Origin of the sequence: Streptomyces sp. NBC_00414, assembly GCF_036038375.1 — a bacterium.
In the GTDB taxonomy this organism is placed as follows: Bacteria; Actinomycetota; Actinomycetes; order Streptomycetales; family Streptomycetaceae; genus Streptomyces.
In genome coordinates, this window is sequence record NZ_CP107935.1 from 2926259 (window position 1) to 2983146 (window position 56888).

52 protein-coding genes and 1 riboswitch (2 of these 53 running past the window's edge) are annotated in these 56888 nt (G+C 69.4%); of the genes, 12 read left to right on the forward strand and 40 right to left on the reverse strand.

Annotated elements, in window-relative coordinates:
- Positions 1 to 2113: the 5' portion of a hypothetical protein gene (locus OHS59_RS12520; RefSeq protein ID WP_328493487.1), read on the reverse strand. Its footprint begins 833 nt before the window's first position; only the first 2113 of its 2946 coding nucleotides appear in the window; its start codon is at positions 2111 to 2113; the stop codon falls past the left edge of the window.
- A 233-nt stretch (positions 2114 to 2346) separates the two neighbouring features.
- Between OHS59_RS12520 and OHS59_RS12525 the strand changes: the two genes are divergently transcribed.
- The 3 genes from OHS59_RS12525 (at position 2347) to OHS59_RS44565 (ending at position 4607) form a co-directional block, all read left to right on the forward strand.
- Positions 2347 to 2529, forward strand: coding sequence for a hypothetical protein (locus OHS59_RS12525; RefSeq protein WP_327743429.1), 183 nt, complete (start codon positions 2347 to 2349; stop codon positions 2527 to 2529).
- A gap of 547 nt (positions 2530 to 3076) precedes the next feature.
- Positions 3077 to 3763, forward strand: coding sequence for a recombinase family protein (locus tag OHS59_RS12530; RefSeq protein WP_328493488.1), 687 nt, complete (start codon positions 3077 to 3079; stop codon positions 3761 to 3763).
- A 481-nt stretch (positions 3764 to 4244) separates the two neighbouring features.
- Positions 4245 to 4607: a transposase gene (locus tag OHS59_RS44565; protein ID WP_443061627.1), complete on the forward strand. Its 363-nt coding sequence runs from the start codon at positions 4245 to 4247 to the stop codon at positions 4605 to 4607.
- Positions 4608 to 4778: 171 nt separating this feature from the next.
- Here OHS59_RS44565 and OHS59_RS12540 read toward each other — a convergent pair whose 3' ends face one another.
- The 14 genes from OHS59_RS12540 to OHS59_RS12605 form a co-directional block, all read right to left on the reverse strand.
- Complete coding sequence (locus tag OHS59_RS12540) at positions 4779 to 5813, reverse strand: hypothetical protein (RefSeq protein ID WP_328493489.1); 1035 nt, start codon at positions 5811 to 5813, stop codon at positions 4779 to 4781.
- Between the two features lie 417 nt (positions 5814 to 6230).
- On the reverse strand, positions 6231 to 7460 hold the full coding sequence (locus OHS59_RS12545) for a hypothetical protein (protein WP_328493490.1): 1230 nt from the start codon (positions 7458 to 7460) through the stop codon (positions 6231 to 6233).
- 235 nt (positions 7461 to 7695) lie between these two features.
- Positions 7696 to 8316 carry an AAA family ATPase gene (locus OHS59_RS12550; RefSeq protein ID WP_328493491.1) on the reverse strand — a complete coding sequence of 207 codons (621 nt, stop codon included), beginning with the start codon at positions 8314 to 8316 and terminating at the stop codon, positions 7696 to 7698.
- 277 nt (positions 8317 to 8593) lie between these two features.
- Entirely contained in the window at positions 8594 to 8719 is a 126-nt protein-coding gene (locus tag OHS59_RS12555; protein WP_328493492.1) for a hypothetical protein, read from the reverse strand.
- 568 nt (positions 8720 to 9287) lie between these two features.
- Positions 9288 to 9548 carry a hypothetical protein gene (locus OHS59_RS12560; protein WP_328493493.1) on the reverse strand — a complete coding sequence of 87 codons (261 nt, stop codon included), beginning with the start codon at positions 9546 to 9548 and terminating at the stop codon, positions 9288 to 9290.
- 94 nt (positions 9549 to 9642) lie between these two features.
- The gene (locus tag OHS59_RS12565) at positions 9643 to 11712 is read right to left on the reverse strand and encodes a Shedu anti-phage system protein SduA domain-containing protein (RefSeq protein WP_328493494.1); all 2070 of its coding nucleotides are present in this window, start codon (positions 11710 to 11712) and stop codon (positions 9643 to 9645) included.
- Between the two features lie 386 nt (positions 11713 to 12098).
- Positions 12099 to 13100, reverse strand: a complete 1002-nt coding sequence (locus tag OHS59_RS12570) for a DUF4238 domain-containing protein (protein WP_328493495.1) — start codon at positions 13098 to 13100, stop codon at positions 12099 to 12101.
- Position 13101: 1 nt separating this feature from the next.
- Positions 13102 to 14133 (reverse strand): YaaC family protein, encoded by a 1032-nt coding sequence (locus tag OHS59_RS12575; RefSeq protein ID WP_328493496.1) that lies wholly within the window; start codon positions 14131 to 14133, stop codon positions 13102 to 13104.
- 128 nt (positions 14134 to 14261) lie between these two features.
- Complete coding sequence (locus tag OHS59_RS12580; protein WP_328493497.1) at positions 14262 to 15035, reverse strand: hypothetical protein; 774 nt, start codon at positions 15033 to 15035, stop codon at positions 14262 to 14264.
- Positions 15036 to 15125: 90 nt separating this feature from the next.
- Positions 15126 to 16394 (reverse strand): hypothetical protein, encoded by a 1269-nt coding sequence (locus OHS59_RS12585; protein WP_328493498.1) that lies wholly within the window; start codon positions 16392 to 16394, stop codon positions 15126 to 15128.
- A 66-nt stretch (positions 16395 to 16460) separates the two neighbouring features.
- The gene (locus OHS59_RS12590; protein WP_328493499.1) at positions 16461 to 16919 is read right to left on the reverse strand and encodes a hypothetical protein; all 459 of its coding nucleotides are present in this window, start codon (positions 16917 to 16919) and stop codon (positions 16461 to 16463) included.
- Complete coding sequence (locus tag OHS59_RS12595) at positions 16916 to 17353, reverse strand: hypothetical protein (protein WP_328493500.1); 438 nt, start codon at positions 17351 to 17353, stop codon at positions 16916 to 16918. The genes OHS59_RS12590 and OHS59_RS12595 overlap by 4 nt, the downstream gene beginning before the upstream one ends.
- 639 nt (positions 17354 to 17992) lie before the next feature.
- On the reverse strand, positions 17993 to 19333 hold the full coding sequence (locus tag OHS59_RS12600) for a class I SAM-dependent RNA methyltransferase (RefSeq protein ID WP_328493501.1): 1341 nt from the start codon (positions 19331 to 19333) through the stop codon (positions 17993 to 17995).
- A 109-nt stretch (positions 19334 to 19442) separates the two neighbouring features.
- Entirely contained in the window at positions 19443 to 21494 is a 2052-nt protein-coding gene (locus OHS59_RS12605) for an APC family permease (protein WP_328493502.1), read from the reverse strand.
- A gap of 539 nt (positions 21495 to 22033) precedes the next feature.
- Between OHS59_RS12605 and OHS59_RS12610 the strand changes: the two genes are divergently transcribed.
- Positions 22034 to 22705: a potassium channel family protein gene (locus tag OHS59_RS12610; RefSeq protein WP_107021535.1), complete on the forward strand. Its 672-nt coding sequence runs from the start codon at positions 22034 to 22036 to the stop codon at positions 22703 to 22705.
- Positions 22705 to 23382, forward strand: a complete 678-nt coding sequence (locus tag OHS59_RS12615) for a potassium channel family protein (RefSeq protein WP_328493503.1) — start codon at positions 22705 to 22707, stop codon at positions 23380 to 23382. Before OHS59_RS12610 ends, OHS59_RS12615 begins: the two co-directional genes overlap by 1 nt.
- A 153-nt stretch (positions 23383 to 23535) precedes the next feature.
- Here the strand turns inward: OHS59_RS12615 and OHS59_RS12620 are convergent, their stop codons facing one another.
- From OHS59_RS12620 to OHS59_RS12665, 10 genes are all read right to left on the reverse strand, one after another.
- Positions 23536 to 24273, reverse strand: a complete 738-nt coding sequence (locus OHS59_RS12620; RefSeq protein ID WP_328493504.1) for a DUF3159 domain-containing protein — start codon at positions 24271 to 24273, stop codon at positions 23536 to 23538.
- Between the two features lie 3 nt (positions 24274 to 24276).
- A complete protein-coding gene (locus OHS59_RS12625) occupies positions 24277 to 24675 on the reverse strand; it encodes an OB-fold nucleic acid binding domain-containing protein (protein WP_328493505.1) in 399 nt (132 codons plus the stop codon).
- Between the two features lie 45 nt (positions 24676 to 24720).
- Positions 24721 to 25404, reverse strand: a complete 684-nt coding sequence (locus OHS59_RS12630) for a response regulator (protein ID WP_328493506.1) — start codon at positions 25402 to 25404, stop codon at positions 24721 to 24723.
- Positions 25401 to 28055: an ATP-binding protein gene (locus OHS59_RS12635; RefSeq protein WP_328493507.1), complete on the reverse strand. Its 2655-nt coding sequence runs from the start codon at positions 28053 to 28055 to the stop codon at positions 25401 to 25403. The genes OHS59_RS12630 and OHS59_RS12635 overlap by 4 nt, the downstream gene beginning before the upstream one ends.
- Before the next feature lie 300 nt (positions 28056 to 28355).
- Positions 28356 to 29063: an ABC transporter ATP-binding protein gene (locus OHS59_RS12640; RefSeq protein ID WP_328493508.1), complete on the reverse strand. Its 708-nt coding sequence runs from the start codon at positions 29061 to 29063 to the stop codon at positions 28356 to 28358.
- A gap of 75 nt (positions 29064 to 29138) precedes the next feature.
- Complete coding sequence (locus OHS59_RS12645; protein ID WP_328493509.1) at positions 29139 to 30392, reverse strand: alginate lyase family protein; 1254 nt, start codon at positions 30390 to 30392, stop codon at positions 29139 to 29141.
- 231 nt (positions 30393 to 30623) lie between these two features.
- Positions 30624 to 31514 (reverse strand): peptidoglycan-binding domain-containing protein, encoded by an 891-nt coding sequence (locus OHS59_RS12650; RefSeq protein ID WP_328493510.1) that lies wholly within the window; start codon positions 31512 to 31514, stop codon positions 30624 to 30626.
- Between the two features lie 316 nt (positions 31515 to 31830).
- A complete protein-coding gene (locus tag OHS59_RS12655; protein WP_328493511.1) occupies positions 31831 to 32592 on the reverse strand; it encodes a DUF3710 domain-containing protein in 762 nt (253 codons plus the stop codon).
- Position 32593: 1 nt separating this feature from the next.
- Positions 32594 to 33115: a dUTP diphosphatase gene (gene dut / locus OHS59_RS12660; RefSeq protein WP_328493512.1), complete on the reverse strand. Its 522-nt coding sequence runs from the start codon at positions 33113 to 33115 to the stop codon at positions 32594 to 32596.
- Positions 33112 to 33696, reverse strand: a complete 585-nt coding sequence (locus OHS59_RS12665) for a PaaI family thioesterase (protein WP_328493513.1) — start codon at positions 33694 to 33696, stop codon at positions 33112 to 33114. The genes dut and OHS59_RS12665 overlap by 4 nt, the downstream gene beginning before the upstream one ends.
- A gap of 58 nt (positions 33697 to 33754) precedes the next feature.
- On the opposite strand from OHS59_RS12665, the gene OHS59_RS12670 reads away from it, so the two are divergent.
- Complete coding sequence (locus OHS59_RS12670) at positions 33755 to 34216, forward strand: DUF3093 domain-containing protein (protein WP_328493514.1); 462 nt, start codon at positions 33755 to 33757, stop codon at positions 34214 to 34216.
- Positions 34217 to 34375: 159 nt separating this feature from the next.
- On the opposite strand, the gene OHS59_RS12675 is transcribed toward OHS59_RS12670, so the two are convergent.
- From OHS59_RS12675 to OHS59_RS12690, 4 genes are all read right to left on the reverse strand, one after another.
- The gene (locus OHS59_RS12675; RefSeq protein WP_328493515.1) at positions 34376 to 35272 is read right to left on the reverse strand and encodes a hypothetical protein; all 897 of its coding nucleotides are present in this window, start codon (positions 35270 to 35272) and stop codon (positions 34376 to 34378) included.
- Between the two features lie 13 nt (positions 35273 to 35285).
- Positions 35286 to 35582 carry a DUF4193 domain-containing protein gene (locus OHS59_RS12680; RefSeq protein ID WP_005481602.1) on the reverse strand — a complete coding sequence of 99 codons (297 nt, stop codon included), beginning with the start codon at positions 35580 to 35582 and terminating at the stop codon, positions 35286 to 35288.
- 391 nt (positions 35583 to 35973) lie between these two features.
- A complete protein-coding gene (locus OHS59_RS12685; protein ID WP_328493516.1) occupies positions 35974 to 37215 on the reverse strand; it encodes a sensor histidine kinase in 1242 nt (413 codons plus the stop codon).
- A gap of 6 nt (positions 37216 to 37221) precedes the next feature.
- Positions 37222 to 37875 (reverse strand): response regulator transcription factor, encoded by a 654-nt coding sequence (locus tag OHS59_RS12690; RefSeq protein WP_006380516.1) that lies wholly within the window; start codon positions 37873 to 37875, stop codon positions 37222 to 37224.
- 426 nt (positions 37876 to 38301) lie between these two features.
- On the opposite strand from OHS59_RS12690, the gene OHS59_RS12695 reads away from it, so the two are divergent.
- The gene (locus OHS59_RS12695; protein ID WP_169801958.1) at positions 38302 to 38475 is read left to right on the forward strand and encodes a hypothetical protein; all 174 of its coding nucleotides are present in this window, start codon (positions 38302 to 38304) and stop codon (positions 38473 to 38475) included.
- Positions 38476 to 38561: 86 nt separating this feature from the next.
- Here the strand turns inward: OHS59_RS12695 and OHS59_RS12700 are convergent, their stop codons facing one another.
- A complete protein-coding gene (locus OHS59_RS12700; protein ID WP_328493517.1) occupies positions 38562 to 39386 on the reverse strand; it encodes an inositol monophosphatase family protein in 825 nt (274 codons plus the stop codon).
- Positions 39383 to 40552: a ferrochelatase gene (locus tag OHS59_RS12705; RefSeq protein ID WP_328493518.1), complete on the reverse strand. Its 1170-nt coding sequence runs from the start codon at positions 40550 to 40552 to the stop codon at positions 39383 to 39385. Before OHS59_RS12705 ends, OHS59_RS12700 begins: the two co-directional genes overlap by 4 nt.
- A 162-nt stretch (positions 40553 to 40714) precedes the next feature.
- On the opposite strand from OHS59_RS12705, the gene OHS59_RS12710 reads away from it, so the two are divergent.
- From OHS59_RS12710 to sepH, 3 genes are all read left to right on the forward strand, one after another.
- A complete protein-coding gene (locus tag OHS59_RS12710; protein ID WP_328493519.1) occupies positions 40715 to 41953 on the forward strand; it encodes an MFS transporter in 1239 nt (412 codons plus the stop codon).
- Positions 41913 to 43232, forward strand: a complete 1320-nt coding sequence (locus OHS59_RS12715; protein WP_328493520.1) for a D-arabinono-1,4-lactone oxidase — start codon at positions 41913 to 41915, stop codon at positions 43230 to 43232. The genes OHS59_RS12710 and OHS59_RS12715 overlap by 41 nt, the downstream gene beginning before the upstream one ends.
- 472 nt (positions 43233 to 43704) lie before the next feature.
- On the forward strand, positions 43705 to 44802 hold the full coding sequence (gene sepH, locus OHS59_RS12720) for a septation protein SepH (protein WP_328493521.1): 1098 nt from the start codon (positions 43705 to 43707) through the stop codon (positions 44800 to 44802).
- Positions 44803 to 44913: 111 nt separating this feature from the next.
- On the opposite strand, the gene OHS59_RS12725 is transcribed toward sepH, so the two are convergent.
- Entirely contained in the window at positions 44914 to 45741 is an 828-nt protein-coding gene (locus OHS59_RS12725; RefSeq protein ID WP_328493522.1) for a sulfurtransferase, read from the reverse strand.
- A gap of 313 nt (positions 45742 to 46054) precedes the next feature.
- On the opposite strand from OHS59_RS12725, the gene OHS59_RS12730 reads away from it, so the two are divergent.
- Positions 46055 to 46849, forward strand: coding sequence for a VOC family protein (locus OHS59_RS12730; protein WP_328493523.1), 795 nt, complete (start codon positions 46055 to 46057; stop codon positions 46847 to 46849).
- 45 nt (positions 46850 to 46894) lie between these two features.
- Here OHS59_RS12730 and OHS59_RS12735 read toward each other — a convergent pair whose 3' ends face one another.
- From OHS59_RS12735 to OHS59_RS12750, 4 genes are read right to left on the reverse strand one after another with little or no spacing between them, the layout of a single operon-like run.
- The gene (locus OHS59_RS12735) at positions 46895 to 47551 is read right to left on the reverse strand and encodes a thymidine kinase (protein ID WP_328493524.1); all 657 of its coding nucleotides are present in this window, start codon (positions 47549 to 47551) and stop codon (positions 46895 to 46897) included.
- A gap of 52 nt (positions 47552 to 47603) precedes the next feature.
- Positions 47604 to 48791 carry an alkaline phosphatase family protein gene (locus OHS59_RS12740; RefSeq protein WP_328493525.1) on the reverse strand — a complete coding sequence of 396 codons (1188 nt, stop codon included), beginning with the start codon at positions 48789 to 48791 and terminating at the stop codon, positions 47604 to 47606.
- Positions 48791 to 49378, reverse strand: coding sequence for a DUF5998 family protein (locus OHS59_RS12745; protein WP_328493526.1), 588 nt, complete (start codon positions 49376 to 49378; stop codon positions 48791 to 48793). Before OHS59_RS12745 ends, OHS59_RS12740 begins: the two co-directional genes overlap by 1 nt.
- A gap of 41 nt (positions 49379 to 49419) precedes the next feature.
- A complete protein-coding gene (locus OHS59_RS12750; protein ID WP_328493527.1) occupies positions 49420 to 52407 on the reverse strand; it encodes a bifunctional acetate--CoA ligase family protein/GNAT family N-acetyltransferase in 2988 nt (995 codons plus the stop codon).
- Between the two features lie 167 nt (positions 52408 to 52574).
- Here OHS59_RS12750 and OHS59_RS12755 point away from each other — a divergent pair, with 167 nt between their 5' ends.
- On the forward strand, positions 52575 to 52856 hold the full coding sequence (locus OHS59_RS12755; protein WP_328493528.1) for an HPr family phosphocarrier protein: 282 nt from the start codon (positions 52575 to 52577) through the stop codon (positions 52854 to 52856).
- 278 nt (positions 52857 to 53134) lie between these two features.
- On the opposite strand, the gene OHS59_RS12760 is transcribed toward OHS59_RS12755, so the two are convergent.
- From OHS59_RS12760 to OHS59_RS12775, 4 genes are all read right to left on the reverse strand, one after another.
- Positions 53135 to 53827, reverse strand: coding sequence for a GntR family transcriptional regulator (locus OHS59_RS12760; protein ID WP_328493529.1), 693 nt, complete (start codon positions 53825 to 53827; stop codon positions 53135 to 53137).
- Positions 53828 to 54115: 288 nt separating this feature from the next.
- Positions 54116 to 54901, reverse strand: coding sequence for a M23 family metallopeptidase (locus tag OHS59_RS12765; RefSeq protein WP_328493530.1), 786 nt, complete (start codon positions 54899 to 54901; stop codon positions 54116 to 54118).
- A gap of 13 nt (positions 54902 to 54914) precedes the next feature.
- Positions 54915 to 55069, reverse strand: a riboswitch (cyclic di-AMP (ydaO/yuaA leader).
- 246 nt (positions 55070 to 55315) lie between these two features.
- Positions 55316 to 56704, reverse strand: coding sequence for a M16 family metallopeptidase (locus OHS59_RS12770; protein WP_328493531.1), 1389 nt, complete (start codon positions 56702 to 56704; stop codon positions 55316 to 55318).
- Positions 56701 to 56888: the 3' end of a M16 family metallopeptidase gene (locus OHS59_RS12775; protein ID WP_328493532.1), read on the reverse strand. It continues 1183 nt past the right edge of the window; the window shows 188 of its 1371 coding nt (coding positions 1184–1371); the start codon falls outside the window, past its right edge; it ends in the stop codon at positions 56701 to 56703. Before OHS59_RS12775 ends, OHS59_RS12770 begins: the two co-directional genes overlap by 4 nt.

Genomic DNA, 56888 nt, shown 5'->3' on the forward strand with positions numbered 1-56888 from the left:
ACGGGTTGTCGACGGGGACGTGGGCGGCGGGGTCACGGGCCAGCAACGCGGTGACCTGCTCCTGCGCCCCCGCCTCCCGCAGCCTGGCCAGCAGCCGGGCCACGGCGGACGGCTCGTCGAGGGGGACGTGGGCGGCGGGGTCACGGGCCAGCAACGCGGTGACCTGCTCCTGCGCCCCCGCCTCCCGCAGTTCCCTCAGCAGATCGGCCACGTCGTACGCGTTGTCGAGGGAGACATGGGCGGCGGCCCGTTCGGCCAGGGCGGTGACCTGCTCCTGCGCCCCGACCTCCCGCAGTTCCCTTACCAGCCAGGCCACGGCGGACGCGTTGTCGAGGGAGACGTGGGCGGCGGGGTCACGGGCCAGCAACACGGTGGCCTGCTCCTGCGCCCCGGCCTCCCGCAGCCTGTCCAGCAACCAGGCCACGGCGGACGGGTCGTCGAGGGAGGCGTGAGTGGCGGCCCATTGGGCGGGGTGGTGGTCGGCAGGGTGCAGGGTGCGGAGGTGGTTGACGAGGGCGGATGCGGCGTGGGGGTTGCCGTGGGTGGTGGCGTGTTTGTGTAGTTGGGCGGCGTCGCGGTACAGGCCCCGGTCCCAGGCGGCATTTCCGAGTGTGGTCAGGTCGGCGGGGAGAGCATGGGCGGCGGCCGCAGTCCAGAAGTCGATGGGCGGGATCATCTCGGCACGGTGGTGGCGGCCGTGCTGTTCGAGGTAGTCGGCCAGCCGGTACAGCGTCCCCTGCCCGGTCCCGGTGCGATGCCCGGCAGGGGGGCCGGTAGGGGCGCCGCTGCGGCGTTTGCGTTGGTTGCGGGGAGTGCCGGTCTTGACGGGGGTGAGGATGCCAGGGATGCCGTTGCAAGGTTTCGTGACGTAGTGCAGAGCCTGTTCGAGCCAGTCGTCACCGCTCTGGTTCCACTCGGCCTCGGTGAGATAGCCGGGGGTGGCCTCGGCCAGCCAGGCCAGAGGGATGCGCGGACCGGCGCCGAGACGGCGGACGTCCATGGCCGCGTGGATAAGCGCCTTCGTGGCTGGCGGGGCGTCCTCGAAGCGGCTCAGCAAGACCGGTACCCCGGCCAGATACTGGGTGATCTGTCCGTCCGTGGCGTGTTCGGCGGCCTCCCCGAGCCGGGGGTCGGCGCCGGCCGCCTGGGTCAGCTCGCCCAGTGCGGCGCCGATGAAGGCATCCGGCACTCTGATCCTGTGGCCGTCCAGCAGCTCCCGGGCCTGAGCGTGCGGGTCCCCCTCGGTGCGGGTAGTCAGGGTGTCCCAGTGATCCGGCCACAGGGTGGCCAGCACCAGCACCGGGGCCCGCTGCGGGTCGCGCAGCAGGTTCCGCAGGCCCGCAGCGATCTGCTCCCCGAGTGGGGCGAGGAGCAGGTATTCCTGGGCCTCGTTCAGCCAGATCACGGTGTACGGGGCGACGTCGGCGAGTTCGGCCAGGGCTGCGTCGGGGCGGGTGGGGTCGATGGGATGCCACAGCCGCCAGGGCTCGTCCCGCCCGCGCAGCAAGGTAAGGGTTTCCCAGCAGGCGCGGGTCTTGCCGGTGGAGGAGCCGCCCACCAGCACCGCGATCCGGCTGGCCCCGGCGACGGCCTGTACCACCACCTCAGCCAGCGCCCGGTCGTGCTCGCGCAGCACATACGTCGGCAGCATCGGCAGACCGGCGGCCGGGGAGCCGATCGCATGGTGCACCTCCAGGTGGAACGGGTCGGCCACCTCCGACAGGGGCCGGCCCGGCCGCATCCGCTCCAGCACGGCCCGTACCTGCCCGGCTTGGACCGCAGCACTCGTGCCGTCCGCGCGCCGGCGGGCCTCGGCCTGGTAGGCGCGCTGCCACTTGTGCACGTCCAGCACTGCGGCTGCCGCCGGGTCACCGGCCAGCCCGGCGCGCTCGGCCTGTGCCCGCACGACCCGTACCAGGTTCAGCAGCTGATCGCTCTGCTGGGGGAACCGGTCAGCGCGTAGCCAGTCCCCGATCGTGGTCGGGCTGACCCCGACGGCATCGGCCAGTGCGCGCTTCGACGGCTGCTCCTGCAGACGCTGGTCGCGGAACGCCGCCAGTTCGGCGATCAGCTCGGCGTATCCCGGTTCCTGCGCCGCCGGTCCCGTCATCACGACGCCTTTCCCTCCCGCGCGGCCCGGGCACGGGTGTCCACCCCGCCCCTGGACACCTTGGTGGACACCCACCCCGGCCGTGGCGTGAACCCTAACGCCCACCGGCTCGCTTCGCCGCGATGTGTCCAATCCGCACTGGGACTCCTGTGGGACAGCCCCCTGGACAGCCAGCGTCGAACGCATCCCGCACGGCCCGCCCCGGGCCGTCACCACCACCACGGGGAGTTCACGCGATGAGCCCGCTGCAGATTCTGTCCCTCATGCTCGCCCTGTCGACCGCCCTCAACATAGCGATCACCGCGGGCCTGCTCGCTCGCCGATCCGGCGTCGGCATCCCTCAGGCGATCCTCACCGGCGCGGGCACCGCAGCCACCGGCCTGGGCATCTACTTCGCCGCCGTCGCCGCCTACAAGTGATCACGCCCGTGACTTTTGGGCATATCTTGGCTGGACCCGAGGACGTTGCCGGACTGCCCACGAAACTGCCCTCTCGGCCACTTTGCACCGTAGGTCAGAGATAGGACACCGGGGCCGACGAGGTGGCCACCACGGCGGCTCGCTGAGCGGAGCGCCCACGACGGGCTCGGCCACATCGCGGCAGCTGCTGCTCCCCCGCAACCACGACCGGGCGGTGCAGTCTGCTCACGCTCGCGCGTCCGTGACGGCGACAGTACGGCGGGCGGCCCAACTCCGTCCGAGCAGACGGCATTCCGGACCCCGGCCTGCCTCCCCTCCCCGCTGACCCTTGCTGCGAGCACAACGGCGAGAGGTGCAGTCGACGGACGGCTGGCCATGTAAACCGCCCAACGTGGCCGTGCCCGGCGGCGTCCACCAACCGGTCGGTTGTTGAACAACGCGCCGTTCGCGGGCAGCGACGGGCGCCAGACCGGTCGAACGTGTTCAGGAAGGGTGTTCATCAACTCGGCGTGTTCAAGAACCTCTTGGAACCCTTTTCTGTACGGTGTTGGGCACGACGACGACCGCAGAGTGGGCTGACGCCGACAGCCCGATGGAGACCTTCCCCGCGAACGCGTCCGGGGCCCGAGTCGGATACGGGCGGGTGTCCACGCAGGGGCAGCTGCTCGACCGGCAGATCGCGGCTCTCGAAGCGGCCGGTTGCGTCCGGGTCTTCACGGACAAGAAGTCCGGCAAGAACGCGGAGCGCGAGGAACTGTGGAAGTGCCTCGACTACCTCCGGCCCGGCGACACCCTCGTGGTGCCCTCGCTCGACCGCCTCGGCCGCTCGATCCAGGACCTGATCTCCATCGTGGCGGGCCTGCGCAAGCGCGGGATCGGCTTCCAGTCCCTGCACGAGTCCCTCGACACGACCACGCCCGGCGGCCGCCTGGTCTTCCACGTGTTTGCCGCGCTCGCCGAGTTCATCCGCGAGCTGATCGTGCAGGGCACCCATGAGGGCCTGGCTGCCGCACGCGCCCGCGGCGAGCGGATCGGCCGGCCACCCGCCATGACGGAGGAACAGATCCGGCATGCCCGCGGGCTGCTGACCGACCCGGAGAACACGATCACCTCGATCGCCAAGCTGCTGGGCGTCTCCAGGACTACGATCTACAAGTACGTGCCGGAGCTGGCGGCCGGGAGGGACTCCCTGAGCGCCGTCTCGCCCACGACCGCGCTGCCCGGGCCTCGTTGAGCGTTGAACCGAGGACGGCGAGGGGGCGTGGACCAGGTCCACGCCCCCTCGCGGTCTTTCCTGCTCACCCCGTGGAAATTTCTCAAATCCATGAGTCCGCCCAGAGAGGTCGCGGCAACCCAGCGTCGACAATCCAAGATCGCGTCGAGTCGCCTAATTTGTTCGTCTCGACCAGGGCATCGGCCTTCTCGCGTGCGCCCGCCGTCTCGGCCTGTCGCTGAATACGGTCAAGCGCTATGCCCGTCATAGCGAGCCGGACCGCACGGTCCGGGCTCCCATCTATCGGGCCTGCCTGGTCGACCCCTACCGCGCCCATCTGCGCAGACGTCGTACCCAGGACCTAACCGTCCCCGTCACCGACCTGCTGGCGGAGATCCGAGAACAGGGCTACACCGGCAGCGCTAACCTCCTGGTCCGCTACGTCAATCAAGGACGCGTCAAGGCCGACCACGCCGCCCTGTCACCCCGCAAGGTCACTGGCCTGCTCACCTGCCGCCCCGGCCGCCTCTCCGACGACCAGCGCGACCAGCTCACCGGAGCCTGCCCGCAGATGACCGTGCTGGCCGACCAGATCCACACCTTCGCCGAACTACTGGCTTCGCACGAGGACAATGCCGGGAAGCTGACGGCCTGGATCAACCGGACTCACGCCGCTGACCTGCCCTTTCTCCACTCCTACGCCAATGGCCTGGAGCGTGACCGCGCCGCCGTCGAGGCCGCCCTCACCCTGCCCTGGCACAACGGCCGCACCGAGGGCGCCAACACGAAGATCAAGTTACTCAAGCGCCTGATGTACGGCCGCGCCAGCCACCGCCTGCTACGCCAGATCGTCCTGCTCAACTGAAGCCCGGTCCGGACGATCAACGCTTACGAAAATCTTGGAAGAGCCGCTCGTTTGACAGACCCTGACGACATCGAGCGCCTGGTCGATCACGGCGTGCGAGTTCACTGCTTCCTGCAGCTGCGCGTTCTCATCACGCAGTACCGCGACCTGTTCGTCGAACGCGACGAAGACTCAGCGTCGGCCAGGCAGCTCTGTGTCAAAGAATTTGATCACCGAAGTAACCAGCATAAGGGCGTACACCGCGTTGATACGCGAGTACTGAGTCCGGGAGACGCCGTGTGCGCTGGGATGGCGTCCGAAGGTGCGCGGGATCGGGTCGCCGTTCTTGGGGAAGTACTTGGCGTGCGCGTACCAGACCGGGGCGAAGGTGCAGGCGACCTTGTACTTGTAGTCGTCCATCTTGAACTTGATGCCTTTGGTCTTGAAGTCGTTCTTCGTGAGCTGCACGCGGGCGGCGTTGTCGAAGTGGCGCTGGAGAATGGAGTCGAGCAGGTTGGCGGCCAACGCCTGAGCTGCGCTGGTGTGACCATCGCGCAGGGCACGTGCGACGTCGAGGGCGAAGCCTCGGGCATCGTGAACTGCTGAGTGGTCAACTTCTTCGAGTACCTTCTCGCAGTCGTTGACAATGCCCTTCCAGCGTCGGCCGATGATGCGCCGCCGGGCGGCGGCGTCCGGTGCTTCCAGCAGGGCGTGTACCGTCTGCGGCCCGGGCACCCACATGAGAGGTATGCCTTCATCAACCAGGAGCTTTTCCAGGTCGCCCGTGCCGAGCGTGACATCGCGCAGGTTCTCTGGGCGGTGCTTGTTGAGGGTGTCGCGCAGGGATTCGAAGACGCTGTGCCACTGGGGCGGCCGGTAGGTTGCGGCCAGCGGCTCCAACGCCTGCCGGATCGTATCGTTGAAGCCCGTCAGATCCGCCATCTGCCGACGGAGGTTCTCCGTGACAGCGGTCATTCGGGTCAGCGGAGAATCAACCACGATCCGAGGAAGGACCGGGCGCATTCTCAGCGCAACGGACTCAGCGAGCATCTTGCCAATCCGCGCATTTTGGATTCGCATGGCGTCCTGGAATGGCTTGAGCACCGCCGCGTGGAAGCCGGACAAATCGACCGTGTCCGTCAGATCCGTATCATCGGACTCGCTGGCCTCCTGCTCCTCAGCCGGATCCTCGTCCTCGAAGCCGTCAGGCTCCCCATCCTCGCTCATAGCCGTATGGTTCCACGCCTCCATGTGCTCTCACCAGGTGTTTTTATCGGGAAACGCTCCCTCGCCACGTGCACTACACCGGGACATACATGGTTCAGTCGACAGTCGCGCAGGCCCCGTACAGCGCTAGGACGGCCCTTCGGGCGCTGTGCTCCACCAGTCGGCGATACTCCTCCGGGGAGCGGCGGTGCTGTTCTTCGCGAGCGATCTACCGAGCAGGACGTCGCGATTGATGTATAGGGCGACGGCGGCAAAGACCAGCACGATCTCCCAGGCCCGGCTGACGACCGCTGGCCACTGGATCCCATCTCGCGCCATACCGATACTTGCACCCCTTCCGTCAAATCCACCGGCAAAGCCAGCCACGGCGCCGGGTCGTCCTCTGGCTCCGGCGGCGCGGTGGCCTCGAGGTGGGCGTCAGTCACTCGTGTGTGTGAGGAGGTTCCAGGGCTCCCATGTGCACAGTCGCCATTCTCCCGGCCACGGATCCGGCTTGGGAAAAGCCTGGGTGTCTTCGCGAATCCATCGGAGGGTCACGGTGGCCGGCAGTCCACCGTCGCGCTGAAGACGGGCCGTAACGGTGCATGCGGCGGCCATATCGTGTTCTACGGCAAGGATGTCGAAGGCTGTCAGGGGGTAGCGTTCATAGGCACGGCGGATCACGCTGCGCACGGCCTTGCCGTGCTTGGCGTGCGCGTCCTGGGTGATGAGATCGCTGATGGCCCCGTAGTTTCGCTGCACCCACCATGTGAGCAGGCGCTCCGAGCCCTGCCGGGCGGGGTGGTTGTTGAAGGCATCGCTGCCGGGCAGGTGCTCACGAGGTGTCCACTGCTCGTTGATGCGGTTGATCTTGCCCTGCTCCACGGCAAAGCCGACGAAGTCCTTGGCCTTGGCCGCCAGTGCTTTCCAGGTCAAGGGCGGAGCGGCCTCGTGCTGCTGTTCCTTGTGCCGGGCGAAGGCCCAGTCCGTGACAGCGAACAACCGGTTCCAGGCTTTGGTCGCCACGATGACGTTGTCGTAGTTGAGGATGCTGCCGTGCACGATGCCGTTGCGGTAAAGCTCGTAGACGGGCTCTTCCTGCGTGGCGGTACGTCCTTTAAGGAAGGTTTTATGGGCGTGGGCAAGGCCGCGGTGGTGGCCTACGACGCTGTCCCAGGCATGCACTTCCTCCGACTGCCGGGCGTGCAGGCCCCGGCGTACGGTCTCGAACTCGTTGACGAAGCCGTCCATGACGCTCAGCAAGACATGAACGCAGGCGTAGTAACGGCCCGCGGTGTAGTCCTCCCTCGCCTTCTCCACCAGCGGAAGTCTGCGGCGCATCGCAGGCAACTTCCGCAGCGAGAGCAGCATGGCGGTCATCTGCTCGCTGTCGCGATAGTGGTCGATGAGCATGGTCTCGGCCCGATCGGCATCCTGAGCTGCCTCGGCCAGAATGGTCTCGACCGCCGTCAGCGACAAACGGTCATGGAAGATCCAGTGCTTGTCACTGAGCAGGTTGTAAAAGGCTTCGACCAGAGCCGCAAGCTCCTCCATCTGCTGTTTGATCGCTTTGGTCTCCGACCTCTGCGACGGAACCATGCGCAGGAGCAGCAGGGCCTGTTCCGCTTGCCGGAACGAAGGAAGGTCACGAGCCGATTGGTAGGACACGCAGCGATAGTAGGGAAGAGCACTGACATTGTCCCAAAGATTTTTCCTTAGACGGGCAGGTTCCCAACAACCAAGGCAGCCACCTAGGCTGGACTGTCCCCTTTTCGTGTGTGGTCCATCTACCCGCTCCAGACCTCTCGCAGGACACGGGCAGGGCGCATCATGACGGGACGCGGAAACCGCGAGTGAGCAGGAATGGCTGCGCACCCAGTCACCTCTTGCGTAGGCGTCGGTCTCAGGTAGCTCTCCGCAGCCAGGTGCCGTCGACCATCGCGGGGCGGTGCCAGATGAAGACGCAGCTCTGCAGGCTGGCGAGTGACGGCCGGCGCAGCACGGAGCGGATCCGCTCTGATCCCACTAGGACGACGGGCATCCGGCACTCGCGCTCCTGGAACAGGCTCCACAAGCCGTAGACGTACTGCAGGGCCTCGGTCCGCAGCAGATGCGTATCACGTACGACCACCACCGGCGCAGAGCGCCGTGCGAGTTCGTCCTCGACAGCCCGTTGCGCGTCGGCCAGGCGTCGCGGCCGGACACCGAGGTGCAGAGCGGCGTGGAACGCGTCCAGGAGCGCCGCGAGGTTGCCCGGCGCGGCGGTCGTGACCACGACGGGTACGGCCCTGTCGCAGCGACTGAGAGCGGCCTCCACCACAGCCTCACCTTGGACGTCCTCCGGCGCGATGATGCACAGCAGCGCACGGGTCTCAAGGATGTGGCCAAGGTTGTCGGCAAGTGCGGAGAACGCTTCGTCGGACACGGCCGTGGCGACCTCGCCCATGGCCCCTCCTCTGGAGTTGCGTACGGGACGCCACCAGTCGAGCACGTTCGCGGACAGCTGCGGAGACATCGGCGTCATCACGGCGCAGATTGACCGGGCATGTTCAGGATGTGAGCGGCTGTGCCGGATCAGCCAGCTTCGGGACCCGGGTGACGGTTGCCGCGGCAGTCGTAGACCGCGAGTGACAGTTCTTTCATCGCGGCCCGGGCGCGTTCGGCGTCCAGGCCGTCGTCAAGGGCCTCCAATGCAGCGGCCGCCGACACCCGAACGGGACGAGGCAGGCCGTCATTGGTGGAGAGCCGGTACGCGACGGTGCGACGGGCGTCCTGTTCCTCATCGCTCGCCCCGTCAGAGGTCAGCGGGAAGACCGCGGCTCGTACATCGCGATGCTCAACAGGACGGTGTCGGCGATCCCTTCCGCATAGCCGTCACCGTTGACGGCCTGGACGACGATCCCCGCGGGCCGGGAGCGGACAAGCATTCCGAATCACGCGCCCACGCTAGTGGTAGTCGCGCCTACCACGGCGCCCACCCAGCCGTCCATGACGAACCCGAAGCAGGCTCCGCTACTCACCGCGCATACCAACAACGCGACGGTCATCGCGTACAGGGCCCATCGAAGACAAAGGGTGGAGAGCAACAGGTCCGACTGGCGCTTGTCTCCGTGGTCAGCAGTTCGGTTGCGAAGTCCGGCCCGGATGCAGGCGGGATGAGCTGAGTGGTCATGAGAGGACCGTAAAAACGGGCAGTGACAAGGAGTCCTGCGTCTGGAGTAACCCGATTCACCCTCTGGGCGACCTCTCACCCGATCGGACCTACTCCCCCATACGCTGCTGGACCGCCCCCCCCAACCGCGAGATCTCTGCCGACTTCCGAGCGGGCGCGACCCGGCACACGGTGGTGACCGTGAGAATTTCCTCCTGGCCGCTGCTGTGCACGGCGCCTCTCCGACCGCCCAAGCCGGAGAGCCGGTGCACGACCATCGGCGCGCTGGTCACGCCTCCCGGCGTACCCCGGGCCGGTTTCATGGGCGAGTCGGCCTGGGGGCGTCAGGGAGAGTCGCCGGACCAGTCCCAACGGTTCCGCTCGCCGGGACGAGGGTTGCACAGGGCCCAGCCGCCGGCGTCGAACTGCCCGAGCTCGGTCATCAACGCGACGCCGGTCTGGATCTCGTCCGCTGTCCAGTTGGTGATGTCGAGCAGCAGGCCGTCCAGCGGGCCGCCGACCAGTTCGGCGTAGTCCTGGTTGGGCAGCGGGCCCGGGTGGTCGTAGACCTGGCCGCGCAGCAGCTGCTCGTCATCACGGTCCATCCGTTCAGCCTGGCAGCCGCCGCTGACAGCCCGGGTCACGCGAGGCCGCAGGCCGTCGTCTCACACAGGCCGCCCAGATCGGCAGATGGGCGGCCTAGCGATCTTCGACGATGAAGCACGCTCGCTGGTAGAGCTCGTCGAACGTGATGATCTCGACGTCCTGGATCGAGGTCCGGTAGAGCTCGAAGGAGTTGATCTTCTCCGGGTTCACGGCGTCGTTGTGAGTGAACTCGCGCAGACTGCCGATCACCACGACCTGCCGGGGCCGGGTAGTGGACATTTCGACGCCGGTCGGGGTGCCGTCGTCGTCGTAGATGCGGGTGAGGAACTCGCGGGAGATGAGCTGCTGGGCCTTGCTGGCGGTCTTCTGCACCTGCGCCACGCCGCCGCCCAGTTCTTTCGATGCCTGGTATACGCCCGCACGGTACGGGGTCTTGGCGAGCAGCTCCGTGTCGTGGGCCTTGATTTCACAGAAGAGCATGCTGCTGATCAGGCCCTTGGACCGCATGATGGCGTCGATGCGTTTCCCGGCTCCGCCGAAGATGTTCGCACCGGTGGTGATGCGTTCCAGCTTGCCGTCGTCGATGGATTCGCAGGCGATGAGGTTCAGTCCGTAGCCGAAGATCCACTGGTTCGCCTCGAAGAAGGCCTGCCAGACCGCTTCCGTCCCGCGCGTCGTTGCCCGGCTCTCCTCCTGCTGGAAGTAGTCCGGATCGGTGAGCAGCCGATCGAACCTCTGGAGCTGTTCCTTACGGTTGCTGATCAGCCGGATGTCCTCCTCTGTCAGGCCGCCACCGATGGCTGTCCTGACCGCACCAAGCACCGTCGTCCGGTCCTGGCCCGTCAGCAGATGGGCCAGTTGGGCCTCGTCTGCGGCCACGAGCTGGAGGGAGTCGCCGGGTGTGCTCAGGCCGGTGCAGCCCTGGAGGAAGTTGATGACTTTCCAGAAGTTCTCGTGGACGTCCCCGGTGTCGACAAGTGCCTTGACGGCCCGGGTGGTCCCGGTGTCGGGCACCGTATGCGTGGCGGGGACTTCTCCGGCCTTCTTCTTGTCCTTCTTCCAGAGCTTGATCCTCGGTGTGAAGGTGTCGCCCTTCTTGATGATGGTGACGTTGCACAGCGTGGCCACCCGGGGCCGGTCGTCGAGGACGAAGTCGGTGATCATCCGGCGTGCGCGGGTGTCGTAGAGGTAGTGGAACCCGGTGTTGTCCTGCGAGCCGCGGATCTCCAGATCGGTGAAGTCCCCGCAGGTGACGTCGAACGCGGTAGTGGTGAAAAGGAGGCGGAGACCGCGAACGAGGGGGGTAGCGGGGGCCACAGCCTCAGTCCGCCAGTCCGGCGCGATGTTGGGCAGCGGCCGGGTATCGCCTTCGACCACGAGGCCCTGAACGTCGATGCGTCCGAGCTGGCCGAACAGAGGCCCCAGTGTCCGCCAGATCGCCTCCTTGACCTCCGGCGTGCAGGTGGGCTGGAGCTCGCGCTCCACGGTCAGGACCGCCTCGTAGGTGGCCTCCGTCCAACCGTCACCAGGTATGGGGTTAAAGAAGCCACCATCACGGCGCAGGGTCAGGACAGCCGTGCGCAGCACATCACGTGCGGACTCCTCACCGGCGCAGTCCAGGAGGCTGTACGTCTGCCCCAGGACCAAATCGAGCTTGCCCGTGTCGTCGTCGTTCAGCGGCAGCGGGACCAGCGGTCCCGTGGGCGGAACCCGGACCGGCGTGTAGATGGGGCGGCCGGAGAGAAAGCCGTGGGGACGCAGACCCCATCCGTCCGGTGCCAACAGCCGGTTCAGCTCCTCAACCTGCTTCATCGCCTCCTCGACGCCAGCGGCGACCTCGGGATGGACCGTTCGCGCCAGGAAGGCGAGCAGCACCACGTCCGGCCCGTCGGAGAGCTCCAACCGGGGGTCTTCGAAGATCCAGTCATCGTCCAGGTCGCTGTTGGTGATCCGGTGCTGCTCGATGTAAGCACGGACAGTCGGGGGCCGGCTGTCCTCGGACGGAAGGCGGTCCAGGTCGTAGAGGCCCTCCAGGAACGTGACCTCGTCCAGCCTCCCCCACCAGGGACTCGGTATCCCGCGCAGGTATTCGAAGATTTCGTACCGCGTCACCGCTGTGATCGATGGCTGCGGATGTGCCGGGGCGGGGTCACTGGACGTCATGTGTCCCAGGATGAAGGCCAGGACGGCCAATTACCGGCCGATCGAAGATCTCTTCCCCGCTGAACTCGCGGGCGGAACAACTGCATCAGGGCGATATGCCGCCCGCCGCGCCCCCGCCGCTCAGGAGTCGGCGAGGGGGCGGCGTTGCTGATCCTCGCGGGCCAACTGTTCGGCGAGAACGTCACGGTCGACGTACGGGCCGATAGCCGAGCACCATGCGCTGGAGTTCGTCGGGTGCGAGGGCTTCGACCTGCCAGAGGGCGCCGGCAGCCCGGAGCACTCCGCCTGCATCGACTCCTGGGCGCAGCATATGGGCGCCGCCATAAGCTGACGCCGGGAACCGCGGAGGGCCCGGCAGGATCTGCCGGGCCCTCCACTGTTTGGTCTCAGCGACGGGTTGTGTACATGTGCAGGATGTCCTGGCCCATGGGCGCTAGCGTGCCGTCCGGGTTCTCCCGGAAACCGGGGGCCGTGTTGAAACGCAGTGTGGGCCCGCGCATGCTCAGCTGGACCCTGTCGAGTGCGGCGTGCCGGTCCGGGTGACCGACGACGACCTGTTCGCAGGTGTCCGCGAGGTCCTGGTTACAGCTGATCGCTCGGCTGATTTTGACTTCTTCGGCGGATGTGCCCTGGCCGGGGACGAGGACGAACTGGGCGGTGGGGCTGACCGGGAACCTGATCTCGTGAGCCCCCTCCAGGCCGAAGCCTCGGTAGGCGTCCTCCGGAGTTTCCGGACGCCAGAGGACGAGGGGTGCGTCGGAGGTGAGGAAGATCGGCTTGCGGCTGGTCTCAAGGCGCCAGTGCCGAGCACGGTACTCTGGGATACACACCCGAACGGAGCTGAGGGTCACGGTGACCGCTTCGTCGTGGGTGGGGTCGTTGCCGCCGTTCATCGCCCGTGTGCCGTGGTAGTAGTCGAAGGCACCCTGGGCTTCGGCTACCCGTGGCGGGTGACCGAGATGCTTACGTGTGAGGTACTCGGTCATCAGCGCCAGGTCGACGTTCCGGCCGTCCGCGTAAGCGGTGACGTTGCGCCCGAAGAGCGGGCCCGTGCGCTTTCGCGGTGTCCTGGCCATCTGCACAGCAAGGTAGAGGCAGAGCAGTTCGCGGTCGTCGGTCCCGGCGGCCGGTGGCATCCCCGTCTCGTCTATCCGGCGCAGGGCCGCGAGTGCCTGCCCTTCCAGGCCGCTGAGCTCGTGCTCAATGATCGTGGAAGGCATGCCGTTCTCGTCCGTGATTGTGTAGAAACCGGTCTCGGCAGCGACGTTCTTGACGTTGGCGAGGTGCGTCTTCGGAGGGCACCGGCGCCTCACTCTGACCATGCCACCTCGCCCGAATCGTGCCAGATAGCTCTGCGGCACGTAGTGGTGGAGTTTCGGCACAGGCACGTCAGGTGCTCACCTCGGTGATGGAGTCCGCGATCAAAACGGGCAAGTGGTTGAAGGCGCGTTCCAGGAGCCGTTCGATCGGGACGGCGTACTTGCTGGAGTCGACGTTGATGAGCGTGTTCCAGACCGCGGGTTCGTAGCGGGCAAGCATGGACAGCGTGTACAGCACCGCCCACCAGGCCATCAGCGGGTGTAGTTCCCGCTTCATCGAGCCCAGGACGGGCAGGAAGTACCGGCTCCCGGCGTAGCCGCGGGTCAAGGTCCGCAGGTGGGCCTGCCGTTCGGCCATGGTCGCCATCCCGTCGAACCCCGTGCCCACGCCCTTGGGCATCAACCAGTTCATCGCCAGCTGGCCCCCGCCATGGTCGTAACGGACGTAGAACGGAAGCGCCGCCTCTCCCACATTCCTGTAGCTCTCGTGCCGGACGACAGCCGGGTAGGCGGTCAGAAAGTCGGCCAGCGTCTCACGAGTGCCGGCCTTGACGACCCGATCAGGGATGTTGCACACGAAGACGCTGAGGAGAGAGTGGTCGCCTTCGTTGACGCTGCCCTCATCCGTGTACAGCGGGGTGAGCCGGTCCCTGGTGGTGAGCGGGTAGCTGAGGTTCGGGGGCAGCAGGTCCCAGACATCTTCCAGGCTCAGCGGGTCCTTCTCCCATACCGGTGAGTCGAGGACTTCGCTGACCTTCACGAAACTGCCCTGGGTGCCGGGCGGATCGGTGCGGATCTCGATGTCGGGGAAGGGCTGGTGGAACCCCGTGGTCTTGATCCCGTGTGTCTTGAGGCGCCAATCCTCGCCGTCGAGGGACCGGGCGGCGGCCGTGATGGCGCGGCCGGCCTGGCTGAGACCGTAGAAGGCCAGGATCGGGCTCGTGGCCGGGCCCACGACGGCGGCGGCACGAAACAGCTGCTGAGCCTGCTCCAGGGCTGCCGAGTACGTCATGCGCCGGGAGCCAGCGTTGGCTTTGGCCGGTGGATTGGAGCGGCTGGCCCGCAGCCGCTCCCACGCCTCATCGGCGTCGAGATCGTTCATGGCCGGGACGCTACCCCCAGTCGAGTTGACGCCGCTGGGTGATTTTCTCCCTCGCGTACACGGCCGCTGATTCAAGCTCATAAGCCGAACTTGTCAATTTTTAATAGTCCTTTATGGCTTTTCAGAGGTTATGCAACAGTCTTGTTCGTCCGCTCAGGGCGGACCGCGAGAGAGGAAGATCCCCCATGGCACGACGCACCGACGCCACGGTCGATGTACGGGGTGACGGCGGCGAGGACCAAGCGCTGGAGTTCGTCGGGTTCGATGGCTTCGACTTCCCACTGGACGGGGTGGTCGATGTCGAAGCCGTGCAACCGGGCGAAGGACGGCCATCGCGGATCGTCGCGCTTGCCTGCGGTCGCGGGCAGCGCGTACTGCCGGACCTGGTCGTGGGTGAGCAGGATGCGGGTGACCCAGCTCCAGCATCCTGTGCACTGCACCCAGTCTCGCTCGATGTCGGAGCCGGAGGCGTCGAAGTCCCCGACGTAGGCCAGATGCGCCTCCCTCGGATCGGCGGCAGTGCGGTCGCGGACGACGTCGACGTACGACTGGGAGCCGAAGCCGCGGACCACCAGGACCGGGATGCCGTACGGCGCGAGCCAGTCGGTAAGCAACTGCCGGAGGGTGTCTTTCTTTGCGGCGACGTACAGGGCGTGCTCCTGGCCTTCAGTGCGGTCCAGGCGGAACCAGTCGAGGGCTTCGCTCAGGAACGTGTCCACATCCGGCCAGGCCGCCGGGACGTGGACCTCCCGCAGGGTGTCGATGAGGTCGGGAAAGCGGCCCTCGCGGCGCGCCCTGGCCAATTGCGAGGACAGGCGGCTGTACATCGGCGGTGTGTGCGGCAGGACGCCCTCGGAGGCGAGCCGGTATATGAAGTGTTCTCCACCGTTTCGGTGTCTCATGAGACACCGGTGGCGGGCTTTGACCTGCCCTGATGCCGTGCGAGTCGTGGCCGCGAGTGTGCAGTTCCATGAGAGGGGACTGAGACAGGTTCAGAGCCCGCGCTTCTCCATGTCTTCCCACTTCCGCCTAATGGGCGTGAGCGTGTTCGCCCCCGAAGTAAACGAGACTTCTACTGGCTCTCCGCAGCTCGCTTCGCCGTTGGGGCCGCGCTCGATGATGGAGAGCAGTTCCGCTTGCCGACCGTCCCTCGTTGCGGCATAGACCGTGATTCCTTCCATCCGGTCGAGACGGTCCCGCGCCGGGAAGAAGATGGTCTTCAGCTCCTTCTCCTTCTTCGTGGGAATCGCGAGCCAGCTCTCAGAAATGATCACGACCCCGTCAGCGCGCGTAGATTCCACCAGATCAGCGATACCTTCGAAAGAAAGCATCTTGGTGTCTTGATCGTTGAACCGCAGTTCCTGGGTAGCAACCACCGTCTCCCCATTGTAGAGGAATGCGAACGTGCCATGGTGGCCATCCTTCTGCGTCATCACCCGAGCCATCGACATAAACCCGGGGACATTTTCGATGGGTCCAGACTCGGGGAACTTGAGCTCTCCGTATCGCTCTCCGGCGGCCTCCAGGGTCTCGGGGTCCGGATCGAAATGCTCAAACTCTTCCTCGACGACGCCGCCCGACATGGTGAAGTGGGCCTGAAGCTCCGACTGGGCCAGGTGCATGCAGGGGAGCCGTGCCAACGTGCCGTGAAGGGCCGACGTGACGCATTCAATGGACCTGTCCGCGAGGTCACACCTCTCGACACCAAACGCTTGGTGGGCCCTCCACAAAATCTGACTGAGCCAAGAAAAGGCTTCAGCGGTGGCAGCCAGGAGTTCCCACCCAGGGAGCGCTTTATCGACCCACTTCCGCCGGACCGTGATCAGGCCGACGGGCGGGGTGTTCGAATGACGCAGTGCATGAATGATCTCAGGGGTGGACATCCTGGGCGGGAACGTAGCGGTTCCCTCGACCCGCTGAAGCCAGTTCCGGGTCCAGATCACCTGGCAGCTACTCAAGAGCTCCAGGTCTGATTCCTTCGTGATCCGGTTGCGGGATTTGACGACCCACCCCATGATCTCGCTTTTCTTGCAAGCCTCTTGGAACTCCGGATACCAGGTGGCGAAATCAGGGATCACGGCTTTCTGCTTCTGAAGCAGCCAGGTGACGTTTCTGAGGTTGGGAACCAGGGCGTTCAGGTTGAGCCTGAATCCATCCGGATCAAGGTAGGAGTCGTGCAGCGTATGCCACTGGGTGTGGCAGTCCATCAGTCGTCTGTGAGCGTCAGCCACTGGGCAGGACTGAACGGCATCCGAAGTCATGGGCCGATTGTAGGCTCGGATTTCCTGTATGACGGAATCCTTTTCGGGGCGAATCGTTTCAGAAGATCAGTGCGGTCCGGTGGCCTCGGGACTGGCGGAGGCCCGGTGCCCGTCGAGGGCGACAACTTCCTCCTGGCCTGCGAGTTGGTCTCGAAGAGCGGCGTTGTCGTGGTGCAGGGCGGCGATGACCGTGGCAGAGGCGTCGAGTCGACCTTGCAGCTGAGTCCGCTCGCGTTTGATCACTATCAACTCGGCCCGCAGTTCCTTGAGTTCATCATCGCTCCGTGTTTCGCCAGGGGTGCCGGTGGCGGCTGTGCGGCGGTCCCATTCGGCCAGGATGCCGTGGGCCCGGTTCATGGTGGCCCGGCTGACGCCGGCTTCCCGATAGAGGTTCTCCTTGGTCAGCCGCCCGTCGGTGCGGGAGGGGCGGCCTGCGAGGAGTCGTTCCAGCGCGGCTCGCAGGGCCTTCGCCGTCTCAGCCGAGACGTGGTCCGTGAGCGTCGGGCCGGTGGGTGTCGCGGTCACCTATGGGCCGTTCGGATCACTGAGCGGACGTCGTGGAGCTGGTGGTTGAGCTGTTCGCGGTGGCAGGGGGCGATCTTGGGGGTGTTCAGCAGGGTCAAGAGGCCGGTCTCCTCGCTCTGCCAAATCTTGAGGTGGTCGGGGGCGATGGCGCTGTTGTGGCAACGTCCGGGCTGGCAGCGGTCGATCAGCGGCCCGGTGTGTCCGGCGGGAAGGATCGCCTTCTCGATGCACTTCGCGCCGTCGGGGTTGTTCTGGTCGAAGGTTGGAAGATGTTGCTGAACAGGCTGCTGAAGGCGCTCTCCCGGGCCTCCTGGTTTGGCCCGCCCACCCGTCCGGAGCTGGCCGGGCACGTCCTCGGCGCTGCCGTAGGCTTGCCCCAGGGCTGCCCAGTCGATGTCGTCCAGCCCTGCCAGGAGATCGTCGGATCGTTTCATGATCCATATGCTGGCAGGGACCACTGACATCGATCCCGCAGACGAGCTGTCTCCTTGAGCCCAACGGCCGAACTCACCTGTCAATCGGTCAAGATCGCCTGTCAAAGGACACACGCCAGGGGATCAAGGAGAGACACCAGGCCAGAACGGATGCATTGACCCACCCGGAGCCCTGGCGAGCGCCCGAAGCTCCAGGGCGGACCAGGTGCGACGAGTATCTCGTGGGCCAGCCGGACACCCGTCAGCGGCCGCAGCCTACGAGGTCTTCGCGAAAACGCCGTGGGAGTCCCCTGGGACTTTTCTGGGACTTCCGGCCCCATCAAGCGGCACGAACGTGAAATAGCCGAAAGGTCATTCGCGCAGGTCAGCGATCGCCAACCGCTCATCGCGGCAGGTCAACGCACTCGCTGGTCTCTTCCGGAACATCTGATCTGCACGATCCGGCGGCCCCGCATTGAGCGTCACCAGCCCTCGGCGTCAAAACGTCACTCGCAGCTTTGACGCCACCTGACCTGCTCAATGCGCACCTGACACCCCATCAGAACGAGCGTCAAATGAGCGTCACGAGCGTCATTTCAGCGTCAAGATATCGCCCGTAACGCCCACACCGCACATAACGCGCACGCGCAAAACCGCAGGTCAGACGCCCTTCGCCACCGGCTCCAGGATCGCCACGCACTCCACATGATGCGTCATCGGAAACAGGTCGAACGCCCGCAGCGTCCGCACCCGGTAGCCGCCCTCGCGGAAGTACGCCAGGTCGCGCGCCAGCGCCGCCGGGTCGCAGGCGACGTACGCGATCTTGCGGGCGCCCAGTGACGTCAGGTGCTGGACCGTCTTCTTGCCGGCGCCCGCGCGCGGCGGGTCCAGGACGATGAGGTTGACCTCGGTGATGCCGGTGCGCGGGAGGATCGCCTCGACCTTGCCCTGTTCGATGCGGACGCGGTCGAACGCGGCGAGGTTGTGCCGCGCGTCCTCCACCGCACGCTTGCCGGACTCGATGCCGAGGACCGCGCCCTTGTCGCCGATGCGGTCGGCGAGGGCACCGGCGAAGAGGCCGACGCCGCAGTACAGGTCGAGCGCCATGTCGCCCTTGCGCGGCAGCAGGCCCTGCATCACGGTCTTGACCAGGGTGTCGGCCGCCTGCGGGTGGACCTGCCAGAAGCCGCCGCTGCCGACCCGGTGCGTACGGCCGTCGGCGCGCTCGCGGACGAAGGCGCGGCCGTGGACCCGGTGGATCCCGCCGTCGTGCTCCTCGACGCGCATGACGGAGGCGGGCTTGTCGAGCTCGACGAGGGGCAGCCGGGCGCCGGGCCGCGGTTCGAGGATGACCATGCGGTCCTGCGAACCGGTCGCGGCGATCGCCTCGACGGACTCCATGCCGGACCAGTCGTGCTTCTCGATGCCCAGCTCGGAGACCCCGGGGGCGGCGATCATGCAGTGCTCGATCGGCTCGACCTCGTGCGAGCGGTGGCGGCGCAGGCCGGCGTTGCCGTCCTCGTCGACCGCGTACTGCACGCGCGTACGCCAGGCGGGCACCTCACCGGGGGGCAGCTTGTCGCCCTCGGCCGGCATGACCGTGCCGTCCCAGCCGGCCTCCTCCGGAGTGAGGCCCGCGAGCCGCTGGAGCTGCTCGGTGATGACCTCGCCCTTCAGCCGCCGCTGCGCGCCCGGCTTGGCGTGCTGCCAGTCGCAGCCGCCGCAGCGCCCGGGGCCGGCGTAGGGACACGGGGCGTCCACCCGGTCCTTGGAGGCTTCCCGGATCTCGACCGCGTCCGCGCGCAGGAAGCGCGAGTCCTCCTCGCCGTCCGTCACCCGCGCGAGGACCCGCTCGCCGGGCAGCGCGTGCCGTACGAAGAGGACCTGGCCGGCGTCGGTGCGGGCGACGCAGTGCCCGCCGTGCGCCACGGGGCCGACCTCGACCTCGTACTCCTGCCCCACGAGCGACCCCGCCGGCGTTTTCTTCGGTTCTGCCTGCATGGCGGGGTGACTCCAGATGCGAAAGGGGAACGAACGGCCAGAGCGGCCGGACCACAGCCCACCAGTCTACGTGGACGCCGCCCGACCGCTCACCACACTCGTCCCGCCCTCAGCGCTTGGGCCCCGACGGCTCCTTCGGCCGGTGCTCCGCCGGACCGCGCCGCACCGAGCCCGGAGCGGTCCACTCCGAACGCCTGCGGGCACGCTTCTTGGCCACCTCGGAGGACTCCAGCTGGTACGGCACGGACGTCACCATCACGCCCGGCGTGAACAGCAGCCGCCCCTTGAGCCGCAGCGCGCTCTGGTTGTGCAGCAGGTGCTCGTACCAGTGGCCGACCACGTACTCGGGGATGATCACCGACACCACGTCGCGCGGGGACTCGCGGCGCAGCCCCTTCACGTACTCGATGACCGGGCGGGTGATCTCGCGGTACGGCGAGTCGAGGATCTTCAGCGGCACGGTGAAGCCGCGGCGTTCCCACTCGTCCCGAAGGGCCTTCGTCTCGGCCGGGTCGACGTTGACGCTGAGTGCCTCCAGGGAGTCGGAGCGCATCAGCTTGGCGTAGGCGAGGGCGCGCAGCGTCGGCCGGTGGATCTTGGAGATGAGGACGACGGAGTGCACACGGGAGGGCCGCACGCTGTCGTCGGACGGGCCCTCGGGCGCGGCGATCTCCTCGGCGACCCGGTCGTAGTGCTTCCGGATCGCGGACATCGTCGCGTAGAAGATGACCATGCCGAGGAGGGCGACCCAGGCGCCGTGCGTGAACTTGGTGCCGAGGACGACGACCAGGACGAGGCCGGTGAAGAAGGCGCCGAACGCGTTGATGGCACGGGAGCGGACCATGTGGCGGCGCTTGGCCTGGTCCTTCTCGGTGGCCAGGTGGCGGTTCCAGTGCCGGACCATGCCGGTCTGGCTGAGCGTGAAGGACACGAACACGCCGACGATGTAGAGCTGGATGAGGCGGGTCGAGTCGGCCCCGTAGATCCAGATCAGCAGGATGGCGGCGCCCGCGAGCAGCACGATGCCGTTGGAGAAGGCGAGCCGGTCGCCGCGGGTGTGCAGCTGGCGCGGCAGGTACCGGTCCTGGGCGAGGATCGAGCCGAGCAGCGGGAAGCCGTTGTACGCGGTGTTCGCGGCCAGGAAGAGCACGAGCGCGGTGGCCGCCGCGAGCACGATGAACAGGAAGCTGCCGTCGCCGAACACGGCCTCGGCGACCTGGGAGATCACCGGGTTCTGGACGTAGTCGGAGCCGACCGCGACCCCGTTCTCCAGGAGGTCGTGGGCCGGGTACTCGGCCATGCGCACGTTCGTCGCCATGGCGAGGGCGATGATGCCGCAGAACATGGTGACGGCGAGCAGCCCCATCGCCGCGAGCGTGGTCGCCGCGTTCTTGGACTTGGGCTTGCGGAAGGCGGGGACGCCGTTGCTGATCGCCTCGACGCCGGTGAGCGCCGCACAGCCGGAGGAGAAGGCGCGCAGCAGCAGGAAGACCAGGGCGAAGCCCGCGAGCCCCTGGTGCTCGGCCTTGATCTCGAAGTCGGCGGTCGGCGCCTTCATGGTCTCGCCGAGGACGATCCCGCGGAACGCCCCCCACGCGATCATCAGGAAGACGCCGGTCACGAACACGTACGTCGGGATGGCGAAGAGCTTGCCCGACTCCTTGACCCCGCGCAGGTTCATCAGGGTGAGCAGCACGATCACGGCGATCGCGCAGAGGACCTTGTGCTCGACGACGAACGGGATCGCCGAGCCGAGGTTCTCGATGCCGGACGCGATCGACACGGCGACGGTGAGGACGTAGTCCACGAGCAGTGCGCTGGCGACGGTGAGACCGGCCTTGGGGCCGAGGTTGGTGTTGGCGACCTCGTAGTCGCCGCCGCCGCTGGGGTAGGCGTGCACGTTCTGCCGGTAGGACGCCACGACGGTGAACATCAGCACGACGACCGCGACGGCGATCCAGGGGCTGAAGTGATAGGCCGACACGCCCGCGATGGACAGGACGAGCAGCACTTCTCCCGGCGCGTACGCCACGGAGGAGAGCGGGTCGGAAGCGAAAACGGGAAGTGCGATGCGCTTCGGCAGGAGAGTCTCTCCGAGCCGGTCACTGCGCAGTGCGCGCCCGATCAGGATCCGTTTGGGCACGTCGGTCAGTTTGGACACGGTGAGGATCGTAAGCGGTCGAACACTCCCCCGCCCACCCTCCCTCGCCCCGCGCGGCGACCGATGAGAAGGAGGTCTGTCCGCGATCCGTCCGGGATCTCCTCCCGATCCGTCCCCGATCCGTCCCCGACCCGCTCTCGATCTGCTCCCCATCTGCTCTACGAGTGAAATCCGGTACGGGTTCGCTTATGGATTCGCAGGTCAGACGAATCCCCATGCCTATATGAAAAAAGCCAAAACTTTGCCGCCCTTTGCCCATTCATGGAGGTTCCATGCACGCCACCGCTGCACTCATCAGTGCCACTGCTGAACTCATCGGTGCCGCCGCCGGACTTGTGGGCCTCGGCATCCTGACCCTCGTCAGCGTGCGCAGCATCAGCCGGCGCTGATCTCCGGCGTCGCGGACGGGCTGATCGCGGTCACGTCGTGGGCGGATGTGCACAGGGGTGCCGCCGACGGACCGCGCGTGTGTAGCTTGGGCGTCGGTCTGAGACCCTGTTTCAGCCTGAGCAGTAACTTTTCACACCGGAAGGACGGTCGTGCACATCGTCATCATGGGCTGCGGCAGAGTGGGTTCCGCTCTCGCCCAGACCCTGGAGCAACAGGGGCACACGGTCGCCGTGATCGACCAGGACCCCACCGCCTTCCGACGACTGGGCTCCGGATTCGGCGGCCGTCGTGTGACCGGCGTCGGCTTCGACCAGGACACCCTGCGCGAAGCGGGCATCGAGGAGGCCGGGGCCTTCGCCGCGGTCTCCAGCGGGGACAACTCGAACATCATCGCCGCCCGGGTGGCCCGCGAGATGTTCGGCATCGAGAACGTGGCGGCACGTATCTACGACCCGCGCCGCGCCGAGGTGTACCAGCGCCTGGGCATCCCCACCGTCGCCACCGTCCGCTGGACGGCCGACCAGATGCTGCGCCGGCTGCTGCCGTCGGGCGCCGAGCCGCTGTGGCGCGACCCCACCGGCGGTGTGCAGCTCGCCGAGGTGCACGCGTCGACGGCGTGGGTGGGCCAGCGGATCAGCCGCCTCCAGGAGGAGACCGGAGTACGCGTGGCCTTCCTCACCCGGCTGGGCGAGGCGGTCCTGCCTTCCTCCCAGACGGTGCTGCAGGAGGGCGACCTGGTGCACGTGATGATGCGCACGGACGACATCGAGAAGGTCGAGGCGTCGTTCGCCGAGGGCCCCGAAGAGGAGAGCGGTCACTGATGAGGGTCGCCATTGCCGGTGCCGGCGCCGTGGGCCGCTCGATCGCGGGCGAACTGCTGGAGAACGGCCACGAGATCCTGCTGATCGACAAGGCGCCGACCGCGATCTCGGTCGAGCGCGTCCCGATGGCGGAGTGGTTGCTCGCCGACGCCTGCGAGATCACGTCCCTGGACGAGGCGGCGCTCCAGCGCTGCAACGTGGTGATCGCGGCCACGGGTGACGACAAGGTCAACCTCGTCGTCTCCCTGCTCGCGAAGACCGAGTACGGGGTCCCGAGGGTCGTCGCCCGCGTCAACAACCCCAAGAACGAGTGGCTGTTCAACGAGTCGTGGGGCGTGGACGTCGCCGTATCGACCCCCCGCCTGATGTCGGCCCTGGTCGAGGAGGCGGTGAGCGTCGGCGATCTGGTCCGGCTGCTGCGCTTCAGCCACGGCGACGCCAACCTCGTCGAGCTGACGCTGCCCCCGGAGTCCGCGCTCGCCGGCACCCAGGTCGGCGACGTGGCATGGCCCGAGGACACCTCGCTGGTCACCATCATCCGCGGCACCCGGGTGCTCACCCCGACCCGGGAGGACTCCCTGGAGGCGGGCGACGAACTCCTGTTCGTAGCGGCCCAGGCCCGCGAGGAACAACTGGAGGACCTGCTGTCGGTACGCCGGGAGAGCACGGCGGGTTGACGGCCGGAGCTACAAAAAAATGAGGGGGCGCCCGGAGAAATCCGGGCGCCCCCTCATTTTCCAGCCCGTCCGGCGTTTGAGGACGAGGCCGTTCAGGCCGAAGCGGGGGTCCGGGGGCGGCAGCCCCCGGTGGCCCACACCAGCACAGGCCGCCTAGTCGGCGGACCGGGCCGCGGCCTGCCGCTCCTTCTCGGCCTTCTCCTCCGCCTCCATCTCGGCGAAGACGTCGATCGGCGGCGGCGCCTTCGCGAGGAAGACCCACGTCAGCCAGACCGCGAGCAGGAAGGGCGGGATCTTCAGCGCGATGAGGACCCAGCCGAACTGGGTCGTGTCGGCCCACCAGTAGAGCGGGAAGAGGATCGCGCACTTGGCGAGCAGGATCAGGCCCCACGCGTAACTGGCCTTCGCGTAGGCCTTCTTGCGGCCGGGGTTACGCGTACGCCAGGAGAGGTTCTCCTTGAAGACCGGGCCGAGGATCAGGCCGATCAGGGGAACTCCGGCGAGCGTCGTGATGATGTAGGCGAGGGCGAGACCGAGCGTGTAGAGCATGCCCGGCAGGTAGAAGTCCTTCGCGTTGCCGGTCATCATCGCGAAGACGACACCGAAGGCGACACCGAAGACACCGCTGAACGCGTGCTTGACGGTGTCCTTCATGACCAGGCGGACCACCACGAGCAGGATCGAGACGCCGAGGGCCGCGATGGCCGCCGAGTGCAGGTCCTTGTTGATCGTGAAGATCGTGACGAAGAGCAGGCCCGGCAGGACCGTCTCGATCATGCCCCGCAGACCGCCGAACGCCTCGAAAAGGGCGGCCTCGGTCACCGCCCGTGAGTCCTGCGCGTCCCGCGCGTCCCGCTGGGCGTCTTCGGTCGGCTTGTCGAGCGACGTCACCGGCTACTCCCGTCCGAGGGGTCTGAGTTCGTACTTCGGATTGAACAGCACGCGACGGCCCCGGCTCATCGAGATCCGGCCCGACGCCATCAGCTTGCGCCCCGGCTCTATCCCCACGATGGAGCGTCTGCCGAGCCACACCACGTCCAGCGCGGCCGAACCGTCGAACAGCTCGGCCTCCAGGGCCGGGACACCGGCCCTCGGGCGCAGAGTGACCGTGCGCAAGGTACCAGTAACCGTGACCACCTGTCGGTCGCGGCAGTCACCGATGCGGGTGCAGCCCGCGGTCTCGGCGTCCTCGCGCAGCTCCTCCGACTCCAGGTCCTCCTGAGAGGAGGAGAGCCGGTCGATCATGCGCCGGAACCGGCCCGCCAGCTTTTCGGATCGAGGGACAGCACTCATACCTCAAAGCGTACCGGGGGCGCTGACAGGTACGTACCCGTGGCACTAACGCTCGAACCGGTAGCCCATCCCCGGCTCGGTGACGAAGTGCCGGGGATGCGACGGGTCCGCCTCCAGTTTGCGGCGGAGCTGGGCCATGTAGACCCGCAGGTAGTTCGTCTCGGTGCCGTAGGAGGGGCCCCAGACCTCCTGGAGCAGCTGCTTCTGGCTGACCAGGCGGCCCGTGTTGCGCACCAGCACCTCCAGGAGGTGCCACTCGGTCGGGGTGAGGCGCACGTCGCGGCCGTCCCGGTTGACCCTCTTGGCGGCCAGGTCGACGGTGAAGTCGTCCGTCGCGACGATCACGTCGTCCTCGCCGCCCCCGGTGGGCTCGGCCCGGCGGACGGCCGCCCGCAGCCGGGCGAGCAGCTCGTCCATGCCGAAGGGCTTGGTCACGTAGTCGTCGGCGCCGGCGTCGAGGGCCTCGACCTTCTCGTCGGAGGAGTGCCGGGCGGACAGCACGAGGATCGGTACGCGCGTCCAGCCGCGCAGCCCCCTGATGACCTCGACGCCGTCCATGTCGGGCAGACCCAGGTCGAGCACGACCACGTCGGGGTGGCGGGCGGCCGCGAGCTGGAGCGCGGTGGCGCCGTCGGGGGCCGCGTCGACCTCGTACTTGCGTGCCTTGAGGTTGATCACGAGGGCTCGGGTGATCTGCGGCTCGTCGTCGACCACGAGGACGCGCGTCATGAAGCCTGCCTTTCCGGTTGAACGGGTCCTTCTTGCACGGGTCCTTCTTGCACGGGACTTGCTTGTGCGGGCTCTTCTTGCACGGGCTCTTCTTGTACGGGTCCTGCCTGTGCGGGCTCTTCTCGTACGGGTTCCGCGGGGCCCTCCTGACCGGGGGGACGCGCCCTGAGCGTGAGGACCATGGTGAGGCCGCCGCCGGGGGTGTCCTCGGCGTTGAGCGTGCCGCCCATGGCCTCGGCGAAACCGCGGGCGACCGCGAGGCCGAGGCCGACCCCGGCGCCGCGCGGTGCGTCGCCGTACCGCTGGAAGGGCGCGAAGATGCGGTCCTTCGCCTCGTCGGGGACGCCCCGGCCGCGGTCCACGACCCGCACCTCCACCCGGTCGCCGAGCGTGCTGGCCGCGACGAGGACACGCTCACCGACAGGGCTGTACTTGACGGCGTTCTCGACGAGGTTGGCGACCGAACGCTCCAGCAGGCCCGGGTCGACGGCGACCATGGGCAGGGTCTCGGGGATCTCCAGTTCGACACTGTGTTCCGGTACGCCGCCGAGCGCCATCGGGACGACCTCGTCGAGGTCGATCTCGCGGATCAGCGGGGTGACCGTGCCGGTCTGCAGGCGGGACATGTCGAGCAGGTTGCCCACCAGGTGGTCGAGCCGGTCGGCGCCCGCCTCGATGCCCTCCAGCAGCTCCGCCTCGTCCTCCTCCGACCAGGCCACGTCGTCCGACCTGAGGGACGACACGGCGGCCTTGATCGCGGCCAGCGGCGTACGCAGGTCGTGGCTGACGGCGGCCAGCAGCGCCGTGCGGATGCGGTTGCCCTCGGCGAGCGCGCGGGCCTGCTCGGCCTCCTGCTGGAGGCGCTTGCGGTCGAGGACGACGACGGCCTGGGCGGCGAAGGCGGCGAGCACCCGGCGGTCCTCGGCGGGCAGCACCCGGCCGGAGAGGGCGAGCGCGGTGTGGTCGCCGACCGGCATGTCCACGTCCGCGGATTCGGGGAGCGCCGGCGGGTGCGGGCCCACGCTGCCCGCGCAGGTCCACGGGTCGACGTCGCTCGTGCGCTCGAGGAGGGCGACCGACTCCATCCCGAAGGTCTCGCGGACCCGCTCCAGCAGGGCGTCGAGGCTGGTCTCGCCACGCAGGACACTGCCCGCGAGGAAGGAGAGGATCTCGGACTCGGCGCGCAGCCGGGCCGCCTGGTGGGTGCGGCGGGCCGCCAGGTCCACCACAGAGGCGACCGAGATGGCCACCCCGACGAAGATCACGATGGCGACGATGTTCTTGGGGTCCGAGACGGTCAGCCGGTGCAGCGGCGGGGTGAAGAAGTAGTTGAGCAGCAGGGAGCCGAAGGCCGCCGAGGCGAGCGCCGGGAGCAGTCCGCCGAGCAGGGCCGCCGCCACGGTCAGCGTCAGGAACAGCAGCATGTCGTTGGCGAGCCCGAGGTCCGCGTCGGCGTTGATCAGCAGCAGCGCGAGGACGGCCGGGCCGACGACACCGGTCAGCCAGCCGGCGATGATCCGGGACCGGCCCAGGCGGGCGCCCCGGGCCACCGGGAGGCCGCGCCCCTTGCCCGCCTCGTCGTGCGTGACGATGTGCACGTCCAGGTCGGGCCCCGACTCCCGGGCGACCGTGGCGCCGACGCCGGGCCCGAACACGTACTGCCAGGCCTTGCGCCGTGAGGAGCCCAGCACGATCTGGCTGGCGTTGACGCCGCGGGCGAACTCCAGCAGCGCGGACGGGATGTCATCGCCCACGACGTGGTGGAAGGTGCCGCCCAGGTCCTCGGCGAGGGTCCGCTGGACGGCGAGTTCCTTGGGCGAGGCGGAGGTGAGGCCGTCGCTGCGGGCGATGTAGACGGCGAGCACCTCGCCGCCGGCGCCCTTCTCGGCCAGCCTGGCGGCCCGGCGGATCAGCGTACGGCCCTCGGGACCGCCGGTGAGGCCGACGACGATGCGTTCGCGGGCCTGCCAGGTGGAGCGGATGCCGTGCTCGCCCCGGTACTGCCGGAGGTACTCGTCGACCCGGTCGGCGACCCAGAGGAGGGCCAGTTCGCGCAGGGCGGTGAGGTTGCCGGGCCGGAAGTAGTTGGACAGGGCCGCGTCGACCTTGTCGGGCTTGTAGATGTTGCCGTGCGCCATCCGGCGGCGGAGCGCCTGGGGTGACATGTCGACCAGCTCGATCTGGTCGGCCCGCCGCACCACCTCGTCCGGGAGGGTCTCGCGCTGGCGGACGCCCGTTATCGACTCCACGACGTCACCGAGCGATTCGAGGTGCTGGATGTTGACCGTCGAGACGACGTCGATACCGGCGGCGAGCAGTTCCTCGACGTCCTGCCAGCGCTTCGCGTTACGGGAGCCGGGCACATTGGTGTGCGCCAGTTCGTCCACCAGGGCGACGGCCGGGTCGCGCTCCAGGACCGCGTCGACGTCCATCTCGGTGAAGACGGCGCCCCGGTGGGCCAGCTCCCTGCGGGAGATCTGCTCCAGGCCGTGCAGCATCACTTCCGTGCGCGGCCGGTCGTGGTGCTCGACGAAGGCGACCACACAGTCCGCGCCCCGCTCGACCCGGCGGTGCGCCTCGGACAGCATCGCGTACGTCTTGCCGACGCCGGGTGCCGCACCGAGGTAGATCCGAAGCTTGCCGCGTCCCATGGCCTCATTGTCTTCCCAAACGCACTGCGTGGCTGGGTAGACCATACGGCCGACGATCCGGACGAACGGGGCGGGAGGCGGGGGTACGAACGTCTTTGACACAACCCTGACGCGCCCCAATCTTCGAGCAGCGCGGGGAACGGCGCAGTCTTTGTGCTTTTAGGGGCGCGGGGAACGGCGCAGTCTTTCGCTTCTAAGGGTGCGGGGAACTGCGCGACCAGCCCCCACCTGGCCCGCGGACGAAATCGAGCGGCCAAGCCCTCAGCCCCCGGCACGGGGCCTGGGCCCGGGGCCCAGACGTCAGCTCTCCACGATCTCACCGTCACGCAGCTCAAGGACCCGGTCGGCCAGGTCCAGAAGGGCCGCGTCGTGGGTGGCCACGAGCGCGGTGACCTGCTCGCTGCGGACGACCGCCCGCAGCAGCTCCATCACCCCGATACCGGTCTCGGCGTCGAGCTGCCCGGTGGGTTCGTCGGCGATGAGCAGCGCCGGGTTGTTCGCGAGGGCGCGGGCGATGGCGACGCGCTGCTGCTGACCGCCGGACAGCTCACCGGGCCGCTGCGCCGCGTGGTCGGCGAGCCCGACCAGGGAGAGCAGCAGCTCGACGCGTTCCTCGCGCTCGCGCGGGTCGGCCCGGCGCAGTCGCATGGGCACGCCCACGTTCTCGGCGGCCGTCAGGATCGGGATGAGCCCGAAGGACTGGAAGACGAAGCCGATCCGGTCCCGGCGCAGCTCAAGCAGCCCGTTCTCGCCGAGTCCGGAGAGGTCGAGCCCGTCGACGGTGATCCGTCCCCCGTCCGGCTCGTCGAGGCCGCCGACGAGGTTCAGCAGGGTGGTCTTGCCCGAACCCGAACGCCCCTTGAGAGCGACGAGTTCACCGCGCGGAATGTCGAACGACACCCCGCGCAGGGCGTGTACGGCGGTGGCACCGCTCCCGTACGAGCGGCGGACCCCCTCCACTCGCACCATCGTGTCCGTGCCGACCGTGCGCGTCACGACCTGGCCCATACCCCTCGCCCCTCCCCCGTGTCCCCCGTCGACCGGGCGCCAGTATCCCCGTCCGGCGCCCGGACCTGCAACGGTTCAGCTCGGGTTGTCGCCGTGCGTGAGCGTTTCCCAGGCGACGAAGAGGTTGTTGCTCCCCGCCGGACGGTTCTGCGCGGTCAGCCGCTCGGTGTTGGTCATGGCGATGCCGAGCCGGTTGTGCAGGGCGTTGTAACCCACCTCGGTGATCGGTCCGAGTCCGAGGTGCAGCGACCCGCCGCACAGCCAGCTCGGGGCCGCCTCGCCGAGCTGGTACCTGGCCTGGAAGCCGAGCGCGTGCCGCAGCCGCTCGCCGACGTCGGTGCCGTACAGGTCCTGGCCCTGGATGCGGCTGGTCTCGGCGATGTGCGCGATCGCGGAGATGCCGTATCCGGTGTGGGTGAAGTCGCGGCAGGTCTCCTGGGTGACCCCGTTGACGAAGGTGGACTGGCCCTGCCAGTAGTTGACGATCTTCTGGGTGGTGTCGAGGTTCTGGCTGGGCACGGTCTTCGGCAGGGCGCCGTCGGAGGAGAGGTAGACGTAGGCGGCCGTACGGGTGCGGAACTTCGCCATGGCCTTGTCGTACGAGGTCTTGTCCTCCAGGAAGACGGAGATGCCGACGGCGGCCTCCATCATCGACAGTTCCCAGTTGCCGTTGGAGTTCGAGCCGTTGATGACCTTGGGCAGATAGACGTTGCGCAGCATCGTCGAGAAGCGGCCGGAGTTCGCCCAGCCGCCGTCGTACGTGTACTTGATGATCTCGGCGGCCTTCGGCCAGGACGAGCCCGCCCAGCCGGTCTGCAGCGGCGCGTTGCTGTTGGTGTGGTCCTGGATGGTCCCGGACCAGGCGTCCATCAGCTCGATCGCCTTCTTCGCGTACCGGGCGTCCCGAGTGACATACCAGGCGAGCGCCTGGGTGTACGCGGCGATCGCGTCCTCACGCTCGTCGGTGCAGCCGTTGTTGGGGTTCGAGTACGAGCCGCACTCGACGACCGCGCGGGGCTTGGCGGTGCGCGTGAGCGAGCCGTACTTGCTCGACATCATCTGGTCGTACGCGCCCTTCCAGGGCTGCGCACCCGCGTTGACCTGCTGTCGGGCGAAGTCCAACTGGCCGCGGGAGACGGTGACTCCGGGGTGCGCGAAGGTGGCGGGCGCCGCCTCGGCGTGCTGTGCGGCGGGCCAGGCGAGGGCGCCGGCCAGCAGGGCGGTGACGGTGGCGAGGAGCGCGAGGCGGGACCCTCCGCGGTGACGCGCGGCGCGTGAGGGGTGTGCGGGGCGTGCGGGATGCGGGGGGACCGGAGCGGTCGGCTTCATGGGGGGCCATCCGTTCTCGTATGTGAACACGGAATGCCTTTATGAACACAGGCGTTGGCCGGGACCATAGGTACAGACCATGTCCGCGTCAAGAGAAATGGCGGGCGTCGGGAACGGGAACGGCCCGCGAGCACCGGACGCCGTCCGGAACCTACGGGCCGCGCGGGTCGCCCACCAGGGCGGTTCGGCCCCGGCTCAGCCCGCTGACATCACCGGCGTCCGGCGGACCCCTCAGGCCTTGACCGTGAAGCCGTGCTGCCGGCCGAGCTTGCTGAGGGTGGTCTGCCCCGGGATGCCGTTCGCGTCCGTGCCGCTGAAGCCGTAGCGGCGCTGGAGGGCCGCGTACGCCTCGACGGTCTTGCTGCCGAAGGAACCGTCGGCCCACTGGGCGGGCAGCAGCCCCTCGGCGACAAGTGCCTTCTCGACGACCAGGACGTCCGGCTTGTGCGTCCTGCCGCCCTGCGGCAGCCCCGGGTCCCGGCGCGCGGCGGCGATCAGATTGCCGAGGTCGACGACGGGCTTGGCCGACGTGGCGCCGTTCCCCGGCTTCTCGGCCGGGGCCGCCTCGAACAGGGCCGACCTGTTGATGTCGCCCGGGTCCCAGTGGTCGTTGCCCGGGATGTTCGCGTGGCCGTAGTGGCCGCCCTTGCTCATCCAGACCGAGCGGGGGCGGTTGGTCGCGTCGGCGGCCGAGGTCGCGAGACGGCCGGCCGGAAAGGTGTCCGGGATCTTCCAGGAGCGGATCGCGGCCATCAAGGCCCTGTAGTTCGGGCCCGGCTTCCAGGTCTTGGTGAACGGCTTGGCGGCCCGCCCCAGCACCTCGATCTGGATGCAGACCTTTCCGACGCGGTTGGTCCTCGTCGACCCGTCGTTGAGCAGGGCGCGCGCGCTGTGGTTCAGCGGTCCGAACTGGCCGAGCCGGTCGGTCGTCGGGTCGTACAGCAGGTGTGGCTCGGCGCCCTTCCTGATCAGATCCGCCGCCACGGCCCTGAACGCGTCGTCGCCCGTGCCGCTCTCCGTGGTGTGCCAGACGACACGGCCCGGAACCGACGGGAGATCCATCGCCCCTCCGATGCTCCCGTCACCCAAGCGCTGCGCCTTCTCGATCCAGTTGGTACCCACTTCGCATCCCCCATGGATTCTCATGATCGGCAAGTCGGGTGTGGATCAAGGGAGTTGAGATCCCCACCCTCCTTCGTCATGCCCAGGGTGACGCAGAGTAGCCGTATTCGGGTGGCGACCAGGGGCCTTCTTCACTCGTTCGGCCCACACGAAGGACCCCGGGGAGCCCGCATGTCCGGACATGCGCCGGACCCGAGCCGGACATGCGGCCGGACGAGAAGCCGGACCGCGCAGACGACGACGGGCCGCATTCCCCATGGGGAATGCGGCCCGTCGCGCACGTCCGTGCACACGTCCCGCGCGGCTGTGGATACGGCTAGCGGACCTCGGTGATCTCCGGGCCGCGCTGCAACTGCCCCATGCCGCCGGAGAAGCGGGACCCGGCCTGCTCCTCCTGCTGCACACCCTCAGCGACCATCTGCGCGTCGTCCGGCAACTTCAGCACGATCGGGTCGCGCGGGGCCATCGGGCCCTCTCCGCGGACCACCACGGTGTCCTGGAAGATCTGCTCCAGCAGACCCGCGGCCTGCGGCTGCACCGCGCCCTGCCCGGAGATCACTCCGCGCAGGAACCAGCGGGGGCCGTCCACACCGATGAACCGGACGACCTGGAAGCCGCCCGTGCCGTCCGGCAGCTGCACCGGTACCTGAGCGCGCAGCTCCCAGCCCAGCGGTCCCTCGACCTCGTCGATGACCCCGCCCTGCTGGGTGATGCCGGTGGCGATCTCCTCGCGCACCTCGCCCCAGATGCCCTCGCGCTTGGGAGCCGCGAATGCCTGCAGCTGGACGGCGCTGTCCTTCAGCACCACCGTGGCCGCGACGATCGCGTCACCCGCGACCTCCACCCGGAGCTCCATGCCGTCGACCCCGGGCACGAAAAGGCCACCCAGGTCGACCCGGCCGTCGGCCGGATCGCGCACCTCGGTGCTGTCCCAGGGCCCGTCGGGACGCGGCTCCGGTTCGAGCCTCACGCGCTCGCGCTCCGCCCCGTCCGCCTCAGTGTCGACGCCGTCGACGACCTGCTCGGCCTCGCCCGCCGCGTCCTCGGCGGCACTGCCCTTCTTGCGACGTCCGAACACGTCACTGTCCTTCCCGGTCGGATACGACCGAAGCGTATCGATTCCCACCCGTTGTGCCGCCCACCGCGGAATGTCCGCCGGTGGACCCGAAGCCCCCTGCGGCCCGCGCCGAGTCGGGAAGCTCCGCGACTTCCTGGAAGCTCACCTTCTCGACCTGCTGGACGACCAGTTGGGCAATCCGGTCGAAGCGCTCGAACCGCACGGACTCGCGCGGGTCGAGATTCACCACGATCACCTTGATCTCCCCACGGTACCCGGCATCAACCGTCCCCGGGGCATTCACGAGGGCGACACCGCAGCGGGCGGCCAGCCCCGAACGCGGGTGCACGAAGGCCGCGTACCCCTCGGGAAGCGCGATGCACACCCCCGTGGGGAGCACGGCACGTTCGCCGGGCTCCAGCACATGGCTCTCGGTGGTCCGCAGGTCCGCGCCGGCGTCGCCGGGATGCGCGTACTGCGGAAGCGGTACGTCCGGGTCGACGCGCTTGATCAGCACGCCGACCGGGGCCTGGGCGGGGGTCACGGGTTCACCTCGAAAGCGCGGGCACGGCGGACCTGGTCGGGGTCGTCCATGGCCGCCCGGATCTCCTCCGGCCGGCCGTTGTCGACGAAGTGGTCGACCTTCACCTCGATGAAGAGAGCGTCCGCACGGACGGCGACGGGCCCCTCGGGGCCACCGATCCGTCCCGTGGCGGACGAGTAGATCTTGCGTCCGGCCACCGCGGTGACCTCGGCCTCCAGATACAGCACGGTACCCACGGGCACGGGCCGTACGAAGTCGGTCTCCAGGCGGCCGGTCACGGCGATGGTGCGCAGCAGCCAGTTCAGCGAGCCGAGGGTCTCGTCGAGGGCACTGGCGAGGACACCGCCGTGCGCCAGACCGGGAGCGCCCTGGTGCGCGGACTGCACGGTGAACTCCGCGGTGATCTTCACCCCTTCGTCCGCCCGGGCCTCGAGGTGCAGCCCGTGCGGCTGTCCGCCGCCGCAGCCGAAGCACTTGTCGTAGTGCGCGCCGAGCAGCTCGCCCGGTGCGGGCGCGTCGGGATGGCGCACCGGCGCCACGGCGTCGGCCGGGGGCCGCAGGGCCGAAGATGTACCACTCACAGGCGCAGACCTTACCTCCGCGTCAGCGGACCGCACGCACCGTGGCAGGCTTGGCGGTATGCAGCCCTTGGCCTCGCCGTACGAAGAACGTCTGACCGCGCCCCGCTCCTGGTGGTTCGTCTGCCTGCTGGTGGGCGTCTCGATGGCGCTGATCCTGCTCCCCTTCGGCACGCTGCCCCTGCTGGGCGGCCTGGTCGGCGGCACGGCGGTGTCGGCGGTGGTGGCCAGTTCGTACGGCTCCGCGCGGATTCGCGTGGTGGGCGGCGCGCTGATCGCGGGCGAGGCCCGGATCCCGGTCTCCGCCCTGGGCGAGGCACACGTCCTCGACCCCGAAGAGGCCCGCGCCTGGCGCTCGTTCAAGGCCGACGCGCGCGCCCACATGCTGTTGCGCGCCTACGTCCCGACGGCCCTGCGCGTGGACATCACCGACCCGGCGGACCCGACCCCGTACGTATATCTGTCGACCCGCGACCCGGAGCGTCTGGCGGCGGCACTGGAAGCGGCGCGGGCGTCCGCGTAGACAGACCGCGACCCTGACCGGCCCCACCCGCGGGACCCGCCCACCGGGACCGCAACGGGGCCGAAACCGAACAAGATTCCGTACGCGTACCCGTACGGAATCTTTTCCTTTCACGGGTCAGAACTTTGCCCGCCGACAGCGGGCGGCGGTCCCGGTGGGTCAGTGCCCCAGCTCTCCGCGGAGGTCGCCCAGGCTCAGCGGGTCGGCCGGCTCCTCCAGCGGCGGCAGCGCCGGGAGGGCGTCCCAGGGCACCTGGACCTTGCGAAGGTCTCTGCGCACCCGGTCCGCGAGCTTTCTCGTGTCACGGCGGTTCATGAGGGCCCCGACGGCCGCGCCCACCATGAAGGGCATCAGGTTCGGCAGGTTCCGGACGGTGCGCTTCATGATCTGCTGGCGCAGCTCGCGCTTCATCTGGCCCCCGAGGGCCGAATTGAACGTCGACGGCTTGGTCACGTCGATGCCGCGCTCCTGCGACCACGAGTTCAGATACGTGGTGGAGCGCTCTTTCAGGTTGCCCGGCGGACGCAGGCCGTAGACCTCGTACAGCTCGGCGATCAGCTTCAGCTCGATCGCGGCGACGCCCGTGACCTCGGCGGCCAGTTCCGTGGGCATGGCGGGCGGCACGGGCATCATCGCGGCGGCGCCGACGCCCGCGCCCACGGTGGACGTCGCGTTGCACGCGCCCGCGACGATCTTGTCCGCGAGCTGTTCGGGCCCCAGGCCCGGAAACTGTTTCCGGAGTGCGGCGAGGTCGCGTACGGGGATCCGCGGGGCGATCTCGATGATGCGGTCGGTGACGTACGCCAGGCCCGCTCTGGCCCGGCTGCCGCCTCTACGGACGCCTTCCTTGACCCCGTGGCCGACGGCGGCCGCTCGGCGTCTGGCGACAGGCGCCTTGGTCACCGGCACCTCCAGGGCGCCGGAAGCGCCTGTCGCGTCCACTGCTTCGAGCGAGGCCGGGTGGCCCCGCTCGTCGTCTTGCAAGCCGTCCTGAGACGGACCGGCCGCTCCCCGGTCACGAAAGCGGCGCTTCCAGGGCGGGGTCGAGCCTGTCACGGCCGACCCTGCCTCAGTCGCAGTCGCGGCAGATCGGCTGGCCGTTCTTCTCTCGGGCCAGCTGGCTGCGGTGGTGGACCAGGAAGCAGCTCATGCAGGTGAACTCGTCCTGCTGCTTCGGCAGGACCCTGACGGCCAGTTCCTCGTTGGAAAGGTCCGCTCCGGGCAGTTCCAGGCCTTCGGCGGCCTCGAACTCGTCCACGTCGACCGCCGAAGTCGACTTGTCGTTCCGGCGAGCCTTCAGTTCTTCAAGGCTGTCCGAGTCGACGTCGTCGTCGGTCTTGCGTGGGGTGTCGTAATCCGTTGCCATGTCGCTCTCCCCCTCTGGGTGTCTGCGGTGTCTCAGCGCAGGTAACGCGTGAGAGGCCGGACTTGTGCCCGACCTGAGGCGGAGATTTTGCCTCACATCAAGGTCTGTTACTCAATCGACACCCAACCGGACTCCTGAGGAGTGATCGGCTTGGATGGCGAAGCGGACCGTACACGGTCCGAATGCCGCACTTCAAAGGCGTCTCACCGTGTACTTCCCGTGATCTCGACCCCCGAAAACCCGGATTTTCCCGGCTTTCCGGCAACCTTATTGATCACGGAGGGTAGATGGCCGGAAATTCGCCCTGTGATCGATCACACACGAGCGTGCCTTTTGTCTGCCCAGAAAATTCCGCGCAAAGCGAACATCCTCGCGTGTCGGCGACATGGTCTCAGATAGGTAGGGCGACTCGCATCACCAGGCCACCTCCCTCACGCGGCTCCGCGACGATATGGCCGCCGTGCGCGCGGGCCACCGACCTGGCGATGGACAGTCCGAGGCCCACACCCTTGTCACTTCCCGTCCGCTCGGTACGCAGCCGCCGGAAAGGCTCGAAAAGATTGTCGATCTCGTACGCGGGGACCACGGGACCGGTGTTGGAGACCGTGAGGACCGCCTGGCCGTGCAGTACCTCCGTGACGACCTCGACCCAGCCGTCCTCCGCCACGTTGTACCGCACGGCGTTCTGGACGAGGTTCAGGGCGATCCGCTCCAGGAGGACGCCGTTGCCCTGGACGACCGCCGCGGCCCGCTCCCCACGCACCTCCACGCCCTTCACGTCCGCCTCGCCGCGCACCTGGTCTATGGCCTGCGAGGCGACCTCGGCGAGGTCCACCGGCTTGCGCTCGACGATCTGGTTGTCGCTGCGGGCGAGCAGCAGCAGGCCCTCGACGAGCTGCTCACTGCGCTCGTTGGTGGCCAGCAGGGTCTTGCCCAGCTGCTGCAGCTCCATGGGTGCGCCCGGATCGGACAGGTGCACCTCCAGGAGCGTGCGGTTGATCGCCAGGGGTGTCCGCAGCTCGTGCGAGGCGTTCCCGACGAACCGCTGCTGGGCCGTGAAGGCCCGCTGCAGCCGTTCCAGCATGTCGTCGAAGGTGTCCGCCAGCTCCTTGAGCTCGTCGTCCGGGCCGTCCAGCTCGATCCGCCGGGACAGGTCCGAGCCCGCCACCGCACGCGCGGTACGGGTGATCCTGCCCAGCGGCGACAGGACCCGCCCGGCCATCGCGTAACCGAAGGCGAACGCGATCACGGCGAGACCGAGCAGCGCCATCAGGGAACGGCTGAGCAGCCCGTCCAGGGCGTGCTGCCGCTGGACGGCGGTGCACTCCTTGAGCATGGAGTTCAGCTCTTGGTTGTCGCCCGCCCCGCTCAGCTGCGGACAGGTCGCACTGGTGAGTTCGAGGTTGCTGCCGGTCACCTGGAAGTCGACGCCGCTGCCCTCGTGCAGTGCCTGGGCCGCGAGCAGATAGATGATCGACAGCAGCAGGATGCCGGCGATCAGGAACATCCCGCCGTACAGCAGCGTGAGGCGTATACGGATGGTCGGGCGCAGCCACGGGAACGGCGGTTCCGGCTTCCTGGGGTCCCAGGTGGGTTTCGGGGGCGCCTTGGGAGGAGCGGGTGTCGTGGTCATCGGGGGTCAGATCCGGTATCCGGAGCCGGGCACGGTGACGATGACCGGCGGCTCGCCGAGCTTGCGGCGCAGGGTCATCACCGTGACCCGTACGACGTTGGTGAACGGGTCGGTGTTCTCGTCCCAGGCCTTCTCAAGGAGCTGCTCGGCGGAGACCACCGCGCCCTCGCTGCGCAGGAGCACCTCCAGGACGGCGAACTCCTTGGGGGCGAGCTGGACCTCCTTGCCGTCGCGGAAGACCTCGCGGCGGTTGGGGTCGAGCTTGATCCCGGCGCGCTCCAGGACGGGCGGCAGCGGCAGGCTCGTACGCCGGCCCAGGGCACGCACGCGTGCCGTCAGCTCGCTGAACGCGAAAGGCTTGGGCAGGTAGTCGTCGGCGCCGATCTCCAGTCCCTCGACGCGGTCGCTGACGTCCCCGGAGGCCGTGAGCATCAGCACGCGCGTGGGCATGCCGAGCTCGACGATCTTCCGGCAGACGTCGTCGCCGTGCACCAGCGGGAGGTCACGGTCGAGGACGACCACGTCGTAGTCGTTGACGCCGATGCGCTCCAGGGCGGCCGCGCCGTCGTACACGACGTCGACGGCCATGGCCTCCCGGCGCAGTCCGGTGGCCACCGCATCGGCGAGCAGCTGCTCGTCCTCGACGACGAGTACACGCACGTCGCTTGTCCTTCCTGTGTCCACCCGCGTAGCGCCTTCTCGGCGCGCGCGGGCGGGTCCTGATGGGGCCCTCCGGCTCAAGCACAGCCGAGCGCAGGGAGGGTGGGACTCCATCCTGCCCTTTTCGGCCATAAGTCGGCTGTAAGACGGGTTCGGGGAGCGGGAATGCCAGATTTTCTCGGGGGGTTGAGGTTTCCGTGGAAGGGAGCGGGGGGAGGACGGATTTACACCCCGCGATCACGCTCTGCTCGTGCCGCACCACCTTGCGGTACGTCATGGTCCGCTTCCGCAGGGCGGGCGTGGGTGTCCGGCACTGACGCCGCCCGGCTGGGCAGCGCCGGGCATCCCTGGAGACGTGATCGTCCCTTCCGAACGGCACACCCCCGTGCCACCACCGACCCACGACCCAGGACGAGGGGGCGCAGCATGGACGCATTCACCGCAGGACTTCTGCAGCGCATAAGGGCGACCGAGTCCGACCTGACGATGGCTCGCGAGACCGGCGACGACTTCCTCGCGGAGGTCGAGCAGGCCGAGCTCGACGACCTGCACCGCCTCGCCGCGGAGCACGGGGTTCAGGTCGGCGTGTCACACGTCTGACCGAGCTCGTCACGAGAGCGGGGCCCCGGCAGATCCAGCCCGGGGCCCCGCTCCGTCGTCCGTGTCGAGGTATTCGTCGGCGCAGGTCAGTCGTGCCAGGCGCCGAGTTCGTCGAGCCGGGTCTGGAGGGGCTCGAAGAGGCCGGGCGGGGCCGCGACGGTCAGGTCGGTCGAGAGGGGATCTCCGGGGCGTCCGCCGGTCAGCGCGCCCGCCTCCCGGGCGATCAGATCACCCGCCGCGTAGTCCCAGGGGTTCAGTCCACGCTCGTAGTACGCGTCCAGGCGGCCCGTGGCCACGTCGCACAGGTCGATCGCCGCCGAGCCGCCGCGGCGGATGTCCCGGACCTGGGAGATCAGCTGCCCGAGCACCTCGGCCTGCCGGGCCCTGCGGTCCGCGAGATAGCCGAAGCCGGTGCCGACGAGGGCCAGCGCCAGGTCGGGAGCGGGCCGCACGCGCGCGGGGCGGTCGTCGACGTACGCGCCCCCGCCGAGGACGGCCCGGTAGGTCTCCGCGCGCATCGGGGCGTGCACGACACCGACGAGCGTCTCGCCGTCCTTGCGGGCCGCGATGGAAACGGCCCAACTGGGCAGCCCGTAAAGGTAGTTGACCGTCCCGTCGATCGGGTCGATCACCCACTGGACGCCGCTGCTGCCCTTGATGTCGGCGCCCTCCTCCCCCAGTACGCCGTCGTCCGGCCTGGCGTCGGCCAGCAGGCCGGTGATCAGCTTCTCGGAGGCGATGTCCATCTCGGTGACGACGTCGACCGCGCTGGACTTGGTCGCGGCCACGCCCAGGTCGTCGGGGCGGCCGTCCCGCAGGAAGGCGCCCGCCCGGTGGGCCGCGTCGAGCGCGATCTCCAGGAGCCGGTTCTTCAGCTCGTCGTTCGCTGTGGCGGTCACGGGGCTCCTCATGCGTACGGGCTGTCGGCGCCCGCGGCGGCGGGCTTGGGTGCGCGGGCCGGGCAGCAGCCCACGGGGCAGAGGTCGTGGCTCGGGCCGAGAGCACCGAGCGCGCAGGGCGAAACGTCTCTGCCCTTCCCCGTGGCGTCTCCGACCTTCCCTGCGGCGTCTCCGCCCCTCTCGGTGGCGGACCGCTCCAGGACGAGGTCACGGATCGCGGCGGCGAACCTCGGGTCGGCGCCCACGGTGGCCGAGCGGCGCACCGGCAGTCCCAGCTCCGCGGCTTTCGCCGTGGCCTCCGTGTCGAGGTCGTACAGGACCTCCATGTGGTCCGAGACGAACCCGATGGGCGCCATGACGACGGCCGGGACGCCGGCGCCGTGCCGCTCCTCCAGGTGGTCGCAGATGTCCGGCTCCAGCCACGGGATGTGCGGGGCTCCCGAGCGCGACTGGTAGACGAGCCGCCAGGGGTGGTCGGTCCCGGTCCGCTCGCGCACCGCGTCGGCGATGAGACCGGCGACGTCCATGTGCTGCCGCACGTACGCCCCGCCGTCGCCGTGGCCCTCCACCGGTCCGGAGGTGTCCGCCGCCGAGGTCGGGATCGAGTGCGTCGTGAAGGCGATGTGCGCGCCCGCGCGGACGTCCTCGGGGAGGTCGGCGAGCGACTTGCAGACGCCCTCGATCATGGGCTCGACGAAGCCCGGGTGGTTGAAGTAGTGCCGGAGCTTGTCGACCCGCGGCAGCTCCAGGCCCTCGGCCTCCAGGGTCGCCAGCGCCGCTGCCAGGTCCTCGCGATACTGCCGGCAGCCCGAGTAGGAGGCGTACGCGCTCGTGGCGAGGACCAGGACGCGGCGGCGGCCGTCGGCTACCGCTTCCCGCAGGGTGTCGGTCAGATACGGGCCCCAGTTCCGGTTGCCCCAGTACACGGGCAGGTCCAGGCCGTGCTCCGCGAAGTCCTTGCGCAGGGCGTCCAGCAGGGCGCGGTTCTGGTCGTTGATCGGGCTGACCCCGCCGAACAGGAAGTAGTGCTGCCCCACTTCCTTGAGGCGTTCCTTGGGGATGCCCCGGCCCCGCGTCACGTTCTCCAGGAACGGGACCACCTCGTCGGGGCCCTCGGGGCCGCCGAAGGAGAGCAGGAGCAGGGCGTCGTAGGGGGTGGCATCGAGCGCGTCTCGCATGCCTCGATCCTGCCACCCGCTTCTGACAGCCGGGCATCGGCGGGGGCCGAACGGCAGGTGGACGGAGTGCCCGGGGAAATCCTCAGATGAGTTAGGGTCGCCTGACTCGTAAGCTGTATCGGCCAGCTTCACGCCTTACCGGACCCTCACCGGAGACCTCCCGTGCTCAGCCCCTACCGCGCCCTGTTCGCCGCACCCGGCTCCAGGGGATTCACCACCGCGGGCCTCCTCGGCCGGATGCCGCTGTCGATGATGGGCATCGGCGTGGTCACGATGATCTCCCAGCTCACCGGGCGGTACGGGCTCGCGGGCGCCCTCTCGGCGACCATGGCACTGTCCGCGGCCGTACTGGGCCCTCAGATATCCCGTCTGGTCGACCGGCACGGGCAGCGGCGGGTGCTGCGGCCGGCCGCGCTGTTCGCGCTCGCCGCGTCCGGCGGACTCCTGCTGACCGCCCACTTCGACGGGCCGGACTGGGTGCTGTTCCTCTGCTCGGCCGGCATCGGCTGCGTACCGAGCGTCGGCGCGATGACCAGGGCGCGCTGGGCGCTCATCTACCGGGGCAGGCCCGAACTCCACACCGCGTACGCCTTCGAGTCCGTCGTGGACGAGATCTGCTTCATCTTCGGGCCGATCATCTCCATCGGTCTGTCCACCGTGTGGTTCCCGGAGGCCGGTCCGCTGCTCGCGGCCCTCTTCCTGGCGGCCGGTGTCTTCTGGCTGACGTCCCAGCGCGCCACCGAACCCCCTCCGCATCCTCGCGGGCACCACACGGGAGGCTCGGCGCTGCGCTCGGCCGGACTGCAGGTCCTGGTGGCCACCTTCGTGGCGACCGGCGCGATCTTCGGCGCGGTCGACGTGGTCACCGTGGCCTTCGCCGAGGAGGAGGGCCACAAGGGGGCCGCGAGCATCGTCCTGGCCGTCTACGCGGCGGGTTCCTGCGTGGCCGGGGCCGTCTTCGGGCTGCTGCGCTTCGCGGGGCCGCCCGCCCGCAGGTGGGTGCTGGGCATCTGCGCCATGGCCGTGAGTATGATCCCTCTGCTACTGGTCGGAAACTTGCCGTTCCTGGCTGTGGCGCTGTTCGTTGCGGGCCTGTCCATCGCGCCGACGATGATCACGACGATGGCCCTCGTCGAACTGCACGTACCACGCGCGAAACTGACCGAGGGCATGACGTGGGTGAGCACCGGGCTCGCGGTCGGGGTCGCGCTCGGTTCCTCCCTGTCCGGCTGGGTGATCGACGCAGCCGGGGCACGGGCCGGGTACGGGGTTCCGGTCGCGGCCGGAGCTGTCGCGGTCGCGGTGGGTTTCCTCGGGTATCGCCGGCTCAGCAGGCCGGTTCCGCAGCGGGGAGGAACCCATGAGAAGCACAGTGAGCGCGAAGAGCGGCACCTGGCGTAACTGGGCCGGGAACGTCACCGCGCGGCCGGCCCGGGAGGTCACTCCGGCCTCCGTCGAGGAACTCTCCGCCGCCGTGCGCCGGGCCGCCGAGGACGGCTTGAGGGTCAAGGCCGTCGGTACGGGCCACTCCTTCACCGCGGCCGCGGCGACCGACGGCGTATTGATCCGCCCTCAACTGTTGACCGGCATCCGCGGGATCGACCGTGAGAACGGCACCGTGACGGTGGAGGCCGGCACCCCGCTCAAGCGCCTCAACCTCGCCCTGGCCCGGGAGGGTCTGTCGCTCACCAACATGGGCGACATCATGGAGCAGACGGTGTCGGGCGCGACCAGCACCGGCACGCACGGCACCGGCCGCGACTCCGCCTCGATCGCCGCCCAGATCGCGGGACTTGAACTGGTGACCGCCGACGGCTCGGTGCTCGCCTGCTCCGAGAAGGAGAACCCCGAGGTCTTCGCGGCGGCCCGCCTGGGGATAGGCGCCCTGGGTGTCATCACCGCGATCACCTTCTCCGTGGAGCCGCTTTTTCTCCTCACGGCCCGCGAGGAGCCGATGAGCTTCGACGAGGTGACGAGTTCCTTCGACGAACTGTTCACGGAGAACGAGCACTTCGAGTTCTACTGGTTCCCCCACACCGGCAACTGCAACACCAAGCGCAACAACCGCAGCGCGGGCCCGGAGAAGCCGGTCGGCACCGTCCGTGCCCTGTACGAGGACGAGTTCCTCTCCAACGGCGTCTTCCAGGCGGCCAACTACGTGGGCCGGGCCGTCCCCGCCGCGATCCCCTCGATCGCCCGGATCTCCAGCCGCGCCCTGTCCGCGCGCACCTACACAGACATTCCCTACAAGGTCTTCACTTCTCCGCGCCGGGTGCGTTTCACGGAGATGGAATACGCGGTTCCGCGGGCCGCTCTCGTCGAGACACTGCGCGAACTCAAGGCCATGGTCGACCGTTCACCTCTGCGCATCAGCTTCCCGGTGGAGGTGCGCACGGCCCCCGCGGACGACATCACCCTCTCCACCGCCTCCGGCCGGGACAGCGCGTACATCGCGGTCCACATGTTCAGGGGGACGCCGTACCAGGCGTACTTCAGCGCCGCCGAGCGCATCTTCACCGCGCACGAGGGCCGGCCCCACTGGGGCAAGGTCCACACCCGGGACGCGGAGTACTTCGCCGGTGTCTATCCGCGCTTCGGCGAGTTCACCGCGCTGCGTGACCGGCTCGACCCGGAACGGCGTTTCGGCAACGACTACCTGCGGCGGATCCTGGGCGAATAGCTGAACACATCGACCGGGAGCAGCCGTTCACATCGACCGATTGCCCGAGCACAGGACGCTTGGGCGAAGCGGTTGCCTCCGTTTCCGGCGATCATGTGAAGATCGAGTATCACCATGATCACTGGAACGTCACCCCGGGCGGCCAACTCCCGCCCCCGGACAGAAGTTCGGTGGCGTGCCGATCCGCGCAAGTGGCCCGAATGGAGTACTGTTGCGAGCCCTGGGACCGGACACTCGCCAGGGCGTCCGGAGCCGTACAGGACCGCCGAGAGGGGGCCCGTTGCACAGGGTGATGAGGTTCGTCACTTAGCGTTGCGAATAGGTAACCGTGCCATAACGGCGAGTTCGGGCCACCGTCCGACACGCCGGGCAACTCGGCAAGGTTGTGGCAGGCTGCACCCGGGCAGGCCACACTCGACTAGCGGAAGCAGCGACGCACGTGACGTCGGCAGGCACCACCCGGGAGGTCCCCATGCCCGAACTGCGTGTCGTGGCCGTCTCCAATGACGGCACACGGCTGGTGCTGAAGGCTGCGGACAGCACGGAGTACACGCTTCCGATTGACGAGCGTCTACGCGCCGCCGTACGCGGCGATCGTCCCCGCCTCGGCCAGATCGAGATCGAGGTGGAGAGCCATCTCCGCCCCCGAGACATTCAGGCACGCATACGCGCGGGAGCGTCCGCCGAGGAAGTCGCACAGCTCGCCGGTATCCCCGTCGACCGCGTGCGCCGCTTCGAGGGACCTGTGCTCGCCGAGCGTGCCTTCATGGCGGAGCGGGCCCGCAAGACCCCCGTCCGCCGCCCCGGCGAGACGACCGGCCCCCAGCTCGGCGAGGCCGTGCAGGAGCGTCTCCTGCACCGCGGCGCCGACAAGGAGACCGTCCAGTGGGACTCGTGGCGCCGCGACGACGGCACCTGGGAAGTCCTGCTCGTCTACCGGGTGGCGAGCGAACCGCACTCCGCGAGCTGGACGTACGACCCGCCCCGGCGGCTCGTACAGGCCGTCGACGACGAGGCGCGCTCGCTGATCGGCGAGTCCGACGATCTCGGCGCCGCCGAGCCCAGCTTCCCGTTCGTGCCGCGTATCGCGCGGCTGCCGCGCGACCGTCCGCTGGACCGTGCCCTGGACCGGCAGATCGAGCGCCCGAGCCTGCCCCCGTCACCGCCCGATCCGGACATCGAGGAGGGCGTCAGCGAGCGTGAGCGCGACTCGCTGACCAGCCTCCTGGAGGCGGTGCCCAGCTTCCGCGGCGACATGGTCGTGCCCGAGCGGCCCTCGACCGCCCCCGCCGCCTCGGCGGCCTCCACGACCTCGACCACGGAGCGTCCCGCGACCGAGGAACCGCCCGTCCCGGAGGAAGAGGTGGAGGAGCCGCCGGCTCCCGCGGCCTCGGCCGGCTCCGCCTACGCGGACGTGCTCATGCCGCGCTCGGTGGCCAGCCACCGGGACCGGCTCGTCGGTGCCACCGATCGGCAGGCCGAGGCGGACGGTGTCCGCCCGGGACGCAGAGCGGCCGTACCGAGCTGGGACGAGATCGTCTTCGGGACGCGACGCAAGAAGCAGGACTAGGAAGTGGCAGGGGCTCGCACCGTCTCGGTGCGAGCCCTCTGTTCTCCCGTCCGCCCTTCCTTACCGGTCCGCTCCTCCTTGGGAGCCCGTCCGGCCGCCGCGCCTCTCGCGCTACTGCGGATCGGGTCCGGTCGCGACCGGCCGCCCCTCGTCCTGGGACCACTCCGACCAGGAACCCACGTACAGCGCGGCCGGGATGCCCGCGACCGCCAGCGCGAGGACCTCGTGCGCGCCGGAGACGCCCGACCCGCAGTAGACACCGACCTCGGAAGAGCCGTCGGCGCCCAGGGACGCGAAGCGGTCGGCGAGTTCGGCGGCCGGCAGGAAGCAACCGGTTTCGGCCACATTCCCGGTGGTCGGCGCCGACACCGCACCGGGGATGTGGCCGCCCACACGGTCGATCGGCTCGACGTCGCCGCGGTAGCGCTCGGCGGCCCGGGCGTCGAGCAGCAGACCGGTGCGGGCCAGCGACGCGGCCCCGTCGGCGTCCAGCAGGGACACCTTCCCGGGAGCCGGTACGAAGGTTCCGGCGGCCGGCGCCGCACGGCCGCTCTCGACCGGACCGCTCCAGGCCGCGAGGCCGCCGTCAAGGACACGCACCGACGGGTGACCCGTCCAGCGCAACAGCCACCAGGCCCGCGCGGCGGCCCAGCCGAGCCCTCCGTCGTACACGACGACGTCACGGTCCTCGGAGACCCCGGCCGCGCGCATGGCCGCGGCGAAGACCTCCGGGTCCGGCAGCGGGTGGCGTCCGGCGGCGCCGGCGGGAGCGGCGAGTTCGGTGTCCAGGTCCACGTAGACGGCCCCCGGAATGTGCGCCTCCTCGTAGAAGTGGCGCAGGTTCGGGCCGCCCAGCTGCCAGCGGACGTCCAGCACGACCGGGGGGTTCGGCCCCGCCAGGTCGCTCGCGAGTCGGGATGCGGAGATGATGGCGTTCATGGCCACCATCCTCGCGCACGGGGTGGCTACATCGTCCGGGTCCGGCTACTGTGCTCCGCCGGGCCGACCCGACCACACGGCGTGCAGGAACGAGCACGCACTGTACGGCCGATGGACATGCGCAGGCAATCGCGGGGAAACGGATGGGCAACAGGAATGCGGGCATCCTCCCGCCGTGGGCCGTTCGGCCGGGACGCGTCGGAGTGCCGGTGGTGCGACCATCGGCACCGGGCGACCTGGTCCACAGCGGCGGTACGCCCGGTTCGTAAGCGGAAGTGAAGCGGCCCCACGAGGCGCCGAGGAGAGGGTGACGATGACCGAGGCACGGGGGTCGGCCGGCCTGAACGGCTCTGCGTACGCGCCCGGAACACCCTGCTGGGTGAGTCTGATGGTGCACGGGATGGCCGCGACCCAGGAGTTCTACGGGGAACTGTTCGGCTGGGAGTTCCAGCCGGGTCCGCAGCAGCTGGGTGCCTATGTGCGGGCGCAGCTGGACGGGCAGGAGGTGGCGGGCATCGGCCAGCTGCCACCGGACCGTCATCTGCCCGTCGCGTGGACGCCCTACCTCGCCTCGGACGACGTGGACCTGACGGCGGAGACGGTCCGGCACTGCGGCGGCACGGTCGGCGTGGGGCCGCTGGTCGCCGACGACGCCGGCCGGCTGGCGATCGCCTCGGACCCCTCGGGCGCGGTGTTCGGCGTCTGGCAGGCCGCGGCCCATCTCGGCGCGGGCATCGCCGGGGTCCCCGGGACGCCGACGTGGAACGAGCTCATCACGCGTGACTCGGAGGGTGTCGCCAAATTCTACGAGACGGTCTTCGGTTACGAGGAGGAGCCCGTCGTCTCCGCCGACTTCGACTACATCACCCTCCACATCAAGGGCCGCCCGGTGGCCGGTATCCACGGTGTCGGCAACGCCCTGCCCCGGGACCGGGGCGCCCACTGGATGACGTACTTCGAGGTCGTCGACGTGGACGCGGCCGTGGCCCTGGCCGTCGACCTCGGCGGCCATGTCCTCAAGCCGCCCCACGACGGCTCGTACGGCCGTGTCGCCACGGTGGCGGACCTGGAGGGCGCGGCGTTCTCACTGGTACGGACCAGCCGCTGAGCCGTCGGCACCGGGCTGTCGGGCTGACCCGTAGGCGCCGGGCCGTCAGCGCTGGGGCACGGCGTCCACCGGGAGCACGTCCGGGGACAGGACGCCCACCCGTGCGGTGACCGCGGTCAGCCGGCGGCGGTGATGGCGACGGCACAGCACCTCGTAGCCGATGTCCTCCGACTGGTCGACGTCGCCGACCACGACCTGGGCACCCTCCACGACCATCCGCCCGCCTATGGTGCGGGCGTTGTGGGTGGCGCGGGCGCCGCACCAGCAGAGGGCCTCGACCTGGAGGACCTCGACGCGGTCCGCGAGTTCGACGAGTCGCTGGGAGCCGGGAAAGAGCTTCGAGCGGAAGTCGGTGGTGATGCCGAAGGCGAAGACGTCGATGTCCAGGTCGTCGACCACACGGGCGAGTTGGTCGATCTGCTCGGGGGCGAGGAACTGTGCCTCGTCGGCGATGACGTAGTCCGCCCTGCCTCCCCGCGAGAGGTGTTCGACGAGGTACGCGTACACGTCCTGGTCGTCCTCGACCTCGACCGCGTCAGTGACCAGGCCGAGGCGTGAGGAGAGCTTGCCCTCGCCCGCGCGGTCGTCCCGGGTGAAGATCACGCCCTGCAGGCCGCGGGCCGAGCGGTTGTGCTCGATCTGCAGAGCCAGCGTCGACTTCCCGCAGTCCATGGTTCCGGAGAAGAACACCAGCTCGGGCATGGTGGGTCGAGCACCTTTCAGCAGGGGTGACGCGGGGCGGGGAGAGGGTCGGTCAGGAACGTACTTCCAGCAGTGGAACGTGCTGTTCCACCGGGGTCATCGAGCCGTGGTTGCCGACCATCAACGACTCCTTCGGCTCCCGCTCGGACGCGGTGATCAGCACGTCGTCCCGGGCCGCCGCGACGACGTCGCCGATGCGCGCGTACACCCGCTCGTCGACGTGCGGGCCGAACCAGCCTGCCGCGATCGCCTCGTCGCGCGAGGCCACCCAGAACTGCTCGCCGAGCACCTCGCGCCAGCAGGTCAGGACGTCCGACTGGGCGCCCGGGACCGCGTACACGTGCCGGGCCCGGCCCTCGCCGCCGAGGAGGGCGACGCCCGCGCGCAGCTCCCAGTCCTCGTCGAAGTCGATCCGGTGCTGCTCGTCGAAGGGGATGTCGATCATGCCGTGGTCGGCGGTGACGTACAGGGCCGCGCGCGGCGGCAGTTGCTCGGCCAGGCGCTGGACCAGCCGGTCCACGTACATGAGCTGGCCGCGCCAGGCGTCGGAGTCGACGCCGAAGCGGTGTCCCTTGCCGTCGACCTCGGCGTAGTACGTGTAGACCAGCGAGCGGTCCCCGGCGGCCAGTTGCTCGGCCGCCATGTCCATGCGGTCCTCGCCGGTCAGCCGTCCGTGGAACGTGCCGCCGCTGAGCGCGATCTTGGTCAGCGGGGTGTTCTGGAAGTGCGGCGCGGACACCTGGGCCGTGTGCACGCCCGCCGCGTCGGCCAGCTGGAACACCGTGGGGTACGGCTGCCACTTGCCCGGCTTGGTCCAGGGGATCCAGCGGAGCTGGTTCATCAGCTCGCCGGTCTCGGGGTTGCGCACGGTGTAGCCGGGCAGTCCGTGGGCGCCCGGGGGCAGTCCGGTGCCGACCGAGGCCAGCGAGGTCGCGGTGGTCGCGGGATAGCCCGCCGTGATCGGCCGGCCGGTGCCGCCGCGCGAGCTGCCCAGCAGGGAGCTCATGAACGGGGCCTCGTCCGGGTGCGCCTTCAGCTGCTCCCAGCCGAGACCGTCGATCAGGAAGACGCAGTTCCGGTCGGCCGGGCTCAGTTCGCCGAGGGAGGCGGTCATGTCCGGTACGTCCATGCCCGCGGCCAGCGTGGGCAGGAGGTCGGCGAGCGAGCCGCTGCCGTACTCGGGTACGGGCGCGGATCCGACGGTGAGTGGTTCCGGGTCGTCCCAGACTTGCTGGGCCATCAGCGGGTGACGTCCGCGGTCGCCTCGGAGAGCGACTGCGCGAAGGCCAGCGTCTGGCGCACGGCGTCCGGGCCGTCACCGGCCTCGCTGACGCGCAGGCTCAGGTCGTCCGCCGTCGAACTGCCGGTGTAGCCGTGGTCGGCCTCGCAGTTGGGGTCGCCGCAGGCCGCCGGCTCCAGGTCGATGCGGGCGACCGCACCCCAGCCGATGGTGAGGACGACCTCGCGCGGCAGCGTCCCCACGACGTACTTCTCCGGGTTCGCCACGACCCTGCTGAGCACGACGGACGAGATCCGGCCAAGCTTCACGGACTCGGTGGACGTGGTCGCGTACGGCGTGGGCGACGTGCTGTCCGCGGCCTGCTCGTCGGTGTGGCTCACGATGAAGCGGTTACCCGTGAGGACGAGCACCGTGACATGCCGACGCACCTCGTTCGCGTCGAACGTCGTCTCCTGGTGGACCAGATACGACCGGATGGGCTCGCCTCCCACAGCGGCCTCCACCGCCTCGGCCACGAGGGCCGGGTAGTAGCCGCTGCGCTCGATCGCCGCTCGCAGCCCCTGGGTCGTCGTACTGGTCTTGGCCATGACGTCCATCCTACGGGGGAGTACTGAATGCGAGGCACCGCTCAGTACACCGGAAGCGTGCGGGGCCCGAGGTCGTCGCGGGCGGGCGGCGGCGCGAGCCGCACGGAGGCGCCGAGCACGCTCAGCCCGCGCGGGGCGACGACGACGGGCTCCAGGGACACGGAGACGACCTCCGGGTGGTCGTCGACAAGCCGTGACAGACGCAGCAGCAGTTCCTCCAGTGCCGCGACGTCCGCCGGGGCCGAGCCGCGCCAGCCGAAGAGGAGCGGTGCGGTCCGGATGGAGCGGACCAGTGAGGCGGCGTCGCGGTCGGTGACCGGAATCAGTCGGTGTGCGGTGTCTCCCAGCAGTTCCGAGGCCGCTCCCGCGAGCCCGAAGGAGAGCACCGCCCCGGCCGCCGGGTCGATGACCGCCCGGACGACCGTGTCGACGCCGCGCGGTGCCATGGCCTGTACCACCGGGCGCAGTTCCTCGGGCTGCCCGAAGAGGCTGGTCAACTCGGCGTACGCGCGCCGCAGTTGCTCCTCGTCCGCCAGGTCGAGGCGGACGCCGCCCAGGTCGGCGCGGTGTCGCAGGTGCGGGGCGGTGGTCTTCAGCGCCACGGGGTAGCCGAGACGCTGCGCGGCGGCCACCGCTTCCTCGGGCGTGGACGCGGGCAGGGCGCGACGGACGTCGATGCCGTACCGGCCGAGGAGGGCGCAGGTGTCGTCGGGGCCGAGCGTGAGCCCCGCCTCGCCCGCTCCCGGTTCCGTGGAGACGGCCCCTTCTCGGTCGGCTCCTTCGCCGTCGACCAGCAGGCGGTCGATCTGTTCGGCCGCGCCCTTCTCGTCGATGTCCTCGTACTCGGGCACCCGCCCCGGGTCGGCGGACTCGCGCCGCCACTGGCCGTATCGCACGGCTTCCGCGAGCGCGCGCACGGCCCGCTCGGCGGCGGGGTAGGCGGGGATGAGCCGGGAGTCGACCTCAGCGCTCTCCGTCCCGGCACCTCGCGTCCCGGCGCTCTCCGCCTCGGGAAGCACGGGAGCGGCTTGCGGGGCGGGGCCGGCCGGAGCTGGTGCGGTGCCGACGGGCGCTGGTGTCGTGCCGGCCGGAGCTGGTGCGGCGCCTGCGGATGCCGCCGCGAGGCCTGCCGGGGCGCTGCCGGCTGCCGCGAGACCGGCCGGTGCGGTGCTCGCCGCCGCGGACAGGGCCTCCGCGAGCCCGCCCAGCTCCACATGCACCACGAGAACCGGCTTGGCGGGAGCGGCAGCGGAGGCCGAACGGAGGGCCTCCGCCAGAGCGGCGTCCGCCGCGGACCTCTCGCCCACCGCCGGAATCGCGGTGACCACGACGGCGTCGCAGGCGTCGTCGGCCAGCGCGTCTGCCAGCGCCGCGCGGAAGTCCTCGGCCGAGGCGCCCGTCGTCAGGTCGCGGGTCGGCTGCGGGCTCAGCCCCTGGGCGAGACACGCGTCGTACGTCAGCAGCCCGAGCGACTCGGAGTTCCCGAGGATCGCCACCCTGGGGCCCACGGGCAGGGGCTGGCGGGCCAGCAGCAGTCCCGCGTCGACCAGCTCCGTGATCGTGTCCACGCGGATGACCCCGGCCTGCCGCAGCAGGGCGGACACCGTCGCGTGCGGCAGCCGGGTGGCCCGTACGGCGTGCCCCTGGGGCGCGGCTCCGCCGTGCCGTGCGCCCTGGACGACGACCAGCGGCTTGGCCGCCGCGGTGCGCCGGGCGAGGCGGGTGAACTTGCGCGGGTTGCCGATCGATTCGAGGTACATGAGCGCGACATCGGTGTCCGGGTCGTCGTACCAGTACTGAAGGACGTCGTTGCCGGACACGTCCGCGCGGTTGCCGGAGGAGACGAAGGTCGACACGCCCGTCACCCCGGTGACCCCGCCGCCGCGCCGGTGCAGCCGGGACAGCAGCGCGATCCCGATGGCCCCGGACTGGGCGAACAGCCCGATGCGCCCGGTGCGCGGCATCTCCGGCGCGAGCGAGGCGTTCAGCCGGATCCGCGGGGAGGTGTTGATGACACCGAAGGCGTTCGGCCCGATGATCCGCATCCCGTACGTACGTGCCTGGCGCACGAGTTCGCGCTGGCGCTCCCTGCCCTCGGGGCCGCTCTCGGCGTATCCCGCGGAGACCACGACGAGTCCCTGCACCCCGTGCTCGCCGCACTCCGCGACTGCCTCGGGGACCCGGTCGGCCGGGACGGCGATCACGGCGAGGTCGACGGGCTCGTCGATGTCCCGCACGGAGCGGTGGGCCTGGACTCCGGCCAGCTCCTTCTCCTGAAGTGCGCCGTTCACCGCGTACAGGCGCCCGGTGAACCCCGCGTCCCGCAGGTTCTCCAGGATGCTGCGGCCCACTCCCCCGGGTGTGCGGCCCGCTCCGACCACCGCGACCGAGCCGGGCGCGAGGAGCCGGGCCACGGAGCGGCCCTCCGCCCGCTGCTCCCGCGCGCGCTGCACGGCGAGCGAACGGTCGGTGGGCTCCAGGTCGAACTCCAGGCGTACGACGCCGTCCTCGAAGCTGCGCTTCTGCTGGTACCCGGCGTCCGTGAAAACCTTGATCATCTTGCTGTTGGCGGGCAGTACCTCGGCGGCGAAACGGCGGATGCCGCGCTCACGGGCGACGGCCGCGATGTGTTCGAGCAGGGCGGAGGCCACGCCACGTCCCTGATGGGCGTCCTGCACGAGGAAAGCGACCTCCGCCTCGTCCGCGGGGGCGGAGGCGGGCATCCCGGAGGCGTTGATGCGGTCGTAGCGTACGGTGGCGATGAATTCGCCGCCGACAGTGGCCGCGAGTCCCACCCGGTCCACGAAGTCGTGGTGGGTGAAGCGGTGGACGTCCTTGGCGGACAGGCGCGGGTACGGCGCGAAGAAGCGGTAGTACTTCGACTCGGCGGACACCTGCTCGTAGAAGCTGACGAGGCGGTCGGCGTCGTCGGCCGCGATGGGCCGGACGCGCGCGGTGCCGCCGTCGCGCAGGACGACGTCCGCCTCCCAGTGGGCGGGGTACTCGTGCCGGTCCGACGGGGTCTGCATGGGGCCCAGAGTACGACTCGGGTCCGACAACGGCGGGCTCGCGTCCGGCGGGGGCCCGGGGCAGTCTTGGGGAACCCGGCCGGCCGGGTCCGCACCCACGCAGGGCACGCTCCACCGTATGGAACACTGGTCTAGACAACCGTGAGACACCTGAAGGGCAGCATCACATGGCTGAGCGCCGCGTCAACGTCGGCTGGGCCGAGGGCCTGCACGCCCGTCCCGCCTCCATCTTCGTCCGGGCGGCCACGGCCACCGGTGTCCCCGTGACGATCGCCAAGGCCGACGGCAATCCCGTCAACGCCGCTTCCATGCTCGCGGTCCTCGGCCTGGGCGCCCAGGGCGGCGAGGAGATCGTCCTGGCCTCCGACGCCGAGGGCGCGGACGCCGGGCTCGACCGCCTGGCGAAGCTGGTCGCCGAGGGTCTCGACGAGCTCCCCGAGACGGTCTGACCTCCCGGACCCCGTACGGCGGAGCCGCGTCACCCACACCCCGGGGGACGCGGCTCCGCCGTTTGCGCGTACGGGACCGACGGGCCGGAGTCGCCCCCGGGGGCTCCCCCGCGACGAAGATTTCCCAGCGGGGCGGGAGCCGTGTTTTTCACACGGGACCGGCGCGGCAATTTCCGTGCATACAGAAATTGCGCGCTCCGCAGTTCCGGGCACGCAGAATAAAAGGGCACCAGAAATAGGAACCTGCCGAATATCCCTCTTTGTATACGGTGCTTCTGTTAATGCCGCAGGCCCGCTGTGTTTACGGGATGTTGCGAAGTCCTCACACGTTCGACGCGGTCCGCGCCGGGAAAGCGCAGCCGGTGCGCGGAGGTCGCCCGCTCCGTGTGCAACGCCGTGATCGACCGGGCCCGGTCACTGTCACCGCGGGCCACGGCGTCCACGATGGCCCCGTGCTCGGTCCAGGACTCGGCGGGGTGCGCGGGCGCCTCGACCGAGTACATCCAGGCGATCTTGTGCCGCAGCTGACCGAGCGTCGAGGTCAGCGCCGGGCTGCCCGAGGCCTGCGCGAGCGTCTCGTGGAACCAGCCGCCGAGTGAGCGCAGATCCTCGCTGTTGCCCCGCCTGGCCCGCTCCTGACCGAGTCTGACCAGGCCGCGCAGCACCTTGAGATGGGCCTCGGTACGTCGCTGGGCGGCCCGGGCGGCGCCCAGCGGCTCCAGCAGCACACGCATCTCCAGGAGGTCGGCGGCCTCCTGCTCCGTCGGTTCGGCGACGCACGCGCCCGCGTGCCGGCGGGTGACCACGAAGCCCTCCGCCTCCAGGGTGCGCAGCGCCTCGCGCACGGGGACCCGCGAGACGCCGTAGCGGCGCGCGAGCAGTTCTTCGGTGAGCCGGCTGCCGCGCCCGTAGACACCCGCGACGATGTCGTCACGGATCGCCGTGCATACCGAGCGCGCGGGAATACGCATGACCGAACCTCCGCCTTAATCCCCGCGAAACGCGGTCGATTGACGCTTGTTCGGTGACTCTATTGCAGAGAACGGGAAATTCCGAAGGCAGCCGGGAATCCATGGATATTTTTTGGACACACCACGTCTCCGAACAGGCAGTCGTCCGGTGCGGAAGTGACCGGAAGCGGTCGTACGGGTACCTACGGGCCCATCTGAGGCGACGGGATCGCGCGAAGGCCCCGGCTCGGTGAGCCGGGGCCTTCGCGCGGATGCGGTGCTGTACGTCCGTACAGAGATGCCGTGCGGTCAGACGTTGACGCCGTGCCCGCGGAGGTACGCGACGGGGTCCATGTCGGATCCGTACTCCGCGGTCGTCCGCGCCTCGAAGTGCAGGTGCGCCCCCGTGACGTTGCCGGTCGCCCCGGAGAGGGCTATCTGCTGCCCCGGAGTGACCGTCTGGCCGACCGAGACACCGATGGACGAGAGGTGCCCGTACTGGGTGTACGTGCCGTCGGTCATCTTGATGACGACCTGGTTGCCGTACGAGCCGCCCCAGCCTGCCTCCACGACGGTGCCGGAGCCCACCGCGTGGACGGCGGTGCCGCTGGCGGCGTGGAAGTCGATGCCGGTGTGGCTGCCGGAGGACCAGATGCCGCCGCCGGCCTGGTAAGAGGTCGAGACGTACGAGCCGGCGATCGGCGCGGTGTAGGCGTTGAGGCGCTTGCGCTCCTTCTCGCGGGCCGCGCGGGCCTCGGCCTCGCGCTCCTTCTCGGCCCTCGCCTTGGCCTTGGCCGCGGCCTCCTCGGCGCGCTTCTTCGCGGCGGCCTCGGCCTTCTCGCGGGCCGCGTCCTGCTCGGCGGCCTGCCGCTGGGCGGCGGCCTGGGCGTCGATCTCGTGGGCGACCGAGTCACCCATGGTGACGGCCCGGAGGGGGCCGGTCTGCTCGATCTCGCTCTCGGCGGCGAACGCCGGGGCGGCCAGTGTGCCCACGACACCGGTGGTGGCCAGGGCTGCGACGCCGACGGTCCTGCGGGTCGTGCGCGTCATGCGGCTGGGAAGACGGTGCTTCCCCGTGGCGCGGGTGAACGCCATGAAGTGGCTGGTCCTTTCCTTCCTTCTCGCCTACCGGGTTAGCTGACGGGTTCGGAGCAGGAAGGTCTCCTACGGACCCCCTTCGGGAAGGGCGTCCGATTCACCCCAGGGACGTGGGTCCCCGGCTCCCCTGGCTCGCGCCATGCGGGGACTCGGCGATGACTGTCCGGTGCCGCGGACGCGGCGCAGTGCCTGACGAACAGCCGGACCGACGCTAAGCGGCGCCTCTTTCAATAGACAAACGGATCAACACTTTTGTAGCGCACGCCACAGGGCAGACAGGCAACCTCTCCACCAATACGGGCAACTTCCGCCTCAATGCAGACAATCAGGGAGGAAGGCGGTACGGGCAGCAGTATGAAAAAGGGGCCCGGGCGACTCGTCGGTCACCCGGGCCCCACCTGCTGCCAGTACCTACTCCGGTGCCACGACGCTGACTTCGCCGATTCCGAGGGCCCTGACGGGCCCCTCGATCTGCGCGGCGTCACCGACGAGGACGGTCACCAGACGGTCCACCGGGAAGGCGTTCACGGCGGCCGCGGTGGCCTCCACGGTGCCGGTGGCGGCGAGCTGCTTGTACAGCGTCGCCTGGAAGTCGTCCGGCAGGTGCTGCTCGACCTGGTCGGCCAGCGTGCCCGCGACGGCGCCCGCGGTCTCGTACTTCAGGGGCGCCACCCCCACCAGGTTCTGCACGGCGACGTCACGCTCGGCGTCCGTCAGACCCCCGGCGGCGAGGGTGCGCAGCACCTTCCAGAGGTCGTCGAGCGCCGGGCCGGTGTTCGGGGTGTCCACCGAGCCGCTGATGGCGAGCATCGAGATGCCCGTCCCGTCCGGGGCGGAGCGCAGAACCTGGCCGAACGCCCGCACGCCGTAGGTGTATCCCTTCTCCTCGCGCAGGACACGGTCCAGGCGGGAGGTGAGGGTGCCACCGAGGCAGTACGTGCCGAGCACCTGGGCGGGCCACACACGGTCGTGCCGGTCCGCGCCGACGCGGCCGATGAGCAGCTGCGTCTGGACGGCTCCGGGACGGTCGACGATGATCACCCGGCCGGTGTCGTCGGCGGTCACCGAGGGCACGGGACGCGACTCGGCCTGCGATCCGGTCCAGGTGCCGAGCGTGTCCCCGAGCAGCGCGTCGAGGTCGACGTCGGTGAGGTCTCCGACGACGACCGCGGTGGCCGTGGCGGGGCGTACGTGCTTCTCGTAGAAGGCGCGTACGGCCGCCGAGTCGATCGCGGTGACCGTCTCCTCGGTGCCCTGGCGCGGGCGCGACATCCGGGAGTCCGCCGGGAAGAGCTGCCGGGACAGCTCCTTGGCGGCCCGCCGGGCCGGGTTGGCGGTCTCGTGCGGGATCTCGTCGAGCCGGTTGCGCACCAGCCGCTCGATCTCGCCGTCCTCGAACGCGGGCGCCCTGAGCGCGTCGGCGAGCAGGCCGAGCGCCTTGGGCAGCCGGGAGACGGGGACTTCGAGGCTGAGCCGTACGCCGGGGTGGTCGGCGTGCGCGTCCAGGGTGGCGCCGCAGCGCTCCAGCTCGGCGGCGAACTCCTCGGCGGAGTGCTTGTCGGTGCCCTCCGAGAAGGCTCGCGCCATGATCGTGGCGATGCCGTCCAGGCCCTTCGGCTCCGCCTCCAGCGGGGCGTCCAGGATCACCTCCACGGCGACGACCTGCTGGCCGGGGCGGTGGCAGCGCAACAGCGTCAGGCCGTTGCCGAGGGTGCCGCGCTCGGGCGCGGGGAAGGCCCAGGGCCTGGCCTCGCCGGCCTGGGGCTGCGGGTGGAACTCCATCGTGGCGAGCTCGGTCACTTGGCCGCCTCCTCGTCGGTGTTGTCAGCGGCGGCGTCGGTCCCGGGGGCGTCGGTCTCCTCGGCGGCGACCGGCTCGTAGACCAGCACCGCGCGGTTGTCGGGGCGCAGGCGGGCCTTGGCGACCTCCTGGACCTCCTCCGCGGTGATGTCGAGGACGCGCTGGACGGCGGTCAGGGCGAGCT

What these genes read in the sequence shown, in the direction of transcription:
- OHS59_RS12755 (WP_328493528.1), top strand. Translation starts at nt 52,575, where the DNA reads ATGGCTGAGCGCCGCGTCAACGTCGGCTGGGCCGAGGGCCTGCACGCC.
- OHS59_RS12635 (WP_328493507.1), bottom strand. Translation starts at nt 28,055, where the DNA reads ATGGGACGCGGCAAGCTTCGGATCTACCTCGGTGCGGCACCCGGCGTC.
- OHS59_RS12600 (WP_328493501.1), bottom strand. Translation starts at nt 19,333, where the DNA reads ATGCAGGCAGAACCGAAGAAAACGCCGGCGGGGTCGCTCGTGGGGCAG.
- OHS59_RS12725 (WP_328493522.1), bottom strand. Translation starts at nt 45,741, where the DNA reads ATGAACGCCATCATCTCCGCATCCCGACTCGCGAGCGACCTGGCGGGG.
- OHS59_RS12625 (WP_328493505.1), bottom strand. Translation starts at nt 24,675, where the DNA reads ATGAGTGCTGTCCCTCGATCCGAAAAGCTGGCGGGCCGGTTCCGGCGC.
- OHS59_RS12685 (WP_328493516.1), bottom strand. Translation starts at nt 37,215, where the DNA reads ATGACCACGACACCCGCTCCTCCCAAGGCGCCCCCGAAACCCACCTGG.
- OHS59_RS12670 (WP_328493514.1), top strand. Translation starts at nt 33,755, where the DNA reads ATGCAGCCCTTGGCCTCGCCGTACGAAGAACGTCTGACCGCGCCCCGC.
- OHS59_RS12615 (WP_328493503.1), top strand. Translation starts at nt 22,705, where the DNA reads ATGAGGGTCGCCATTGCCGGTGCCGGCGCCGTGGGCCGCTCGATCGCG.
- OHS59_RS12765 (WP_328493530.1), bottom strand. Translation starts at nt 54,901, where the DNA reads ATGGCGTTCACCCGCGCCACGGGGAAGCACCGTCTTCCCAGCCGCATG.
- OHS59_RS12560 (WP_328493493.1), bottom strand. Translation starts at nt 9,548, where the DNA reads ATGGACCGTGATGACGAGCAGCTGCTGCGCGGCCAGGTCTACGACCAC.
- OHS59_RS12735 (WP_328493524.1), bottom strand. Translation starts at nt 47,551, where the DNA reads ATGCCCGAGCTGGTGTTCTTCTCCGGAACCATGGACTGCGGGAAGTCG.
- OHS59_RS12630 (WP_328493506.1), bottom strand. Translation starts at nt 25,404, where the DNA reads ATGACGCGCGTCCTCGTGGTCGACGACGAGCCGCAGATCACCCGAGCC.
- OHS59_RS12745 (WP_328493526.1), bottom strand. Translation starts at nt 49,378, where the DNA reads ATGGCCAAGACCAGTACGACGACCCAGGGGCTGCGAGCGGCGATCGAG.
- OHS59_RS12705 (WP_328493518.1), bottom strand. Translation starts at nt 40,552, where the DNA reads ATGCGAGACGCGCTCGATGCCACCCCCTACGACGCCCTGCTCCTGCTC.
- OHS59_RS12760 (WP_328493529.1), bottom strand. Translation starts at nt 53,827, where the DNA reads ATGCGTATTCCCGCGCGCTCGGTATGCACGGCGATCCGTGACGACATC.
- OHS59_RS12730 (WP_328493523.1), top strand. Translation starts at nt 46,055, where the DNA reads ATGACCGAGGCACGGGGGTCGGCCGGCCTGAACGGCTCTGCGTACGCG.
- OHS59_RS12555 (WP_328493492.1), bottom strand. Translation starts at nt 8,719, where the DNA reads ATGCTTGTCCGCTCCCGGCCCGCGGGGATCGTCGTCCAGGCCGTCAAC.
- OHS59_RS12580 (WP_328493497.1), bottom strand. Translation starts at nt 15,035, where the DNA reads ATGAGACACCGAAACGGTGGAGAACACTTCATATACCGGCTCGCCTCC.
- sepH (WP_328493521.1), top strand. Translation starts at nt 43,705, where the DNA reads ATGCCCGAACTGCGTGTCGTGGCCGTCTCCAATGACGGCACACGGCTG.
- OHS59_RS12700 (WP_328493517.1), bottom strand. Translation starts at nt 39,386, where the DNA reads ATGAGGAGCCCCGTGACCGCCACAGCGAACGACGAGCTGAAGAACCGG.
- OHS59_RS12575 (WP_328493496.1), bottom strand. Translation starts at nt 14,133, where the DNA reads ATGAACGATCTCGACGCCGATGAGGCGTGGGAGCGGCTGCGGGCCAGC.
- OHS59_RS12550 (WP_328493491.1), bottom strand. Translation starts at nt 8,316, where the DNA reads ATGACGCCGATGTCTCCGCAGCTGTCCGCGAACGTGCTCGACTGGTGG.
- OHS59_RS12540 (WP_328493489.1), bottom strand. Translation starts at nt 5,813, where the DNA reads ATGAGCGAGGATGGGGAGCCTGACGGCTTCGAGGACGAGGATCCGGCT.
- OHS59_RS12640 (WP_328493508.1), bottom strand. Translation starts at nt 29,063, where the DNA reads ATGGGCCAGGTCGTGACGCGCACGGTCGGCACGGACACGATGGTGCGA.
- OHS59_RS12585 (WP_328493498.1), bottom strand. Translation starts at nt 16,394, where the DNA reads ATGACTTCGGATGCCGTTCAGTCCTGCCCAGTGGCTGACGCTCACAGA.
- OHS59_RS12715 (WP_328493520.1), top strand. Translation starts at nt 41,913, where the DNA reads ATGAGAAGCACAGTGAGCGCGAAGAGCGGCACCTGGCGTAACTGGGCC.
- OHS59_RS12565 (WP_328493494.1), bottom strand. Translation starts at nt 11,712, where the DNA reads ATGACGTCCAGTGACCCCGCCCCGGCACATCCGCAGCCATCGATCACA.
- OHS59_RS12740 (WP_328493525.1), bottom strand. Translation starts at nt 48,791, where the DNA reads ATGGCCCAGCAAGTCTGGGACGACCCGGAACCACTCACCGTCGGATCC.
- OHS59_RS12695 (WP_169801958.1), top strand. Translation starts at nt 38,302, where the DNA reads ATGGACGCATTCACCGCAGGACTTCTGCAGCGCATAAGGGCGACCGAG.
- OHS59_RS12525 (WP_327743429.1), top strand. Translation starts at nt 2,347, where the DNA reads ATGAGCCCGCTGCAGATTCTGTCCCTCATGCTCGCCCTGTCGACCGCC.
- OHS59_RS12750 (WP_328493527.1), bottom strand. Translation starts at nt 52,407, where the DNA reads ATGCAGACCCCGTCGGACCGGCACGAGTACCCCGCCCACTGGGAGGCG.
- OHS59_RS12680 (WP_005481602.1), bottom strand. Translation starts at nt 35,582, where the DNA reads ATGGCAACGGATTACGACACCCCACGCAAGACCGACGACGACGTCGAC.
- OHS59_RS12595 (WP_328493500.1), bottom strand. Translation starts at nt 17,353, where the DNA reads ATGAAACGATCCGACGATCTCCTGGCAGGGCTGGACGACATCGACTGG.
- OHS59_RS12645 (WP_328493509.1), bottom strand. Translation starts at nt 30,392, where the DNA reads ATGAAGCCGACCGCTCCGGTCCCCCCGCATCCCGCACGCCCCGCACAC.